The organism is Inquilinus sp. Marseille-Q2685, from assembly GCF_916619195.1.
Classification (GTDB): domain Bacteria; phylum Pseudomonadota; class Alphaproteobacteria; order DSM-16000; family Inquilinaceae; genus Inquilinus.
In genome coordinates this window covers 278,891-335,777 of the sequence record NZ_CAKAKL010000003.1, presented here as the reverse complement: position 1 = coordinate 335,777, position 56,887 = coordinate 278,891, and the positions used below count along the sequence as shown (strand labels likewise).

Here is a 56,887-nt window from a genome sequence, read left to right as displayed (position 1 = left end):
GTGACCGTCCAGATGGCCTACTACACCGCCTATCCGGACGAACTCGGCGGAATCCGCTACGGCCGGGACGTCTACGGACTGGATTGACCTGAACCGCTGGCACGGCCGCGACGACCGTCGCGGCGCGCTTCCGTTCTCGGAAAGCGCATAGGCCTTTTCCGCTGCGCGGTTCCCTCGACCCGCACTGACCTTCGCCGCCCCCCATTCACACATCGGAATCATCCCGAAGATGAAGAGAACGCGTCATGCCCTTGTCCTGGTGATCGCATCGGTCGGTCTGGCTGCGTGCGGTGCCGCGGCCGCGCCGCCGGTGACGGGATCGTCAAAGGGCACGACGCCGCAGTCGGTCTCGTCCAGACCGCCGGCCACGCCGGGGCTGGACAGCTTCATTGTGCCGGTGCGCGCCACCGGGATCGGCTCGCCGTTCGGGCAGAGGCATGGCCGGATGCACACCGGCATCGACTTCCGGGCACCGATGGGCACCCCGGTCATCGCAGCCGCGAGTGGTCTGGTGGAGATCGTCGCAACCGACTCCGGGTACGGCCGCCACATCGTAATCGAACATTCAGCGGCGAAGACCCTCTATGCTCACCTGAAGGATTTCGCACCTGGGATCCGGCCTGGCCTGCAGGTCAAGCAAGGGCAGACGATCGGCTATGTCGGCCGCTCGGGGCGGGCAACCGGGACTCATCTGCACTTCGAACTGATGAAGGATAGCAAGCCGGTCGACCCGCAGCTCGCATTCGGGCCGGTAGCAGCGGACCGCCAGCTCGCGCAACGGTAACGCTCCTGCAGCGTCACCGTCGGTATCAGCGCCGGCCGGCGTGCAACTACCCTCGGAATCCGGCTGCGAGCCGAGCAGGCAGCGCCGCGAGCTCGCGCTGCTACTCGGAAACCGTGCCGGCAAGCCGCGGCGCTGATTCCAAATACCATCGATAGGTCGCAGCCAGGCCCTCTTCGAGTCCGATGCGGGCCCTCCAGCCGAGCCCCGTGAGCCGTGATACGTCGAGCAGCTTGCGCCGCGTGCCGTCCGGGCGAGATGCATCGAAGACGAGCATCCCCCGGAAGCCGACGACTTCGCAGATCAGTTCGGCCAATTCGCGGATGCTCAGATCCCGCCCCACTCCGACATTCACGTACTCTTCACCGGAATACACCGCCGCGAGATGGACGCAGGCATCGGCCAGATCATCGACGTGCATGAATTCCCGCCGGGGCAGACCGCTGCCCCAAACCACCAAAGTCGAATCTCCCTTCAGCTTGGCCTCATGCGCCTTGCGCATCAGGGCGGGTACGACGTGGGAGGCATTGAGATCGAAATTGTCGTGCGGACCATAGAGGTTGGTCGGCATGACCGAGATGAAGTCTACGCCGTACTGGCGCCGATAGGCTTGGCACAGCTTGATCCCCGCGATCTTGGCGACGGCATACCACTGGTTCGTGGGCTCGAGCGGTCCGGTCAGCAACGCTGCTTCGGTCATCGGCTGGTCCGCATCCCGGGGATAGATGCAGGAAGAGCCCAGGAACACGAGCTTCTCCACGCCGGCCTTGTGCGCGGCGTGGATGATGTTCGTCTCGATCGCAAGGTTGTCGTAGAGAAAGTCGGCTGGACGCGTGTCATTGGCGAAAATCCCGCCGACCGTCGCCGCTGCCATGAAGACCAGGTTCGGCCGACTGGTGGCGAGCCAGTCCTCGACCTGCTCCTGCCGCCGGAGATCGACCTCTTCTCGTCCCGCGGTCAGCAACTCGCAGTCCTCACCCGACAGCCTGCGCATGATGGCCGAGCCCACCATGCCGCGATGGCCGGCGACGAAGACCCGCTTGCCGGAGAGTCGGTAGGGTGTGGCCGCCATAGGAAGAATCCTTTCTCGTCGACGATGTTTCAGCTTTTCGGTGTCCGTCCAACCTGGCCACGCACCCCGAACCGCCGGACGCCGATGCGTCCGGGGTGTCGGAGACGCTCGCCGCTTCCGGCAGCGGCCGGCGAAGATCCGACGGCTGCCGGATGACGAGCCCGGCCTCAGGTCGGGTTACTTCGTCACTTGCCGCGCTTGGCAAGCCAATCCTTGAGGAAGGCGATCTCCTTCTCCTGGGCGGCGACGATCTCTCCGGCGAGCTTCTTGAGCTCCGGATCGGTGCCGTATTGCAGCTCGATCCTGGCCATGTCGATCGCTCCCTGGTGATGGGGGATCATGCCCTGGGCGAAATCGACATCCGGATTCCCGGTCATCGCCCCGGACATGCTGGTCTGCATCCGGCCCATCGCCTCCATCATGGCCTTCGAAGCGGGGCTATCCATCATCCCCGAGCCGGACGACATACCGGGCATTGTGGAGTGATCCATGCTCTGGGCGCTCGAGGCCCGGGGCTCCGCAAGCTGAACGACGGCCCAGCTGCTGATCGCCAAGGCGGCGACGAGCACGGTGGGAACTGCGAGGCGTGCCATAATTCGACTCCTGTTGTGGTGGACGTTGCTGCTGAGACGCTGGTTCGGCCGAGTTTCTCTTCGGGACCGAAATCGCGCTTCGGGCGGCCCGCGAGACCGGCTGGCCTTGTCCGCCGCCCTCACGGGGAAACCCTTCCATCCGCGATCGGCCGGCGGAACCGCCGACGGGCGACGAGCATCACTGTGGCCGTCATCGTTCCGACCGTCACACCGTGCCAGAGGAGGACCATCGCGGCGGTGTCGAGGGAATGGAACAAATTGAGGAGGCTCGCAGGAAGCGAGGCGGCGGCGGCCGCTGCAACGCCGATCGCCGGGACCTTCCACAGGCGCACGGCATCACGGACGAAGAATAGGAGCGCCAGAAGGGCCGCGGCGCCCAGACCGATGATCGCGAGCGGACATTCGGGGCTGCTGGCAAAGGCGAAGGCGGCGCTGCCATCGGACGACAGGTCCGCGATGACGCCGGCGATTTCGACGGCCAGCCACAACACGGTGGCGCCGATCGGCAACAATAGCCATCGCCCGGAGCCTTGTGGCGCCCGCAGGAAAAAAAGCGCGGCGACGCCGGTGAGCCAGATGAGCGCGGATGTGGCGACCGGGATCAGGAACGGCGGGTCCGCCGTCAACATGCGCAGATCTGTACGGGCGGGGCCCAGCGAAAGGATGAAATAGACCGCAGCCATCCCGCCAAGGCCGAGGAGAAGCCCCTGAATCGCCATCGTCCGAGACGGGATGGCCCGGTTCTGCGACACCAGGATCTCGATGAGCTCCTCGGTGGACAATTGCCGCTTCAGCATCTGGAATCTCCCTGCCGATGGCGTCTGTGCCGCCTTGGCACGACTTTGCCGCGCCCGCGCAGCGGCCGGCCGCCGGCTCTCACGAATGTGAGGACACTGGCGAACTCGACCGCCAGCCGGAGCATGGACACCCCGATCGGGAACAACGGCCATCGTCCCGATCGCTGTCGACCAGCCAAGCCCGCGTGCTGAGCTCCGTCGGCACGATATGGGTGGACAGGACGGCGCAGCGCCCGCGGTCGGAATCCGTTCAAAAGTGCGGCTCCTTCCACGCGCGCGCGGCCGAATATGCCTTAACGTGACCTATGTAATCGACGGCAGCGTCATCGTACCATTTGCCAGAGTACCAAGCCCCGATGCAGCCCCATTCGTCACCCGGGCCGTAGTCGTCGCCAAGCCAGTGGCTGAAAGCGCCTTCGTAGCAAGCGCGGAGCCATCCCAAGGCATAGTCTGCGTTGAACGGAGTTGACTGTTGGGCCAAGGGGAAAGTCCCCTCGTGCACGGTCGCCTTTACTTGCAGAAGCCCGTAGCTCTGCCAGCATGGGGCACCCTCGCCGATCCGTGCGCAGACCCGAGCATCGTCGGACCGGTCGCCCAGCTTGGACTGCCGCCAGGAGCTCTCCTGGACCGCTCGGGCGCGCGTGATATCTTCATCAAACCCCCATTTGCAGGCAACCCATCGAATGATCTCGTCGGTCGTGCCTGTGAAATTCCCGTCCACGCGGCCTCTGAACTTCCGGTTGAAATCGGCGCTGGCACCATCAATCGCAACGCCGCCTCTTCCACGTGTTTGATTTGCTTCGTAGTTGAGCGGACGTGGTTCCCATGAGGAGCGGCGTACGCGTTGTTCACAATCCTCCGGCAGAGCCGCACCCGGGTTCAAAGTGGAGAAGTAGTGCGCCTCCGCAATGCCGGTGGTCGGGCGCGCGACCCCGATCACGCCGACAACGACCACCAGCAGGAATAAGGCTCGCAAAACTTGGCTCATCCGGGGCGGCGCGAAAGCGTGAAAAACCACCGCGACCATCCCGCCCGCGCCCGGGAAAAGCCGCTGGATCGCCGTCGTCCGATAGTGGATGGCCAGGCGTTGCGACATCAGGAATTCGATCAACACCTCGGTGGACAGTCGCTGCTTCAGCATCTGGCATCTCCCTGCTGAACGCACCTAGGGACTGTTGGCGCGGCTTTGGCGCATCTGGACATCTCGCGGCCACCTGCTCTTGATGAAGGCGAGGACATCGGCGATCTCCTGATCGCTCAGGATTCCGACGAAGCGAGGCATGTCGGTCTCGTAGCCGGGCGGCGCGAGCTCGCCGTAGCCGTTCTTGACGATCTCGAACAGAACAGCGTCCGGATGATGCCAGGTGTGGCCGCTCTCGTCGTGCGGCGGCGCCGGCAGTCGTCCGGACGGCAGCCGTTCCCGCCAGTTCGCCTGGCCCTGCAGATCGGCGCCGTGGCAGCTCGCGCAATTCTGCGAGTAGAAGGCTGCGCCGGCGGCGACCTGACGCGCGTCGGTGGGGTCTATCCTCGGGGGGCGGGTACCGAGCCACCAGAGTCCGGCGCCGCCGGCCACGGCACCGGCGACCCCCAGGACCATCACCACCCCAGATAATCTTCGCATCGCGCCTACCCGCGTCCAGTCGACGGCGGCTGCTCCGGGCCGGCGGCGATCAGGTGATGATGCTCGGCCTGGTCCGGAAGCAGCCGATGAGCTTCGACGAGCACGTCCCGTGCGATCGGCGCCGCGACCGCCGATCCTCCGCCGCCGTGCTCCACCACCACGGCCGCGGCGAAGCGCGGCTTGTGGATCGGCGAGAATGCGACGAAGAGCGCGTGGTCGCGCCGCTCCCACGGCAGGTCATTGTTGGAGATGACGCCGGCCTGCCGCTCCGCCATGGTGATCCGACGCACCTGCGAGGTTCCCGTTTTGCCCGCCATCGCTTCGGCTGGGTTCGGAATCCGTGCCGACCAGGCGGTGCCGTCGCGGTCATTGACCACCGCCGTCATCCCCCCGACGGCAAGGGAAAGGAATTCCGGGTCGATCGGCAGGGGAGCGGGCTCCGCCGCGTCCGGGCCGCGCCGGATCAGCGATGGCGTGAGGGCCCGACCGCTCGCGAGCCGTGCCGCCATCGTGGCGAGCTGGAGGGCGGTCGTGGTGACGTAGCCCTGGCCGATTCCGGCGTTGACAGTTTCTCCGACGCGCCAGGGCTGGCCGAAGGCGGCCTCCTTCCATTCCGCGGTGGGAATCCGGGCCGTCCGCTCGCCGGCGAGCCCGATGTCGAAGGAGGTCCCGAGGCCGAGCGTCTTCGCCATCTCGGCGATGCGGTCGATCCCGACCCGGATGGCGAGATCGTAATAGAAGACGTCGCACGACCATTTCAGCGACTCGCGGATGCCGACGCGACCATGTCCGCCGCGCTTCCAGCAATGGAAGCGGGAGCTGCCGACCTCGATGAAGCCGCGGCACGAGGCGGCGTGATCCGGCGTGATAACACCGGCCTGCAGCCCAGCGAGCAGCACGACCATCTTGAAGGTCGATCCGGGGGCATACTCGCCGGAGATCGCCTTGTTGAGGAGCGGCCGATCGGTGTTGTTCGAAAGGCCGGCCCATTCCGCCGAGGTGATGCCGTCGATCAGCGTGTTCGGATCGAACCCGGGCTGGGACACCATCGCCAGGATTCCGCCGTCGCGAATGTCCAGGACGACCGCTGCAGCGCTGCGTTCGGCGAGGAGGCGCTCGGCGACGTAGCTCTGCAACCCGGCGTCGACGGCCAGGGTGACGTCCTCGCCGGGAACGCCCGGGGTTTGCGACAGAAGGCGCACCGTCCGGCCCCGGACGTCGACCTCCGCCTGCACCATTCCGGGCTGGCCCTGGAGCCGTTCCTCGAAGCTGCGCTCCAGCCCGTTCGCGCCGACCTTCAAGCCGAGCTTGGCCGCCCTCTCCTGCAGCGGGTCGCCCAGCTTCGACGGTTCGGCCAGATATCCTGTGAGATGGCCGATGATCGATCCGAGGGGATACGATCTCTGGTCGCGCTGCTCCACGGCGACGCCCGGCAGCTCGGGCAGACTGACCGAAACCGCCGCCATCTGCTCCCACGTGAGCCCGGTCAGGATCTCGATCGGGACGTAGCCGGGCTGGCGGTGGGCTTTGTCGATCACGCCTTGAATGCGGTCCGAATCGATCGGAATGATCGTGGCCAGCCGCGCGAGCGCCGTTCGCAGATCGTCGGCGTTCTCCGGCGTAACAAGCGCCGCGAAGCTCTGGGTGTTGACAGCGATCGGCGCCCCCGTCCGGTCCAGCAGGCGGCCGCGCGAGACCGGCATCATCCGAAGCCGGATGCGGTTCTTGTCGGACAGGACCTGATACTTGTCCCGTTCGACGACTTGCAGCCGGTAGAGATGTGCTCCGAGGCCGGCGATGGCGGCCCCTTGGAGCCCGGCCAGGACGAGGGCCCGCCGCGTGAACGCCTTCTGCTTGACCTTGTCGTCTTCGAACATGGTCAGCCCTGCATCCCTTGGCCGTGCCCTCCATCGGCTCGCCTCAGCCAGGCACGGGAGAGCAGCAGGCCGCGTGATCTGGCGACCTCCACGACGACGGCAACAGCGAGAACGATCACCCCGGCCGCGGCGACATAGATCCGGATCGGGTCGAAGTAGCTCATCAGCAGTTCGCTGCCGAAGGCCGCGACCAGGATCTTGTTGCAGATGGGGCAGGCGACCCCGAGGAAGTTGATCACGCCGCCCAGCCCCGCCATCCTTGCCGAGCAGGCCGGGCGTCGGACGGCGACGTAGAGGCCGGCCAGGGCGGACGACGCCGCAAGCAGCGCCACCTCCCAGTCGCCGACCGGCGTCATCCGCACGAACCACGGATTGCTCCAAAGCGCCGAAACGGTGCCGAGCGCCGAGAAGGACAGAATGGCGGTGGCGATTCCGCCTATAGCTCGAGCGACCGCCGGCGCAGATTCAAGTCTCCTCAAGATCCGTCTCCCAGAGACGATTCCGGTGTTGGATGACTGGGCATGGGCAGTCCCTCAACCACCGCGGTCCTTCTCGATCTGGCTCTTCAGTGCGTCGTAGCCGACGGCGCCAGGGATGAGCTGATTGTTGACGATGAAGGCTGGGGTGCCCTGGATTCCGAGCGCCTGCGCCAGATCCATGTTGGCGCGCAGCTCCGCCGCCACCGACGGTTGGTTCATGTCCTGCCTCAGCTTCTCGACGTCGAGCCCGGCCTGCTTCGCCGTGTCGAAGATCACCTGATCGGTCAGTTGGCCCTTCACGGCCATCAGGGTCATGTGGAACTCGCGGTATCTGTCCTGCTTCTGCGCCGCCAGCGAGGCCTGGGCCGCGGTCACCGAGGTAGGGCCGAGGATCGGGAACTCCTTCATCACCACGCGCAGCCCGCTGTCCTCCTTCAGGAGGCGCTCCAGGTCCGGCTGCACCCGCTTGCAGTAGGGGCACTGGTAGTCGAAGAACTCGACCAGGGTGACGTCACCCTGCGGGTTGCCGATCACCGGCGATGACGGGCTGCGGAAGATGTCGTCGGCCCGGCTGGTCAGCGCCCTGGCCTGGGCGCCGCGCTGGTCGGCCTCCTGCTTGGCCTGATAGGCGTCCAGCGCCTCGATCACAATCTCCGGATGCGCCTGGATGGTGTCGCGCACGATCTGCTCGATCGCCTTCTTCTGCGCTGAATCGAAGTCCTGCTGAGCGAAGGCCGACGGCGCGGCCATCATCGCCAGGACAGCGGAGATCGCCGTCACTCGTCGAATGGTCTTGGGACGAAACATGTGATGGCCCTTTGGTCTTGCGGTTCGAAGTGAGGACCTGCGGGGGAACCCGACGTTCCGAGAGCCGGAGGCCGCCGGAAATCCGGCCGCACCGAGCGGCGCGCTCCGATGCTCGGGGCATGCAGGTATTGAAGCCGGATTCCAGGGGAGCTCGCGTGCTCTCGTGTATTAGCCCGACGCCGCCGCCGGCATGCCGTCTCGATCGGTGGTGCCTGGGGACTGCGGACAGCAGCGAAGCCGCGTCCGCTTCCACCAAATCGCATCGGGATCCGAGAGCGGCCGAGGGCCCGGCTCCGTCGCCCTAGCCGAAAGCCGCCGCTTTCGGCGGATGCGGATCGGGGCTCCTGGCTCGGCTGGCGATTCTGTCGTCGCCGGCCGGCGCAAACCGCGCGGTAGTCAGGGTAAAGGCCACCTCGGCGCGGGGAACCAGGGCCGGGATGGGCGTGCATGTCGCCTGATCGCAGATCGAAGCCTTCGCAGCGGCCTTGGCGCCCAGGCCAGCCTTGCAGTCGGCGCAAGCCACCGTGGCATGCCCAGCCGCGCCAGGCACCGCGATCGGATCAGCCGCCCCTACCGCATGCAGCGACGGGCCCAGCAGCATCGCCAGGATCGCCAGAAAACTGCAGAGGCGGCGGAGAACCGACATGCCGTCACTATGCGCGTGGCCGATCAAAACGCAAGCATGGCGCCCTATCGTCATCGGCGCAGGCCCTCCGCTTCCATCGTGCAGCGGGGTCCTCATTCCGACCAGCTATGTCGAGGCCATGAACTGCAGAAGCCGCTGGGCCGCTTCCGATTGCCAGTCGGCCGCGCCCGGCACGTAGCCGCGGATCCGAGACCGGCGGTCGATCAGGTAGGTGATCGGCAGAGCGTGCAACGCGAAGGGCGCGCCATTCAGGTTGCCGGTTCTGAAATGGCCGATGTGCTCGGCCGGATCGGTGACCACGGGAAGATGCGACAGGCGGTAGCGTCGATAGAAGGCCGTTACGGACACGCGTCCGCCCCGATCCATCGAGATCGGAAGCACCTTCAGGTTCCGCTCGCCCTCAGTGGCGGCGAGCCGATCGAAAGAAGGCATCTCGGCGACGCAGGCGGCGCACCAGGTCGCCCAGAAGTTCACAAGGACCACCCGGCCGCGGAACTCCGCGAAATCCACGACCGTGCCGTCGATGGTCTCGATCGGCCGGTCGGGCGCGGTCCGGACCGGCTCCAGCTCCGTATACTGGCCGGCACCGCTGATCAGGACGGGCGGGGTTGTATCGTCGCCCGCCGTTGCTCTCCTGGCGGGGAAGACCATCGTCGCGCCTCCCAGCCCCAGCAGGGCGCGCCTGGTCAGATCGGCCATCGAACCGCGTCAATCCTTGCCGGGACCAGCGTAGGCCAGCGCGTTACCGACGAACCGGACACGGCCTCGGTGAGCATGCAATCGCATAGCGCGGAACAGCGTGCCGTCGGCCGCCCGCGCGGCCGTCGGCGCACCGTTTCGGGTCTCGTCAGGCCGCGGACGCGGCTTCGGGGGTGTAGCCGGCCGCGGTGATGATCTCCGCGACCTGCGCGCGATCGGTCGTTCCGGTGACGGAAACGATCTGGCGGACCGGATCCGCATCGACCTTCGCGCCGGGAATGCTGCCCTCGATCGCGCCCTTGATCGTGCCGGCGCAATGGCCGCAGGTCATGTCCTCGACCCGGAAGGACAGCACCGCACCTTCGAGGGTCGCGGCCTGGCTGTGATCATGCGCCTGATGGCTGGTGCACATGGTGTTCGCTCCTGATTTGCATAGACCGACAGCACTGTCGATCTTTCCAATATGGGAAGGTCAAGAGCCGCAGCCTCCCCATGGCCGAAAGCGCCGCAAAATCCGACTGGAGGATCGCACGCTCGATCCTGCGACTCGGCAGGCGGCGACAGCCTCGTTATCTTAATTGATTGATATGGTTGTGTTTCTCCCCCCGCACAGGCACCTACCCGCACATAGCTTTCGGTGTCGAGATAATGATTGGCGAGGGTCGCGTCCATTTCGTCGCCGCCTATAGGCCGCCGGAGCCGGCGCAAAGAAGCAGCGGATCGACCGATCGGCCTTTCGGCAGATCCAATAGTTGGAATCCTCGCTGCTCTGAGCCTGGCTGCGGGGGATGAACTCTCCCGTCGAGCGCACGAAAAAACCGTCAGGCCGGTCATCGACCTCGGACGCCGGATACGGATGGCAGTCGTTCGGACCGCAGCACCGGGCGCCGGTGCCGAATTCCTTGTACCCGCCATGGTTGATCCACGAGCCCGGACCGCTGTCGTGGCCAAGCGCGGGAACTGAGAACGCAACAACGGCGATGATGGCGGTGATGGTCCGCATCATGGCTCGGAACCGGCGGCTGTGAAGGCGCAAGATCGAGACCCTGTGCCTGAACAACCAAGGTTCGTCTTCGTTCCCAAGGGCTTTCGGGCATGCCCCTCCACGCGGTGGGATCCGGACCTCATAGCCTCGTCCGAATGGATGATGCCGCGGGTCATCCTTGCGGCGGAACCGCGCTTCCAGCCCGCTCATTGACTTACAAACGTCCCGTCCGGGACGGGGGGCTCCATTGCGGGAGATCTCGTCATGGAAACGAGCAGCGTCGTCCAAGATCTCGTGCCGTCGAGCGGTGACGTCGACCAGACGGTCGCGAATGTCTACCTCGCCTGGCTCGGCGGCCTGAGCTTCGATTTCGGGGCCGGCCAGGACTCGCATGAGGTCGCGATCGGCGGCTTCGGCAGCGACCGGCTGCATGGGTCAGATAGCCAGGACAATCTCTGGGGGCGTGACGGCGACGACCAGCTCGCCGGCGGCGTCGGGGATGATGTCGTGCATGGAGACAACGGCCAGGATCTGCTGACCGGCGGCAACGGGCGGGACCGCCTCGATGGCGGCACCGGGGACGACCGCCTGTTCGGCGCCGGCGAGGCCGACAGCCTGCATGGCGGCGACGGCAACGATGTCCTCGACGAAGGCGTCGGCCACGGCGATCTCGACGGCGGCGCGGGTGACGACACCCTCATCGGCGGCCAGGGGCCGGATGCCTTCATGGTCGACCGGGACAGCGGCAACGACGTGATCAAGGACTTCACCGCCGGCCCCGGCATGTTCGATCACCTCGCCCTCATGGGCCTGCACTGGAGCGACCTCAGCTTCGCCGACACCGATCAGGGCGTGAAGATCAGCTGGCACGGCGGTTCCGTCCTGCTCGAAGGCGTCATGAAGGCCGACCTCTCCCAGGACGACTTCATGTTCGCCGACCAGCCGGAGCTGCCGCCGCCGAGCCGGCCCGCAGACGCCGCCGGCCCGGAGGCGGCCTCGCCGAGCACCGAGGGACCGGAGATCGGTCCGTCGCAGCCGGATTGGCTCCAGTCCTCCTTCGATCGCTTCGCCGATGCCTTTATCGGCCGCGGCAGTCTCAGCTTCATCTTCGACGACCATGCGGTCGCCGTCGGCGGGGATGCGGGCGATAGCCTGCAGGGTAGCGACGCCCATGATCACCTGTTCGGCCAAGGCGGCGACGACCATCTGCTCGGATCCGGCGGCGATGACGTCCTTCAGGGCAACGCCGGCAACGATGCGCTCGAGGGTCAGGACGGCATGGACCGGGTCGACGGCGGTGCGGGGGACGACCGTCTCGATGCCGGCGCCATGCCGGACGAGCTCGTGGGCGGCGACGGCAACGACACGCTCGACGCCGGCGACGGCCATGACATGATCGAAGGTGGCCCCGGAGACGACGTCATTCGCGGCGGGACGGGGGCTGACGCCTTCATGGTCGATCCCGGCAGCGGCAACGATGTCGTGCTCGACTTCGAGGCGACGGGCGCGGCTCAGGGGGCCTTCGACCACATCGCCCTCATGGAGATCCGGCCCGATCAGGTGAGCGTCGCCGACACCAGCGGAGGCGCCCTGGTGAGCTGGGATGTCGACGGCAACGGCCAGGCCGACGGTTCGGTCCTGCTCGAAGGCGTGGCCGCTGCCGACCTGCGGCAGAGCGACTTCATGTTCGCCGACGCGCCCGGCTTCATGGCCGGCATCAGCACCGCCGGATCCTCCTACATCTTCCCGCCGGGATCCGACGCGATGATGTAGGCCCTCACTGCACGACGACCGTGGCGGACGATCGGCCGGCGGTTACAGGGAGCGAATGGCTTCGGCGCCCGCGATCACGATGCCGTAGCGAGCGGCCTTCCCGATCCCGACAAGGATGACGAACGGCAGAAAGGACATGCGCAGCGTCCCGGCGACGACCGTCAGGGGATCACCGATGACAGGCACCCAGGACAGGAGGAGGGACCAGGCTCCGTACCGCTGGAACCAGGTGCCCGCCCGGTCGAGCTGCTCCCTTGTGACTGGAAACCATCTGCGCCCGGCATAGCGGAGCAGCCACCGCCCGAGGCCCCAGTTCAGGATCGCGCCGGCCGTGTTCCCTGCGGTCGCGACGACGAGCAGCGCCACAGGATCGCCCCGTCCGCCGAGGAGCAGCGCGATCAGGACCGCTTCGGACGAGCCCGGCAGGATGGTCGCGGCAAGAAAGGCGGCGCTGAACAGGCCGAGATAGCTCGTCACGATATCCATGGTGTCAGCCGGATTGCGGCGTGCCGGTCATCGCCCGACTAGCACAGGGCGCCCGCCCCTTCCCACGGGAAAACCATTGTGCGCGGCGGGCCTCCGGCATCCGAACGCCATCCTGCGGGAAATCTCGATTGCCCCTTGACCTTCCCATTGTTGGAAGGTCCATCTCCTTGCACATCCGCCGTTGCGAGGATGAGAATCATGGCCGCACACCAAGAAAATCAGAGCGCTTCTGCGCCGGGCGCCGCCGGAAGGGATATCTACCAGTTCGCCATTGAGGGCATGACCTGCGCCTCCTGCGTGCGCCGCGTCGAGCAGTCGATCGCGCGGACGCCGGGCGTCGCCGCGGCGACGGTCAATCTCGCGACCGAGCGGGCCGACGTGTCGTTCTCGGCCGCGCCGGATATCCCCGCCGTGGTGAAGGCGATCGAGAGTGCGGGCTACGCCGTGCCGCAGGACACGATCGAGCTCTCGATTCACGGCATGACCTGCGCCTCCTGTGTCGCGCGCGTCGAGAAGAAGCTGCGGGCCGTCCCCGGCGTGACGGTGGCCTCCGTCAATCTCGCCACCGAGCGCGGCACGGTGCGGTTCGCGCGCGGCGCGGTCCCGGCTTCCGCCCTGGAGCAGGCGGTCCGTGAGGCCGGATACGAGGCCCGACGCATCGGCTCGGAGGACACGAGCGACCGTGAGCGCGACGCCCGGGCCGCCGAAACCAAGGCGCTCGGGCGGAGCCTGACGTTCGCGGCCCTCCTGACGCTGCCGGTCTTCGTGCTCGAGATGGGCTCGCATTTCGTCCCCGCCATCCACGACCTGGTGATGGCGACGATCGGCATGCGCCAGAGCTGGATCTTCCAGTTCGTCCTCGCCACCCTGGTCCTGTTCGGTCCGGGGCTGCGCTTCTTCCGCAAGGGCGTGCCGGCCCTGCTCCGCGGGGCGCCCGACATGAACTCGCTGGTCGCACTGGGGACGGCGGCCGCCTGGGGCTACTCGGTCGTGGCGACCTTCCTGCCGGGCGTCCTGCCCGCCGGCACGGCCAATGTCTACTACGAGGCCGCGGCCGTGATCACCGCGCTCATCCTTCTCGGCCGGTATCTCGAGGCGCGGGCGAAGGGCCGGACTTCCGAGGCGATCAAGCGGCTGATTGGCCTGCAGCCGAAGACGGCACGCGTCGTCCGGGAGGGGCGCACGCTCGATTTGCCGCTCACGGAGGTGCGGGCCGGCGACATCGTGCTGGTGCGGCCGGGCGAGCGGGTGCCGGTCGACGGTGAGGTGGTCGAGGGCTCGTCCTTCGTCGACGAGGCGATGATCACCGGCGAGCCGGTGCCGGTGGCCAAGGGCGTCGGCGCCGAGGTGGTCGGCGGCACCATCAACAAGACCGGCAGCTTCTCCTTCCGCGCCACGAGGGTGGGCGGCGAGACGGTGCTCGCCCAGATCATCCGCATGGTCGAGCAGGCGCAGGGCGCCAAGCTGCCGATCCAGGCGCTGGTCGACAAGGTCACGGCCTGGTTCGTGCCCGCGGTGATGGCGGTGGCCGCCGCGACCTTCCTGGTCTGGCTGGCCTTCGGGCCGGACCCGGCCCTGGCTTTCGCCCTGGTCAACGCCGTCGCGGTGCTGATCATCGCCTGCCCCTGCGCCATGGGGCTGGCGACGCCGACCTCGATCATGGTCGGCACCGGCCGCGCCGCCGAGCTGGGCGTGCTGTTCCGCAAGGGCGACGCGCTGCAGACCCTGCGCGACGCCCGGGTGATCGCGCTCGACAAGACCGGCACGCTGACCCGCGGCCGGCCCGAGCTGACCGATTTCGACACGCTCGACGGCTTCGACCGCGACGAGGTGCTGCGCCTCGTGGCCTCGGTCGAGGCCCGGTCCGAGCATCCGATCGCCGAGGCGATCGTCGCCGCCGCCGAACAGCGCGGTCTGGCCCCGTCGCCGGCCGAGGCCTTCGAGGCCGTGCCCGGCCATGGCGTGGCGGCATCGGTCGACGGCCGCCGCGTCGCCGTCGGCGCCGACCGCCATATGCGCTCGCTGGGCCTGGATCCGTCCGCCTTCGCCGCCACGGCCGGCCGCCTGGGCGAGGACGGCAAGTCGCCGCTCTACGCCGCCATCGACGGGCGCCTTGCCGCCATCATCGCGGTGTCGGACCCGGTCAAGCCGTCGACGCCGGAGGCGATCCGGGCCCTGCATGCGCTCGGCCTCAAGGTGGCGATGGTCACCGGCGACAATCGCGGCACGGCGGAGGCGATCGCCCGGCGCCTGGGCATCGACGAGGTGGCGGCCGAGGTGCTGCCGGAGGGCAAGGTCGAGGCGGTGAAGCGCCTGGGCGCCGGCGGCCGGCGGGTGGCCTTCGTCGGCGATGGCATCAACGACGCGCCGGCCCTGGCCGCGGCCGATGTCGGCATCGCCATCGGCACCGGCACGGACATCGCCATCGAGAGCGCCGACTTGGTCCTGATGTCGGGCGACCTGCGCGGCGTGGTCAACGCCATCGCCCTGTCGCAGGCGACGATCCGCAACATCAAGCAGAACCTGTTCTGGGCCTTCGCCTACAACGCCGCGCTGATCCCGGTCGCCGCCGGCGCCCTGTACCCGGCCCAGGGCTGGCTGCTGTCGCCGATCCTGGCGGCCGGCGCCATGGCGCTGTCCAGCGTCTTTGTGCTGACCAACGCGCTCCGGCTCCGTCGCTTCCGGCCGCCCCTGGCCGATCAGCGTGGCGAACCCGCGATGGAAGCGCGTCTCTCGCCCGCCGCCTGATCCGGGCGGGCTCGCCTTCCGCGAGCCTGCCGTCTCTCCAATCCCGAGGGACAGATGACCATGAAGCGCATCGACATTCCGCAGGTCGGACGCACGATCGACGTCGGACCCGGCGAGACCATCCTCGCCAAGGCGCTGGAGGCCGGCATCGCCTATCCGCACGGATGCCGGTCCGGCCGGTGCGGCGCTTGCAAGTCGCGCCTGCTCGAGGGCGAGGTCGAGCTCCTGCCTCATACCCCCTTCGCTCTTTCGCCTTCGGAGCGAGCCCAGGGGCTCGTGCTCGCCTGCCGAGCCGTGCCGCAGACGGATGCCACGATCGCCTGGCTGGGCCATGGCGACGAGCTGGCGGAATTTCCGGTTCGGCGGCTTGCAGGCAGGATCGCGGCGGTCGGAGAGGCGACCCACGACATCAAGCTGATCCGGATCGCGCTCGACGACCGGAGCGCCTTCCGGTTCAGACCGGGCCAATACGCCCGGCTCACCTTCCCCGATTTGCCGCCGCGCGACTACTCGATGGCGAGCCGCCCCGAGGACGATCTGCTGGAATTTCACGTCCGATGCGTTCCGGGCGGCGCCACCAGCGCCAGGATCTTTCATCGCGCGATGCCTGGCGACCCGGTCACGGTCGAGGGACCGCTCGGGTCAGCCTTCCTCCGGGAGAAGCACGCCGGGCCGATCCTCGCAGTCGCGGGCGGATCGGGGCTGGCGCCGATCAAGGCGATCGTCGAGACCGCCGTGACCCGGAGCATGCGGCAGCCGATCCACGTCTATTTCGGCGCCCGGACCGAGCGCGACCTCTATCTGACCGGGCACTTCAGGAGCCTCGAAGCGGCGCATCCGGATCTGCGCTTCGTTCCCGTGCTGTCGACGGAGGCTCCGCCTGGCCATCGGTCCGGCACCATCTCGGACGCGGTCGCCGCGGATCTGTCGGATCTGGACGGCTGGAAGGCCTATGTCGCCGGTCCGCCCGCCATGGTCGAAGCGACCGGCGCGGCCCTCCTTGCGCGAGGCATGCGATCGGCCGACATCCATGCCGACGCCTTCTTCACGCCCGACCACCAAGCATCCTAGAGAGCGTGAGCATGAACATAGGACAAGCCGCAGCCGCCTCCGGCGTTTCCGCCAAGATGATCCGCTACTACGAGTCGGTAGGGCTGATCCGCAAGGCCGTCCGGACCGAGGCCGGCTATCGGGTCTATTCCGACGACGAGGTCCATACCTTGCGCTTCATCCGCCGGGCGCGCGATCTCGGCTTCTCGGTCGAGCAGATCGCCGGCCTTCTGACCTTGTGGCAGGACCGCGACCGGTCGAGCGCCGATGTGAAGCGGATCGCGCTCGAGCATGTCACGGAGTTGGAGCAGAAGGTCGAGGGCCTGAAGCAGATGATCGCGACGTTGAAGCATCTCTCGGCGAGCTGCCATGGCGATCATCGGCCCGACTGCCCGATCCTCGATGATCTGGCGCTCCAGCCCCCGGCCAAATCGGCCCGTCGCGCAAACGCTGGTGACGGCAGCCGGGCGCGACACGCTTGAGCGCCCGCGGCGGGACGGTGCCGGAGCCTCAGCTCTCCGATCCGACCGGCTCGAACCGGACGTCGAGAATCGAGTCGAGCTGCCGGTCCATCAGGCGCTCCGGGATGCTTCCGACCAGAAGGTCGCGCAGTCGGACGGCCAAGGGGTTTTCCCACTGGGCAATCCGGCCATAGAGCCGGGAGCCGGCCGCGAGCTTGTGGGCTCGCCCGACCCGCGACGCGTCGTAGCTCCGCAGCGCCTCATCCGAGGGAAGTCTTCGGAGCAGGGCCGCGAGCACCGCTGCGTCCTCGATCGCCAAGCCGGCCCCCTGGCCGAGGTCGGGCGTCACCGCATGAGCGGCATCGCCGAGCAGAACCACCCGTCCCCTCACGAAGGACGACAGCGGAGCGAGATCACTGATGTCGGTCCAGATCAGGCCGTCTGCGGGCGTCGCCTGCAGCACCTTCGGGATCGGCGGGTGGAATCCGGAGAATATCCGCTGCAACGCCGCCAGATCAGCCCTCGCCAGCTCAGGATCGTCCATTCGTGCCGCCCCGCGGCAGGCGAACCAGTACAGCCTGCCGTCTCGCAGCGGCACCAGGCCGAAGCGAACACCCGCTCCCCAACTCTCCGTCACATGGGTCCGATCCGCTCCGGCCGGAGCGCCGTCGGCGACCGCGCGCCAGCAGGTGTAGCCGGCGAAGCGCTCTCTCGCCCCGGGAAACACAGCCGCCCTCACCGCGGAGTGGATGCCGTCGCAGGCCAGCACTAGGTCGGCCTCGACCGTCTCGCCGTCGGCGAAGGTCAGAATCGCCCCGTGTCCGGCTTGGCGGGCATCGATGCATCTCTTGCCGGTCCGAATGATCGAGGGCGGCAGCTGCGAGAGGAGGGCATCCTGCAGATCGCCCCGATGCAGCGTCGCCGCGCTCAGATGCCCATATCTCCTGCTGAACGCCAGATGATCGGTCGTCTGCAGCAGTCGGCCGTCCTGCGTCAGCAGGCTCAGTCGGTGGATCGGCTGAGCGCGCGCGACCACCGCATCGTAGAGATGCAGCGCCCGGAGCGCCCGCAGGGCATTGGCGCTCAGCAAGATTCCGGCGCCGAGAGCCTTCAGCTCCGGTGCTTGTTCGTAGATCTCGGCGTTCCAGCCCAGAAGGCCCAGGCCTCGCGCCGCGGCGAGACCGGCAATCCCGGCACCGACGATGACGACGCGCATGATGATCCTCGTCCGGACGATGATCCGAAACGCAGGCGCACCGACCCCGCCCGCCTTGGCGCCGGCCACCGGGATACGCCGCGAACGAGCAAGAGGTTCCGCGGGATCTTCGAACCCGCCCGGCAAAGGGAACGCCGTTCGGCCTCAGGTCCGGCCCGGCGCGCGAGGCCGCATCGACGGGGCGACGAGCGTCGGCGCTCGTCCGAACGTGTCGTGTTAAGAAATGTTGCAGGGGGCGGGCGACGATTGCCGAAATCGCGGACGGGCCGTATTCAAGATCCTATCTTCGGTGGCGAGGCGGCCGCCCGGCGCTGCAAGCGGCCTGTCCTCCAAGTCCGGTGCAAGCCCGTGTCGTCCGCTTCTTCTTCCGATCCCGAAGCGAAGCCCCGGATCCTGATCGTCGAGGACGATCTGGAAATCTCCGGCATGCTGAAGGACGTCCTGTCGGAAAAGGGCTTCGCCGTCTCTCCCGCCGTATCGGCGGCCGAGATGGACGCGGTGCTCGGGCGCGACCGGATTGATCTGGTCCTCCTCGACATCATGCTGCCGGGCGAGGACGGCTTCAGCATCTGTCGGAGGCTGAGAGCAATGTCCGCCATGCCCATCATCATGGTCACGGCGCGCAGCGAGGACATTGACCGGATCGTCGGGCTGGAGATCGGCGCCGACGATTATGTGTCCAAACCCTTCAATTCGCGTGAGCTCGTGGCCCGCATCCGAGCGCTTCTCCGGCGGGCGCAAGGCGGCCGGGAGAGCGCGCAGGCCCGCGCGCGAGCCCTGGCCTTCGCCGGCTGGGTGATCGACCCGGTCTCGCGCCGGCTGCGCAACCCGGACGAGGCGCGGGTGGCCCTGACGAGCGCCGAGTTCGACTTGCTCCTGGCCTTCTGCCGAAACCCCGGTCGGGTGCTCTCCCGTGACGAGCTGCTCGACCTCACGCCGTGCGGGTCGGCCGGGCCGGTCAAGCGCAGCATCGACGTCCATGTCAGCCGCCTAGGGCAGAAGATCGAGCCGGATCCGCAGGATCCGAGCCTCATCAGGACGGTCCGCCTGGGTGGCTACATCTTCACGCCGAGCGTGAAGGAGGTCTGATGCGCGCTCTGCCTCGCCCGAGATCGTGGAGCATCACCGCCCAGATCACCGGCCTCGTCGCGGTGTCCGTGCCGCTCGGGGTCCTGCTCGTCATGACCGGCCTGCATCTTCTTGGCGAGGGATCCGGACACACGTCGCCGGCGGGCCCCGCCGGAGCAGCCGGGACCGCGGCCGGGCGCGATCTCTGGCATCTGATCCTGGCGCCCACCGTCCTCACGGCGAGCGTCGTCCTGGTGTTCGTCACGTTCCTTTCGCTCTATGCGGTCCGCTGGATCATCGCCCCGCTGTCCTCGGTCGCGGCAGCCGCCGAATCCTTCGGCCGCTCCGCCGAGGATGATCGGCTCCTGAGCCGCGGCGGGCCGCGCGAGATCGCGCAGGTGGCGCATGCTCTCAACGATATGCGCACCCGCATCCGAGCGCTCCTCGACGACCGGAGGCGCATGCTGGCCGGCATCGGCCACGACCTGCGGACGCCGCTGACGCGCCTGCGGCTTCGGGCCGAGCGGGTCGCCGATCAGAACCTGCGCGAGGGCATGCTGAACGAGATCGCGCGGATCACGCGCATGCTCGACGAGACCCTGGAGGTCCTGCGCCGGGACGCCCGATCGGAAGAGCCGTCCCGCATCGATCTGCCGAGCGTCCTGCAGACGATCTGCAGCGAGTTCGCCGATGTCGGGCACAACATCACCTATGAGGGCCCGCCACAGCTGATCTGGACCTGCCGGATCGGCGCTTTGACACGTGCGATCGGCAATGTCGTCGACAATGCCGTCAGGCACGGCTCTGCCGTCACGATCGCCTTGCGCGTGCGAGACGACGGCGCCATCGAGATCGATGTTGAAGACGACGGCCCCGGCGTTCCGGCGCCGCTGCGGGAGACGGTGTTCGACCCGTTCGTCAAGGGCGACGCTGCCCGGGGCTCGGGACCGCGCAGCGGCTTCGGCCTCGGGCTAGCCATCGCGCGCGACGTCGTCAGGGATCATGGCGGCGCGATCGAGCTCCTCGACCGCATCCCGCGAGGACTGATCGTGCGCCTCTCCTTTCCAGCCCGGCCAGGCCAGGCCTGACCGGCTCTCGGCCGAAGCGCTCGTCCGAGGCTCGGATGGCAAACAGCCTCCCCTGCCCCGCAATCTTTCTTAACATGTCTTGAACCCGGTTCATCGGACTGATCGATATCGTGGGCCCGCTCCTGTCGACGTCCCATCGAGGAGACGCTCATGGCCCCTCTGCCCCCCTACCCCGGGGCTCCGCGCTGGGTGAAGGTTTCGGGGATCGCCATCGGCGGCCTGGTGCTGCTGCTCGCGATCATCGTCCTCATCGGCGCCGGCGGTCCCCACGGCCCCGCCCGCCATGCACCGCCCGGTGGTCAAGCCGGAGGGCACGCGGGATGGGGATTGCTGACGATTCTCGGTGTGACCCTCGCCGTCGGCGTGGCGCTCAGCCGCGGCCGGCTCCTCGACCGGTACGTCTCGCGCGTCCGCCGATCCCCGCGGTCGCCAATCATGCCGCCTCGCCTCCGCAAGCTCGTGCTCCTGGTGCATGTCGCCACCTCGGTCGGTTCGCTCGGAGCCGTCGCCGTCTTTCTCGCCTTCGCCGTCGCCGGTCTCGTCAGCCAGGACGCCCAACTGGTGCGAGCCGCCTATATCGCGGACGGGCTGATCGCCTGGTACATCATCCTCCCGCTGATCCTGGTGGCGCTGATCATCGGCATCTTGCAGTCGCTCGGCTCCCCATGGGGCCTGCTCCGGCACTATTGGGTCCTCGCGAAGCTCGTGCTCACGATCGCGACCCTCTACATCCTGCTGCTGCAGCTCGACGGCATCAGCGCCATCGCGGGCATAGCGGCAGACACGGCGGTGGCCGATGCCGATCTCCTCGGGCTGAGGCGCTCGATGCGGATGCACGCCGCCGGCGGCTTGGTGGTGCTGCTCCTGCTCGTCGGGCTCTCGGTCTACAAGCCACGGGGCCTGACCCGCTACGGGTGGCTCAGGCAGTACCGGCCGCCCGAAGCGGCGTCATGGAGTGCGCAAGAGCGCTCGCGCAACGTGCCTCTCGATGTCGGAGACGAGCCGCACGGAGCGGCTGCGGCGGGAAGCCTGCAGGCCAGCCGACCGCGGGACACGGAGTCCCTGTCCTGATCGGGGACGCCTAGTGGGAGACGAACGCATTGCGTGTCGAATAGAGGATCTCCTTGAAGGACCTCATCAGCCGCGACTCCACCGTGCCAGGCGGATGCAGAATGAGCGCCCGGAAATGCACCGCCGGCTCGAACGGCAGGACCGCGACGCGCGATCGGAGGTCCCGATCGATGCAGAACGGGTTCATCAAGCCGATCCCGGCGCCCTCCGCCACCAGTGCGGCGACCGTGGCGGAGAACGGCGTCTCGACGACGATCCGAGGCTCCACGCCGGCGCCCGCGAGGATACGGTCGATCGCCTTCCGCACCGTATCGTCGGGGGCGAGCGCCACGAGCCGTTCCCGGTGGAGATCGGCGGCCTCGATCCGCGGGCGACGGGCCAGCCGATGCGAGAGCGGCAGGATGCACACCGCGCGCGGCGAGGCGAACGAGCTCGCGTGAACCCCCGTCGTGTCGATCTCGTCCGCCGCGAGCCCGAGATCGACCTGGCCGGAGGCGACCAGATCCCGCACGACGGAAGAGGTCCGCACCTGCAGCGACAGGCGGACGTCGGGATGGCGATCCAAGAATCGGGCCACCGCCCTGGGAACGAGGATCTGTCCCATCGCGGCCAATGACGCGATGCGGAGCGACCCCTCCCCGACCTCCCGGATGCGGGCCGCCACCTGGCGCAGCCGATCGAGGCCGACGAGGGTTTTCGACAGCTCGGCGAAGAAGAGCTGGCCCTCCCGGGTCGGGACCAGCTTGCCTCGGACACGCTGGAACATCGGAAAGCCGACGCTTCGTTCAAGAGCAGCGATGGACCGGCTGACCGTCGGCTGCGAGGTGCCGAGCAGTTCCGCAGCCCGCCCCGCTCCGCCAGTGGTCATCACCGCGTGATAGATCTCCACGTCACGCAGGTTCATGGCTATCTCATATCAGATCTGAATGAACTTTGGCTGTTTCAGTCATGGCCCGCAAGGCCGCGACCGTGCTTCCCTTTCGGTCACGGAAAGGGGAGCCCATGCGCAGCGACACGCGTCACGTGCACCAGCCGGCGGACGAGGCGGACGATTTCGAGAGTCTCGCCCCGCCGGTCCACCATGCCTCGACGGTGGTCTTCGACAGCATCGAGGCTTTCGAACGGCGCCACGAGCGGATCTACGACGGCTACTCCTATGGCCTCTATGGCACGCCGACGACCCGGGCCCTGGAGCGCCAGATCGCCGCGCTGGAGGGCGCTCCCCGCGCCCTCGTGACCCCGTCCGGACAGTCCGCGATCGCCCTCGCCTGCCTCGCCTGCGCCGCAGAGGGAGACAGGATCCTGATGCCGGAGTCGATGTACGGGCCGGCGCGGCTGATGGCCGAAGGCCTCCTCCGGCCGCTCGGCATCGCGATCACCTCCTATGACCCGATGCTGGGTGGGGCGATCGCCCCTCTGATCGACGAGCGGACCCGCCTCGTCTGGGTGGAGTCTCCCGGCTCCGCCACCTTCGAGGTGCAGGACGTGCCGGCGATCGTCGGGGTCGCCCATGCGGCCGGCGCGCTGGTCGCGGCGGACAACACCTGGGCGACGCCGATCCTGTTCAATCCCCTCGCCCGTGGCGCCGACCTTTCGGTCCAGTCGCTCTCGAAATACGCCAGCGGCCATTCGGACCTGATTATGGGGTCGGTGGCCGTCCGCGACGAGACGCTGTTCCGGCGGCTCAAGGACGTCTCGCGCCTGCTCGGGCTCGGCGTCGGCGCGGATGACGCGTTTCTCTGCGCCCGCGGCCTCAAGACCCTGCCACTGCGCCTGCGCCATTCCGAGCGCGGCGCGCTCAGGATCGTCGATCGGCTCCTCATGCAGCCGTCCGTCCGGCGGATCCTGCATCCGGCGCGGCCCGAGCACCCCGGCCATTCCGTCTGGAAGCGGGACTTCAACGGTTCGGCCGGGGTGTTCTCGGTCGTGCTCAGGCCCGTCGAAAGAGCCGCGCTCGACCGCGCCTTCAAAGGCCTTCGCCTGTTCAAGATCGGCGCGAGCTGGGGCGGGGCACACAGCCTCATCGCGCCGAGCGACCCGCGCAAGAGCCGCACCGATCTCGCCTGGCTGCCCGATGGCCAGCTCATCCGCTTCTCGATCGGGCTTGAGGACATCGACGACCTGATTGCGGACCTCGAGCGCTTCTTTGCGGAACTGGCGCCCGCGGCTGATCGCATTGCGATCGGTGCGGCCGGCGTGGCCGGCTAAGAAATCAGACGGACGACCTGTCGTCTGCGAGGAGGAGAACCGACCGAGGAGCGCAACGCGTCTGGAAATAGCAACGAACACAAGGAGAAGAACATGAGGAGGCAAGCTTCAGTGACACGCCTGGCCACAGCGCTGGCCGCGGGCGTGGTCGCACTCCTGGCGACGACGGCTCCGGCCTCGGCGCAATCGGTCGTCAACAAGATCAGGGATCGTGGCTACGTCGTCTGCAGCGGGAGCCAGGGCGTGCCCGGACTCTCGCGCCCCGACGAGCAAGGGGTGTGGCGGGGCTTCGATACCGATATCTGCCGGGCCTTCGCGGTCGCCATCCTCGGCGACAAGGAGAAGATCCGGTTCGTGCCCCTCAACGCGGCGCAGCGGCTCCCGGCCCTGCAAACGGGCGAGATCGACATCCTGTCGCGCACCTCGACCATCACCTATACGCGCGACGCGGCCGTGCGCTTCGTCGCGATCACCCTCTACGACAATGACGGGCTGCTCGTCCGCAAGGCCTCGAACATCAAGGAGAAGAAGGAGCTCGACGGTCTGACCGTCTGCCTGCAGGGCGGCGGCAGCCTGACCGAGAAGGCCGTGCTCGAGACCGAGGCGGAGTTCGGCATCGAGATGAAGAAGGTCTATTTCGATTCGACGATCCAGGCGCGCGATGCGTATTTCGCCGGGCGGTGCGACTCCTACATCACAGACGGCACGGCCGCGGCCGGACAGCGTGCGACCGTTGCCAAGGATCCAGGCGAGCACGAAATCATCGTCATGGGTCACGGCTCGGAGCCGAACGGCGTCGCCATCGCCTACGGCGACGACAAGCTCTTCAGCATCGTGCGCTGGACGTTCAATGCGCTGCTCTGGGCGGAGAGCAAGGGCATCACCCAAGCCAACATTGACGAGAAGCTGAATTCCGAGGATCCCGAAATCGAGCGTGTCCTCGGCCGGGAGCCTGGATTCGGCCAGCCGATCGGCCTCGACGACAAATGGGCGTACAACGTCATCAAGCAGCTCGGCAATTATGCGGAGATCTGGGATCGCAATCTCGGCGCGAACAGTCCGCTGAAGGTTCCGCGCGGCATGAATGCCCTCTACCGCGACGGCGGCGTCAACTTCCCGTTCCCGTGGGATTGATCTCCGCCGCCGTGGGCGGGGCAGCGTTGGCCGCCCCCGCCTTGCCGCACCGAGTCTGAGAAGCGAGGAGCCATGCTGAGGGATCAACGGATCCGGGCGCGTCTGATCCAGGGGCTGCTGCTGGCGGCCGCCGCGGCGGTCGTCCTGCTGCTCGTGGAGACCACGACGGCCAATCTGCGGGCCCGCGGCATCCCGATCGGCTTGGAGTTCCTGCCGCTGCCGTCCCGGTTCGTCATATCCGAGAGCCTTCTTCGCTACCGCTCCCAGGATCCGTACTACTGGGCGATCATTGTCGGCTTGGCCAACAGCGTCTTCATTTCGGCCCTCGTCGTCGTGCTGTCCACGATGCTCGGCCTTCTGGTGGGCATCGGCAGGCTCAGCTCGAACCCTCTCGTATCCGGCACCTGCCGGCTCTGGGTGGAGGTCGCCCGCAACACGCCGCCGATCGTGCTGCTGATCTTCCTCTATTCGCTGTGGTGGCGAGTGCTCCCGCCGGTCGATGCAGCGTTCGATCCGGTGCCCGGCGTCTTCCTCTCCATGCGCGGCCTGATGCTGCCGAGCCTGTCGGTGTCAATCCCGGCGATGGTCGCGCTCGTGCTGGCCGGTGCCGCGCTGGCTGCGCTGCTGGCGGCCATGCCTGCCCTGAAGCGATGGCGACGAGCCATGCTTCTGGTCGCGGGTATGGTGGCGATCGGCGCGCTGAGCGTGTCGGACACCTCCGCCGCGGTGGACTGGCCGCGCTTTGAACGCGGCAACTACCGGGGCGGCTTCGAGTTGACGCCCGAGCTCACGACCGTGGTCGTCGGCCTCACCCTCTACACCACCGGCTTCATCGCCGAGATCGTCCGGGCCGGCGTGCTGTCGGTCGGCCGGGGACAGTGGGACGCCGCGCTCGCGCTCGGGCTCCGACGCGGCCAGATCCTGCGCCTGATCGTCATTCCGCAGATGCTCCGGGTGATCATGCCGCCGCTGACCAGCCAGTACATCAACGTCGTGAAGAACAGCACGCTCGCGATCGCCGTCGGCTATCCGGACTTCCTCGCGATCATGGGCACCGTCATCAATAAATCGAGCCATGCCCTCGAAGGGGTGGCGATCATCCTCGCCGGCTACCTCGCCGTGAACCTCACGCTCTCCCTCCTGCTGAACTGGTACAACCGGCGGATCGCCCTGGTGGAGCGCTGAGCGATGACGATGCTCTCCACCCTCGACAACCGATCCGCCTCCGCTCCGGGCCGCCGCTCGCGCCTCGCCGCCTGGGCCAGGCTCCTCTTCGGGACGCCGCTCAATGCCGGCCTGACGATCGCCTTCGGCGCGCTGCTGATCTGGTCCGTCCCTGGCCTCGTCCGATGGGCGATCGTCGACGCCGTGTTCTCGCCGCGAGACCCCGACGCCTGCCGAGCCGCAGTCGGCGCCTGCTGGGGCTTCATCGCAGCCAAGTCCGGCCAGATCTTGTTCGGCATCTACCCGCCCGCCGAGCGGTGGCGGCCGCTCCTCGTCTGCATCGTCATCCTCATCCTCCTCGTCGCATCGGTCTGGCCTCGGCTCTGGGGCCGGCGGCTCGTATATGCCTGGGCGGCGGCTCTCGGGCTGGTGATGGTCCTGATGCTCGGCGGCGTCTTCGGGCTGGCGAGCGTCCCGACATCATCCTGGGGCGGCCTGCCGATCACACTGATCCTGACCGTCGTCGCGATCGGCATCGCCTTCCCGCTCTCGATCGGGCTCGCCCTCGCCCGGCGGTCGCGGATGCCGGCCGTCCATCTCCTCGCGACCCTGCTGATCGAGACGATCCGCGGCCTGCCCCTTCTCAGCCTGCTCTTTGTCGCCTCGATCATGCTGCCGCTGTTCCTGCCGGAGGCCCTTCTGCCGGACAAGTTCGTGCGGGCGCTCGTGGCTCTGACGATCTTCGCGGCCGCTTATCTGGCCGAGGTCGTCCGCGGCGGGCTCCAGGCGATCCCCAAGGGTCAGTTCGAGGCGGCTGAGGCGCTCGGCCTGTCGTTCTGGCAGCGGCAGCGGCTGGTCATCCTCCCCCAGGCGCTGCGGATCGTCATCCCCGCCCTCGCCAACACGATCATCGTGATGATCAAAAACACGAGCCTCGTCCTCGTGGTCGGGCTGTTCGACCTGATCAGCTCGGGCAAGGCGGCACTCGCCGATCCGGCCTGGCCGTCGCCCGCGGCCGAAACCTATCTGTTCATCGGCGCGATCTATTTCGCGCTCGCCTTCGGCTTCGCCCGTTTCGCGGACTTCCTCGAGCGACGCGCCAAGGTCGACCGCTGACTGGCCCGAGACAGATGCGGGCGTCCCTTCGCAGTGCCGGCTGGCGCACACGCCAGATCAGGGATGGATGATCGCGGGCTTGCGTCCTTCCGGGAGGAGCCCATCTGACTCGACGTCGCTGATTCTCATGAAACCCGAGGGTCGACATGAAATCCCGACCCGGCAGAGAGCGCATCTCGGCAGCATGGCTGTCGGCGGCGGCCCTTATGCTCCTCGGTGCCCTGGAGGGCGGGACCGCCGTGGCGCAGCCCGCCGCCACGGCTTATGTTACCAGCGAAAGAGACGGAGCGGTACGCGGCGTTGACACACGCTCGGGCCGGATCGTTCAAGAAATCGAGGTGGGCGGCCGCCCCCACAACCTCGACATGACCCCGGACGGGCTGCTCGTGATCGCCACACAAGGCACCGATACTGTCGCAGTTGTGAATCCGAGAACGAATCCGGCGAAGGTTCGGCGTATTCCGCTCCGTGTCCCTCCGCATGACGTGGCCATCGGTCCGGACGGGCACACCGCTTTCGTCGTAAGCGAACGTGGCCTCCTCGCGCGCCTGGATCCAAGCGGATGGCGTGTCGTTTCGAGGACCGAAGTGAGAGGCAGGCCACACGACGTGACCGTCTCTCGTGGCGCGGCCTGGATCACCGACATCTCGGCTCGTCGCCTGTTCGCCGCCGACGAGGCGGGCGTTCACGAGGTCCCCATTTCGATCGAGGGACATGACCTCGCGGTGCGTCCCGGCTCCAACGAATTGTGGGTCACGCCCTGGCACGGCGAGAGCACGGTGATCGTCGATCTCGACACCCAGCGGGAGATCGCCTCGCTTCGAGCCGGACGCACCCCATCCCACAAGCACCTCGCCTTCACGGCCGACGGGGGCGAGGCCTGGATCACGGAACCGGAAAGCGGCCGCATCTTCGTGGTCGACGCTCGGACGAGACAGGTCGTCGCTGACATCGACCTCAAAGGCAGCCCGCATCACATCCGTCTGGCTGCCGGACGGGCGTATGTGGCGGCCGGTCCTCGGGATCTCGATGTGCTCGACGTCAGGAGCCGGACGATCATTGATCGGGTGCGCGCAGGATCGGAGGTCCACGACGTCGCGCTACAACCCGCGAGGTGAGGACGCGAGGGATCAGAGCCGGCGTTCGCCTCGACACCACCGAGCTTTGCCGGTTCCGAGTCCGACTCTAGGTCTGTACGAGCAGTGCCGTCCCGTACATCACGGCAATTCCTGCGGCGATCCCCGCGACCGCCGTACCGGAGGCGCGGCCCGCCCCCATACCTTGGCGCATGATCAGGAGGCCCACTTCGACGATCACCTGGAGGATTGCGCCGGCGCCGACCGCAAGGGCGAGTGCCGCCCAGTGGGGCGAATAGGCGTAGCTGCCGAACCAGATGCCGAACACCGCCGGAAGGCCGGCGAGGGCAGCCAGGCCGGCAAAGACGGGCCAGCCGGGCCGACGATCGAGCAGCGGTGCGACGATGCCGATGCCCTCGGTGATGTTGTGCAGGGTGAAGCCGAGGACGAGGAAGGAGCCGAGCGCGGCGGCGCCGGTGGCGAAGGCCGATCCGATCGCCAGCCCCTCGCCGAGATTGTGCAGCCCGATGCCGAGCGCGATCGATGCGGCCAAGGCGACGCCGCTCAGGGGATGGCCCTTTCGGCGGCCGATCGTCATCAGGACTGCGAAGGCAACGCCTGCCACCAGCCAAACGAGAACAGGCGCATGCAGTTCGGGAGCCGTTCGGCCGGCCAGTTCGACCGCCTCGCCCATCGTATCGACCAGAAGGAAGGCCAAAAGCCCGATCGTCAGCGCCAGGGCGAAGGTGAAGCCCGAGGCCCCGCCAGTCCGCAGCGCGGGATAGAACAGCATGCCGAGCGCGATCGGCACCACGCCGACAAAGAGCCCGACGAGCCCGAAATTCCGCAGCATGGCGACGGAGGGCTGCGGCGTCGCCACGGCCACATCGATCGTGTGGTCAAAGACTACCCCAGTCCGGGTGACCAGCGTCAGATGGTGCGTCTCCCCCACGACCCACGGATACGGAAGGCGGAGCCAGGCGGTGGAGAGGCGATCGATTGGCCCTGGCGGATCCTGGGTGAAGGTCCAGTAGGCGCCGTCGACCTGGATCTGCGCGATCTCCACGGGCGCCGAGCCTCCGCCTCTAACCAGGAGCGATATGCCGGCCGAGTCGAGGGTCGTCCGCTCGACCGTCACCTGCTCGATCGGCGGCGCTCCCGACGAGAAGCTGCGCAACGGATCGAACGTCAGGAAGGCGGCCGCGACCGCGACAATGAGCAGGAGGGGCAGAAGCGTCCAGGCCACGGCTCGGGTCATGCCCGCACCTCGAAATGGCCCATCCAGCCGAGTTCGGCGAACTCGGACTGGTGGGCGTGGAACATGTAGAGACCCGGCTCATGGTCCTTGAAGCTGAACTCCAGGATGCCGCGCTGCGCCTGGCATTGCATGATCGTGTCGACCATGCGGTGGGTCGGCGTCAGCGTCGTCCCGTGGTCGAAATAGTCGAAGAAGTTCGCGTGCAGATGGAAGGAGTTGATCGGGTCGAACTCGGTGACGTTGACGAGATAGATTCTGACCGGCCGCGCCCGTTCGACCGGAATCGGCTGCTTCGCGTAGGCGTGCGCGATCGTGTTGACCGCATAGACCTCGTTCTCGTCGTCGAAATTCGTGTCGAAGGCGTTCATGACCATCACGAATTCCTGCCAGGACGCATTCTCCGGCGCTCCAAGCAAGCGGGACCGCGCGGTCTCCGCCTGGTCGGGATGGCGGGCCGGGTCGGGATCGATGACGAAGGCGCCGTACATGCCCTTATGGATATGCCGCCGGAGCGGAACGAAATGGCAATGGTAGAGGTGACAGCCGAAGGGAAAGGCATCGAACTCGTAGACGAACTCGTCGCCCGGTCCGGCGACGCCGGCGCCTGGAACCCCGTCCATCCGGGCCGAATGGATACCGTGGAAATGCATCGTGTGCGGATGGCTCCCGAGATTCCGGAACCGGATGCGAACCCGGTCGCCCTCGGTCACCCGCAGCGATGGACCCGGCACGCGGCCGTTGTAGGTCCAGGCCGGGAACATGATCCCGGGCGCGATCTCGATCTCTTTGTCCTCCGCCGTGATCTCGAACTCGCGGATCGCGCGGCCGGACGCGTCCCGGCTCACGGCCCCTGTCTCCCAGTCGGTGAGAAGCAGCTGGGGATCGAAGCCGTTCGCGGCGCCGTCGACCTCCCCCACCGTGGTCATGCCGCCGTGCGCGGCGTGGCTGGCTGGTCCGTCCGGCATTGCCGGATCCGTGGCGTGCCCCACATGCTGTTGGGCCCGAGCGTCGCCGACGCCCATCTGTGCAAGCGCCGTCCCACCGGCCATGACCCCGCCGGCCAGGAGACCGCGACGGGTGATGGTGTTCCACAGGTCCATCCGGGCATCTCCAATGACGCTCGGGGCGAAGCAATTAGCGCTTACACCACTTTCGTCAGAATGCCTCAGATTTTAGCACAGGCTAAATTTATCACCAGAGCCTTGAGCGCTGAACCAGCGGCAAAGCCGTAGACCCGGGATTGCGATACCGATGCGGCTGCTCGGGCACTGGCCGGCGATATCACTGTTGCTCGCCGGCCCGCTTCGGAAGACTCGGTGCAAGCTGTCGCGCCCGCTTGTCCAGCTCGGTGAGATTCCGCGCGGTTTCGGCCAGCCCGACATGGCTGAAGACATGCGGGAAGTTGCCGAGCTGCCGACGGCCCTGCACATCGTATTGCTCGGCGAGAAGACCGACGTCGTTTCTAAGATCGAGCATCCGCTCGAACAGCCGGCGTGCCTCGCGCCGCCGTCCCAGAAGGACAAGATTGTCCGCGAGCCAGAAAGTGCAGGCGACAAATGCACCCTCCCCGCGCGGCAGGCCGTCGTCTGCCGCTGCCGGGTCGTACCGGAGCACCAGACCATCCGCCATCAGATCTCGCTCGACCGCCTCGACGGTACTGCGCACGCGCGGATCCCTGGCCGGAAGAAATCCGACGAGCGGAATGAGAAGGCAGCTCGCGTCAAGCTCCCTGCCGCCGTAGCACCGGACAAAGGCGCCGGTCCGGGGATCGAATCCGTTGCGGCAAACGTCGGCGTGGATCTCGTTGCGCAGCGACTGCCAACGGTCGAGCGGTCCGTCGAGACGGAATTCGACGGTGCTGCGAATCATGCGGTCGACGGCAACCCAGGCCATGACCTTCGAATGCGTAAAGTGACGGCGCCCGCCCCGGACCTCCCACACCCCCTCGTCCGGCTCGCTCCAGATCGCCTCCAAATGGCCGACGAGTGCGCGTTGCAATGCCCAACTCGTCTCGTCTGCGGCGAGACCACCCGTTCGCGCCTGATACAGGGCATCCATGACTTCGCCGAACACGTCCAGCTGCAGCTGGTGATGCGCTGCATTGCCGATGCGCACCGGCCGCGAGCCTTCATATCCGGGCAGCCATGAGAGCTCCAGCTCGGTCAGGCGCCGCTCTCCATTGAGCCCATACAAGGACTGGATCTTGGTCGGGCCCGCGGCAACGGCGCGCAGGAGCCAATCCCGCCACGCCTTGGCCTCGTCGAAGTAGCCTGCGTTCATCAGGGAGAGGAGCGCGAACGTGGCATCGCGCAGCCAGCAGAATCGGTAGTCCCAGTTCCGGACGCCGCCGATCCGCTCCGGCAGCGAGGTCGTAGGGGCGGCCACGATACCGCCGGTCGGTGCAAACGTCAGCGCCTTGAGAACGATGTGGGAGCGTACGACGATCTCGGCCCACGGCCCTTCATACCGGCAGCGCTCCGCCCAGCTCCGCCAGAACTCCTCCGTCTGACGAAGCGAGGCATCCGGATCGATGGGCGACGGCAATGGCAGGTGCGAGCGCGAGTAGGTCAATGTGAATGGCACCGTCTCGCCCTCCTCGATGGAGAACGTCGCGACGGTCCTGAGATCCTCGCCCTTGATCGGCGCCGTCGTTCGCAGCGTCAGCATGTCAGGCCCCGCAATAGCGCGCAGGCTGCCGTCTTCCATCCGCGTCACCCATGGCACGACGGCACCGTAGCCGAGGCGCATCACCAGCTCCGATCGCATGGCGACCTTGCCGCGCCGACAGGTCGCGAGACGGACCAGATGCGGATGGCCGGCGGAAATGTGCATGAAATCGATCAGGGTGACCGAACCTTCTTCGGTCTCGAAATCGGTCTCCAGGATGAGCGTCTTGTCCCGATACCGACGTCGGATCCGAGCCGGAGGATCTGCCGGGCTTATCAGCCATCGGCCGTGCTCCGGGCCGCCGAGCAGCGCCGCGAAGCATGCGTCCGAGTCGAAGTGCGGCCAGCAGAGCCAGTCGACGGAGCCGTCACGCGCCACAAGGGCTGCGCTTCTGCAGTCGCCGATCAGTGCATAGTCTTCAATGCGAGCGGGCATCGTCTTCAAGGCTCCGACCCGGCGCCGCGATTGAACCGTCGGCTGTCGCCGATCGGAAACGGCTCAGCCCGTCAACGACGGCGTGAATAACGCCACGGCCAGGAGGACCGCAGCGGCGGCAATCGCAATGGCTCCGCGCACGAGGCTTGGGTTCAACGTGACAGCTCGGCTGCGGGCGCGATCGTCGAAGCGGCCATGTGTCGCGTGAGCCTCCGGAGCGGACCGGAAAAGATTGTCGGGCCGACTCTGATCGTGCGGCTCGGACGAGAGCTGGCCGTCATAGCCTCCGCGGGCCAGCAGCCTGTCAAGCAATCTCGGGGCGATCATGGCGCCCAGGATCGCCTTCACACTAGGCCATCCCACCCACAGCTCCCGCGGTGTCCGCTGGCTGGCACGAAAGATCGCTTCCGCGACGGTTTCCGGCTGATGGATCGGCGGCACCGGCTGCGGCCGCCGTCGCATCTTGTTGCGAGCCCAGCCGAACTGGGGCGTGTTCACGGCAGGCAGCTGGACCATCGTGATGCGAACATCGCTTCGGTCGTGCAGCAGTTCGCTCCTCAGCGCGTCGGTGAATCCGCGGATCGCGAACTTCGCTCCGCAATAGGCGGACTGCAGCGGAATCGCCCGATAGGCCAGGGCCGACCCCACCTGAACGATCGTCCTGACATCGTGCTTCAGCGCCGCCATCGTCCCGAAGACGCATCCGAGGTAGGTCACCTCCGTGACCCTCCGGAACTCATCCGGCGAGATGTCCGCAACCGGCGAGAACGTCGTCACCATGGCATTATTGATCCAGACGTTGATCCCGCCCCACTGCCGGGCGATACGATCGGCCGCCTCGAAGACGCTCTTCGCATCGGCGACGTCGGCCGAAATGGTGAGCGCCTTGCCGCCCGCCCGCTCGACCTCCTGCCCTGCGCCCTCGAGCCCCTGCATTCCGCGCGCGATCAGCGCCACGTTCCAGCGCCGGCGCGCGAAGGCCACCGCCGTGGCCCGCCCGACTCCAGCCGATGCGCCGGTGATGACGACGACGCCTGGAGGGTGCTCGTTCATGGTCCGCCGGTCCTCGGACCGTTGCCTCCGCAAGTCGTTCGCGAGCGCCTGTCCGGGACCACGGCGGTCGTCCTGCTGATGGCGGACAGCGGGGGCTCCATGCTAACGCTCCCTGGTTCAGACAACGAACCGATCCCAGCTGCCGTAGTGCTCACGGCTGCGCGGGCCGCGCGGCAGGCTGAGCGCGATCAGGATCAGCCCGGCCGCGACCCCTGCCCCGGCAGCGACGGCCCCGCCGCCTGCGAGCAGCCATGGCGCCGCAACCAGCCAGACCCCGAACAGGACATTGATGAAACGCAACGCGCGGCCGACCTCGGCCATCGCCATCACCGCGACCGTGAAGACGAGCGCGCCGACGTGGTGATCGCTGTCGGCCAGCGGAGGCACGGTGCCGAAGACGAGCCGGCTGAACATCAGCCAGACGCCCAGGAGCGCGCTGGCGGCGAGCGTCCACGGGATCGTCACGCCCCGGGCCGCGGAACTCGCCATGCCCGACCATGCCGCTCCGAAATCCGGCTTCTCGTCGGTGCCGCTGCCTGGCGACGCGGCGCCCATGAAGAAGGTGCGGAGGATCGATTCTCCCCGGCGGTAGCTTTGACCGAGGAACTGGCCCATGGCCACCAGCTCGTCGAGTGCATAGGGAATCATGACGACCATCGCGAGCGCCGCGAGCAGGCACAGCGAGCAGTAGGTGCCGATCTCGATCGGCTGGATGATGATGAAGTAGATGCTCACGACCCCGAGCGGCACGACCACGATGATGAACATCGTGACCATCCAGGGCATGGTGCGCCAGCGCCGTCGGTCGCCCATGACGCCCATCAGGATCTCGAAGACGTAGGTCACGGCGCCCAGCCCGCCATCCGGGATCGGCCATGCCTTGGAGACGTCCGAGGTGATGATGGTCTCGGTGCCGTTGAGCCCGGCGCTGCCGGCAAAGAACGGCTCGATGATCCGGTCCACATGGCCCATCTGATAGGCCGCGAGGTAGCGCGCGATGAAAAAGCCCACCACCGCGAGCGCGATGATCGGCAGACGCTGCAGATAGGTGGACGGGCAGTAGCTCCAGCCGATCGGCACGTCGGACCCATCCATCATTCCTTCGTGGCTCATGCCCGGCATCATGGGAACGAGGATGGCGAAGGTGATCACCAGCGCACCGACCAGCGTGTCGTTGATGTAGACCGCAGCGCTCGGAGACCAGAAGACGAGCGGCGCGAACAGGAGCCATATTCCGACGACGGTGTTGGCCCATTGCGCCCAGGAGAAGCGCGGCGAGAGCGACAAGGTGCCGAACAGCGTGATGAGCGCGCCGCTGGCGACGTCGCTCCAAACAAGGATGCCGTTGCGCATCGCGGGATCCCACAGCCCGCGCTCCTGAGTGACGCGCAAGACCGCGTCGGGAAAGACCTCCTGGCCGAACGTCCCGAAGACGAAGGGCGTGGTGACGAGCCACAGTCCGAAGAAGATGTTGAGAAAATGCACCCACAGCATTCCGAAGTGCATCTTCCGCATCTCTGCGGTGTGCCCGCGCATCATCTTTCGATGCTCGAGCGGGCTCATCGCCTCCTGCTCGTCCCCCGCCGGAAGGCGATCCGCGGCGACCTGGGCGGGATCGAGCCTGTTGGCGCGATACCAGCCGGCGGGGTCCGACTTGAGTGTGGCCGTGATCTTCGGAAGTGTGTCTCGAAGCGAATGCTTCGGCTCCCAGCCGAGAAGCGCGCGAGCCCGGGAGAGGTCGAGTTCGTAGTGGTCGTCCGCGAAGTCCACCATCCACGGCTTGACGAACGGCTCCTCGTCCAGCACGTCGTTCTCCAGCCAGGCACCGGTCTTGGCCAGGAACTTCGGGATTTCGCGGGTCTCCCATTCTTCCGAGTGGAGCAGCCGTCCAACGAGCCGCTGCACTTCGTCATAGCTGAGCGTCTCCGGCTCGCCGATCAGTAGTGGCGTACGTCTCGGCAGCTCGCTCCGCTTTTCGATCAGTCGAACGAGCGCGTCCGTCACGTCGTCCAGATGAACGAATGCCTGGCCGCGGCGGATATCTCCCGGATACAATTGGCTCAACAGTTGCCGCTCGTAGATGCGCGCGATCTGCTGCGACAGGAACGCCGAACGGCCATGGTCGTCATAGACTCCGGCGAGCCGGAGCAGGACCGTCGGAATGCGGTTGTGGCCGCGAATGAGCGCCTCGGTCTCGACCTTCGACTGGGGGTACGGCCAACGCGGATCGACCGGGGAGTCTTCGTTGATCCTTTGCCCGGGATCGGTCGGCGCATGCACGAGCATCGTGCTCGAGAAGATGAACTGCTCGACCTGGAATCGCTCGAGCTGCTCCAGGAGCCGTTCGGTGCCGCGCACGGTGATTTGCTCGTATAGCGGACTGGGCTCGCCCGACAGATCGTAATAGGCGGCGAGATGAACCACCGAAGCGATCCGGTCGCCATAGGCGATGCGGACGCGCTCGAACGCGGCCTCGATCGCCTCCTCGCTGGTCAGATCGATGCAGACACACTCCGCAGCCGGGGGAGGCGTCCGATTGGCGATCTTGTCGAATCCGACCAGCCGGTAACGTCCGGCAAGCCTGTTGACGAGCGCCGCGCCGATGAAGCCGCTGCTTCCCGTGATGATGACCGTTTCGGCGGGCGGCATCCATAGCTCCTTTCACCCATGGCTCAGCTATGCCCGGCCCTGCTCATCAGTCGCCCTCCACAATCACAGGAGATCCGCCGTCTCCTTCGGAAGTGACATGAGGATCCTGCTAGGGCACTCACAATGTCGTGAGCGTGAATGGGCGCTTGGAGAGAAGAACAAGGGGCGTCGACCTGACGTTCCGCGGCCCGAGCCTTTGGCCGACAAGGGACTATCGTCGCTCATGCTGGAGACATTTCACCTGATCACAGTGTTCCTGACCCTGACACAGGCCGTGCGGCTGCGCCTCATTACCTGCGAGCGTCCGATATCAGGCGAGGGGCTTCCCCGTTTATGGGATAGGTGCTTCTCATGATCGCGCCGGTCACCGGCGCCGCGTTCCGTTCGGCGTCCGAAAGTCCGTATGTCTCCTTCGTGCTTCGCGGCTCGTCGACGATCGTCGGGAACAGGAGCGCGATGTTCCCGTCATATCCGATGCCTGATGCCCGTCCGAAGCAGTCCTCGCGCATGAACTCGCGATCGCCGGATGCGGAACTCGGCTGATCTCCGTGCGGTTGCCCGTCCAGCGGACACGAGGAATCGCATGATCGAACAGCCAATCGACTATTTCCTGATTGCCTGGTTCGTGCTCGCCCTGCTGTCGACGGCCTATGTCGCCTGGGATCAGTTCCGGAACAATCCGGAGCCGGTCGTCATGCGCTGGGGCTTCATTCTCGTCACCCTCTACATGGGACCGTTCGGCCTGCTGCTGTATGTGCTGGCCGACAAGGAACCGCGGCCGGGCACCCATGAGGAGTTCACGGCGCCGCTCTGGAAGCAGGGCATCGGCTCGACGATCCACTGCGTAGCCGGCGATGCGACCGGGATCATTCTGGCAGCCGCAGTGACGGCCGTCCTCGGCCTGCCGATGGGGATCGATCTCGTCATCGAATATGCCGCGGGCTTCGCGTTCGGCCTCTTCATCTTCCAGTCGCTGTTCATGAAGGAGATGATGGGCGGCACGTATTGGGAGAACGTGCGGAAGACCTTCCTGCCCGAATTCATCAGCATGAACGCCATGATGGCCGGCATGGGGCCGGTCATGGCCTTCCTGATGATGGGCCGGGACATGCGCGCCATGGAGCCGACGGAGCTCCTGTTCTGGGGGGTGATGTCGCTCGGCGTGATGGCGGGCTTTGCGCTCGCCTATCCGTTCAACGTCTGGATGGTGGCCAAGGACCTGAAGCATGGGCTGATGACCGACCGCAAGCCGGGCACCCGGTTCCACCAGGCGCGCCCGGCAAATCCGGGTGCCAAAGACCATCGCGAGCGTCACGGCGGTGGGGCCGCGGCTCATGGCGAGCAGCACGCGCATCATGGAGCGGCTCAGCACGGTGGCGGAGAACGCCGTCATGGATCGGACCTTCCTCCCGCCAGGGCCCCGACCGGGCCGCAGGTCGCGGCCATGGCCGGCGTCACCTTCCTGATGCTGCTGACCGGCCTCGTCACCCCGGCCTTCTCCGTCAATCTCGGGCTGAGCGCGCGCGACGTGGGCGGCGTCATCATGCCGCCGGGCATGATCATGGATTTCAACACGCCGGGCGAGACGATGCGCGACATGGCTGCAATCCGGCCCGGCCTCGTCAGCTATGAGGCCCCGCCCACGGCCCGCGGCGACCAGCCGCTCAAGCCCCGCATCGAGAACGGCGCCAAGGTGTTCGACCTTGAGGCCTCCGTCATTCGCTGGAACATCCTGGGCGGCGAGACGGTCGAGGCCTATGCCTACAACCGCCAGGTTCCTGGCCCTCGCCTCGCCCTCACGCAGGGCGACCGGGTGCGGATCAACTTCACCAACCGCCTGCCGGAATCGACGACGGTCCATTGGCATGGGCTGGTCGTCCCGAACCAGATGGACGGGCCGGCAGAGATCACGCAAGCACCCGTGCCGCCCGGCGGCCGCTACACCTACGAATTCGAGGTCGGCCAATCCGGCACCTATTTCTACCACACCCATGACCACGCCGACCGTCAGCAGGCCCTGGGGCTTTACGGCGCCCTAGTGATCGCGCCACGCGATCCGGCCGCCGAACCCCGCGCCGACCGTGAGTACACGATTCTGCTGCAGGAATGGCTGAAGCGGAGATGGCTCACCTATCCGGCGATGCTCATGGAGGGCGGCCTGCCGAACTTCTTCACGATCAACGGCAAGGCCTATCCCGCGACCGACACGATCCGGATGAAGGTCGGCGAGACCGTGAAGCTGCGCTTTATCGGATCCAATAACAATTTCGTGCACCCGATGCATGTCCATGGCGGCCCCTTCGAGGTGGTCGCCATCGACGGAGAAACCCTAACGGAGAGCGCGCGCTATCTTGCCGACACCGTAAATGTCGGCCCCGGACAGCGGTTCGACGTGATCTGGACCGCGCGTCGGCCGGGCAAATGGCTGATCCACTGCCACATCCCCCATCATACGACGAACAACAACGTCGAGGAGGCAGGCGGCGGCGGGCTGACGATGATCCTCGACGTCGAGGCCTGACTGCGGGCCGACGTCACCGGCTTCTGAAGGCGTGGGTGGCATCGGGGGTGCCGAGCTGCCCACCTGTGGCAACGGCCGGCTCGGCCCGAACCGGCTGCCGGGCGCTCCAAAATGACGATCTCTTCGGCAGCGCGGCTCTTCGCGTAGACAGCGGTGCCAGCCGAGGCGTGTGCCGGATCGCGCTGATCAATCCGCGGCGCCCTCCCGCTTCCGAGCCGTCATGAGCCGCACCCGTCCAAGCAGCAGGGATCAATTCGGAAAAGGTGGCGGCGCCAGATATCGGCTTCGTCGCGCTCGTCTCGGTCGGTCTCCGAGAACTGCGGCCGGCGATGAGACGGTGGTGATCGGCCTGATCCGCGAGCAGCCGCCCGCGCGCATCGGGCGCGGATCGGTTTGTCAGAAGCGGTCGTTTCCTTCGATCCGAAGATTGTTGATCTTGGTTTTGCCCAGGACCTTCAGGAGCAGGTTCCGGCATGCCCGCAACCCAGGGTAGAGGAGATGCGACAGTGCCCTGGACCGAAAGACATAGTGGCTCAGCTTGTTGAACAAGCCCGATCGATTGCTGAGAAGCGCGAGCGTGTGGATCGCCTCGCTGCCGTAGTAGAGCTGTCCGCCCTTTCTGACGACCATCCCTTGGTCGATGTCGAGCCCTGCCTTGGTGATCTCCTCCATCACCGGGGTCAAGTCGCGCGCATTGACGAGCCGCAGCCTGCCCGCGGTCGGTTGAATCCGCACCCACTGACAGTATGTGTCGCAGGCTGGACACTCCCAGTCGTACACCAGGAGGATCTCGTCGGAGGCGTCCGCGGAACGGTGCCCATTTTCGCCGGGACCATGGCCGGACTGACGAGCAGCGGTCGTGTTCACAAGGCACCTCTCTTCCTGGGTCCAAGTGCATGCCGCGGGCAGGCCGAAGGGGCACCGGCGGCACCGCGAGGATGACTGCGTCGGTGACGCCGGTCAGCCCGCCAGGGAAGGACATGCCGCCTGCCCAGATCGCCACGGCCGGCAGCGGGTCCGCCGGACATTCTCCGAGACTGTAGCATGGGACGCTGCAGAGCCGGTCGCCTGGGATCGCGGCATTTCGGCTCGCACTGTTGCCGCCTGGACCGCGGGTTCGTTCTCCTTGTCTCAAGCGTTCTGCACCGACGGAACGATGCAGCTCGAGCTGGAGTTTCTATCGAGATTGGCAGTTCACGCGGAGATCGGTCATCGCCCATCACACCCATACCTCTGGCACCGGCAGCACCGCTGCACTGCACGGCCATCCGCTGCACCCGATGCTGGTCGGCTTTCCCATAGCGCTCTTCATCGGAGCGTTCGTGACCGACCTTGCCTATCTGGCTGCAGGCGATGCCTTTTGGGCGCGGGCCTCCTTCTGGTTGCTTGTTGGCGGGCTCGCAATGGGTTTGGGCGCAGCGCTCCCAGGCGCCATTGATCTGCTGACGATCAAGCACGCGCGCAGCTGGAGATTGGCCTGGATGCACGGTCTGCTGAACATCGGCGTTCTGCTTCTGGCCCTCGCGAACATGGTGTTACGGTGGGAAGATATGGCGGGAGCCGTGCTACCTTACGGCCTGCCGCTCTCCGCGGTGTCGGTTGCCCTGCTTGCCGTCACCGGCTGGCTCGGTGGCGAAATGGTCTTCCAGCACGGGGTCGGCGTTTCCAGATCCGTCGGCGCTTCCGGCAACAAGCTTCATGAACATGCGCCCGCCGTACCGTCACGAAATGACGCTGGTCATCATCACGAACAGGATGGCCGTAAGCAACCGCCCGAGAGATAAGATCGCTTACCCTCGCCCGAAGCATGAGACCTTCGCTGCTTGGGATGTGATCTTAATGATCCTGAACCTGAACCGAAGCATGTCCGTTGGCATGATTCGCAGCCGACCTGGATAGTGCGGCGCTGACTTGCGCTGGTCCCGCGTATTTCTGAACATCGCGACGCGTCCCTCCGCTCTCGGAGCGGCCCGTTGTCACCTGCGCTTCGCGCCGAGCGACGCCTCCCGGGTCGAGCGCTGGTGCGTCCTCTTGAGCGAATGGCGGATCCGGCATCGCGTTTGCCGCAGCGTCAAGGACCCGGAGCGGCGATCACCGGCTCATCGCCGAGCACAAGCCATGCCGCGACTCTTCGTCCGGAATCCGCGGATGCCATCATCCGGTCGATCGCACGATTTCGCCGAATGAGCCTCGACAATCCCTGGCGCTCGACAAGCGAACCTGCAGTTCAGGACACGAGAGCGTCAACGGCGAGCTCATTGCGCGTCTCGATGTCGATTCTACGTTGAGGCAGGATGACGAACCCCATCTCAGAAGGAATTTGACATCCGTTACATTCCGTAACAGGGAAGAAATTCTGCAATTACATTCGCCAGTTACGCATTTTCTCACAAGCCACGGCAGAGATGTCTGCTCACTGCATTCTGCTATCTGAAGAATGTTCGTGCGAGAGCATCGAGCCAAGTCCTGCCCACCAGCATGATGAGGAATACTTCCCATGAAGGCACAGACGGCTCTTGTCGCGTTCGTATCTCTTGTCGCCGGGATGGCAGCGGCTCCGGCTTCGGCGCAGATGCCCGCGCGCGACATCGTCGAGAAGGTTCGTGTACTGTCGCATGACAGTCGCTGCTCAACCGAAGTCGCAAAGCTGCTGACGTCGCTCGGGATTTCAGCCGACACCCTGGCGGACATCGACTCCACACCCAATGCGAGCGCCCGTCGCCCTTCCACCCAGCTCTGGATCAAGCGTTCCGACAGCCCCGGAAGGATCGTCGCCACCTTCGGCGCTGACTGCCAGGCGACGCAGGTCTACGGGCGGGACGGAGCCGCGCTGACAATGGGAGAAGACGTCGCTGCCAGACCTGAGTGAGCAGGCTCCCGGCGGGTATCGGCACATCTCGGCGCCCGATCTTCCGGACGCCTTCGGAGGCCCTGTTACACTCTGTAACAGGGCAGACATGTTCCGCTTACGCATTCCCGCTATCCCAGGTGGTCCGCCCGCTCGGAGGAGGACATCGAGTTGAGCCGCCGGAGCTGAGACGGTCTGGGGACGACCTGCGATGAACCCCTATGGCCGAGAACGTATCCGACCACAGTCATCCATGTCGTTGCGGGATGTAGAAATCTACGCTGTCACATAGGAGATTCATTCATGGCTAGATCCAACGGAGATGCGCCCGGGATTGGACGGCTGGCGGCCCGCATCGCTACCGCCGGAGGAGCGCTCTCCATGGCGTTCATCATCTCAGCGAATATGGCCGCGGCAGGCGTGGGCAGCCAAACCGAAGCGGCTGCCCGTCCCCTCGCTGGCGGCGTCCGGCTCGCCCAGGCTCAGGGAGGCAAGCCGACTGGCACCGGCAAGGTGAACTCGGTCGATGCGGGCCGACGCATGGTCAATCTCAGCCACGGACCGGTCGCTGCTCTCGGCTGGCCAGCCATGACAATGAATTTTCCCGTGGCGCAGTCCGTGAATCTCGCATCGATCAGGGAAGGCAGCCAGGTGACCTTCACCTTGGGCAAGGGGGAGAACGGCAAGTACGCCATCGACTCCCTTCGCCCGGCACCCTGACCCAGACCGTCAGAGTCCCGACGGCCCCGGCATTCGACGATGCTGGGGCCTGTACCGGCCGCAGCTCGGCCGGCGACGGCACCGCATCATTGCGGCTGCGGCAATCCGAGCCTCGGCAGGGTGATTGTCACACGAAGGCCACGCGCCTCCCGGTTGCTCAGTTCGATGTCCCCGCCATGGGCCCGGATGACCGAGCGCGCGACGGCGAGGCCAAGGCCGGTTCCACCGGTCTCGCGGCTGCGGGATCCGTCGATGCGATAGAACGGCTCGAAGACGCGGTCCTGCTCGGCCGGAGGGATGCCTGGTCCTTCATCGTCGACCTCGATCCGGATCTCATGGTCGCTCGACCTTGCCCGGACGACCGCACCGTTCCCGTAGAGGATCGCGTTCTGAATCACATTGGTGAGGGCGCGCTTGAGAGCCAGCGGCCGGCCGCGGAACGGCAAGTAGCTCTCCCCGACATATTCCGCCCTGTGCCCGGCATCCGCCGCAGCATTGCAGATCGTATCGAAGATGGCGGACAGGTTGACGACCTTGGCCTCTTCGGTATTTGCGTCCTCGCGCAGGAATGCCAAGGCGGAGGAAACCATGGCCTCCATTTCGTCGAGATCGGCCAGCAGCTTCGCCTTCTGGTCTGTGTCGTCAACGAATTCGGCGCGCAGGCGCACACGCGTGATCGGCGTCTTGAGGTCGTGCGAGATAGCGGCAAACATCTGAGTCCGGTCGCGAACCAGACGACGGATGCGGTTCTGCATGTCGTTGAAGGCATGTGCCGCGCTCCTGACCTCTCGGGGGCCGGTCTCCGGGAGCGGCGGCGCATCCATGTCGACGCCGAGACGTCTCGCCGCGCGCTCCAAGGCCCGCAACGGCCGAGTCAGAATCCTGACGGAGACGACAGCAAGACCAAGGATGGCAACGACCATGAGCGTCGTTGACATCAGGAGGTGTTCCTGCTGCGACCGCAATATGCTGTCGCCGATGGAGCGAAGCTCGAAATTCGCCCAGGTTCCGTCCGGCAGCTTTGTCGCGATCTGGATCCCGGAAGCGGCTCCGCCAGGATCGCCCTCCGCGTGTTCGTCGGCCGGAATTGACGATGGCCGGTTGGCCTCGAGATCCGTTTGGATCTCGGCGATGTGCCGGGTCAGCTGGGTCGTCCAGGCATCCGGCGCCATAGCCTCGACCGATGGAGCGTTGTCCCAGTGGACCTCGACGCCCGGTCCGGATAAGGCATGAGCCGTGCGATCCCGGTCCTCTGGTGACGAAGCGGCGATCGCCCTTTGCATCGCAACGATCCGCTCGGCCAAGAGGCGGCTGGTCGAGATGCCGAGTTCCTCGCGGAGGTCGCTGCGATAGAGCCCCACGCTCGCGATATGCGAAACGGTGAGCCCGGTGAGGAGGACAACGATCACACGTCCGGCAATCGTGCCGGGCAGCAGCCTCGACAGCCGGCTCATGGGCGCTCGACTGTCGGGAGGAACAGATAGCCCGCTCCGCGCACCGTCTTGATCAGGTCGGCCCCTAACGGATCGGCATCGCCGAGTTTCCGGCGCAGCCGGCTCACCTGGACGTCTATGCTCCGGTCGTAGGGCTGGCCGATGCGATTCCGGGCCATGTCCAGAAGCTGGTCTCTGCTCAGGATGCGCTGTGGATGTTCGACAAACGCCAGCAGCAGATCATACTCGCCCGCGCTCAGATCGATCGCCACGCCATCCGGGGACGTCAGCTCGCGACGGTGGGTGTCGAGACGCCAACGGGCGAAGGCGAACATCCGGCCGCCTTTCCTTTCCCGGGAAGGGGAAGAGGACGAGGTCCGCCGCAGGACGGCCTTGACCCGTGCGAGCAGCTCTCTCGGGCTGAACGGCTTCGCGAGATAGTCGTCGGCCCCCATCTCGAGCCCGACGATCCGATCCATCTCCTCGCCCATCGCCGTTAGCATGATGATGGGCATATCCGAGAAGGCGCGAATCTCCCGGCAGAGCGTCAGCCCGTCCTCGCCGGGCATCATGATATCGAGCACGACCAGGTCGATCCCGGCCGTCGCCAAGATTTCGCGCATTTCGACGCCATTGCGCGAGCTCGTCACCCGATATCCGTGCTTGCGGAGCAGCCGAACGAGCAGATCCCGAATCTCCGGATCGTCGTCGACGACGAGCAGATGAGCCCCACCGTCGAGACCACTGGCCTCAGTGAAGTCCCGGCGGGGCGGATGGGGGATCGGGGAGAGCTTCATGCGGAGCGGTCTAACACAGGGCGGCTCAACTCTATAGCCGCCGCCTCGCCCCGTTACACTCTGTAACACCCATGAAAAATCGTCGTTACCGGTTCCGCCTATGGATGTGCCGGCAAAGGTTGCCTGCTGGTTGGCCATGACGCCCCGGGAGAAACACCCGACGAGCTGCCCACCGGTGCCGAGGCACCCTCACCACCCTCCACAATGTCGGGCCGAGGATATGACGAACATCATCAAGTCTGGGCATGCTCAAGGTTTGACGGCCGCCGTGCTGTCTGCGTCGGTCTTCATGACGGCGTCCTTCGCATTCGCGGACGCCGGTCACTCCGGGACGAAGAGCATCGGGGAGCCGCCGACAGGGCGGACGACGACTCGCGTCGTCGAGATCACGATCAAGGACAGCGCCTATGAACCGAAGGCTGTCCGGGTCAAGGCCGGTGAGACGGTGCGCTTCGTGCTGAAGAACGAAGGCGAACTCCTGCACGAGTTCAACCTGGGCACCGCTGAGATGCATGCCGAGCATCAGCATGAGATGCAGACCATGGTCGAGCACGGAATGCTGACGCCGACCGCGGTGGTCGCGACCTCGATGCCCGGGATGAGCCACGACGACCCGAATGCGGTCTTCATCGAGCCGGGGAAGACGGCCGAGTTGTCCTGGACGTTCCCGGCGGGCGGCACGATTGAATTCGCATGTAACATTCCGGGACACTACGAATCCGGGATGGTCGGCAAGATCGTGTTTTCGAGCTGACCTCGGAGAGCACCATGCCTAATGGCCGAGACGGTGATCTCTCCAGACGAGACATCCTCAAGCTCGCCGGTGCGTCGGGGGTCGCCGGCTTGGTCTCCATCTACCCTGGCCGCCGCAGCTTCGCCCAGGCCACAAAGACCTACCGTCTCGACATTCGGGAGACGCGGATCACCGTGGACGGGGTGAGCAGCCGGGCGGTGATGATGGGCGGATCGGTCCCCGCCCCGACCATGAACTGGACTGAAGGCGACGAGATCGTCGTCCAGGCGACGAACCGGCTCGACGAACCGAGTTCGATCCACTGGCATGGCCTGTTGATCGCTGGGGTGATGGACGGGGCGCCGGGCTTCAACGGGTTCGTCGCCATCCCGCCTGGCGGAACCTACACCTATCGCTTCAAGCTCCGCCAAGCCGGGACCTACTGGTACCACAGCCACTCCGCCGGGCAGGAGCAGTCCGGAATGTACGGCGCCATCGTCATCCAGCCGGCCGCAGCCAATCGGGTCCGGGCGGACCGCGACTACGTGGTCGTCCTGTCCGACCATACCCAGGAGAACCCGCGGCGCGTCCTGGCCAATCTCAAGGTCGATGCCGCCTACTACAACCGCAGACAAAGGACCCTGATCGATTTCCTTCGGGATGGAAATCGCGACGGGTACGGCGCCGCCATTCGGGACCGCCTCGATTGGGGCGAAATGCGCATGGATCCGACGGATCTTGCCGACGTCACCGGCTATGCGTTTCTGGTCAACGGGCGGGGGCCGCAGGACAACTGGACCGGGCTGTTCAGACCAGGCGAGCGGGTCCGGCTGCGCTTCATCAATGCGTCCGCCATGAGCTTCTTCGACGTTCGAATCCCCGGCCTTGCGATGACCGTCGTCGCGGCCGACGGGCAGGACGTCGAGCCGGTCTCAGCGGACGAGTTCCGCTTCGGTGTCGGCGAGACCTACGACGTGATCGTCACGCCGCCGGACGATGCTGCGTATACCATCTTCGCCGAACCGATCGACCGGACCGGCTATGCCCGTGCGACCCTGGCCACCCGCCATGGCTTGGAAGGGCCGATACCGGAACGGCGTGCCCGTACCATCCTGAGCATGAACGACATGGGGATGGACCACGGCTCGATGGATATGTCCGGCACGGACATGTCCGGGATGGATCACAGCTCGATGGATATGTCCGGCATGGACATGTCGGGGATGGATCACAGCTCGATGAACATGTCCGGCATGGACATGTCGGGGATGGATCACAGCTCGATGGACATGTCCGGCATGGACATGTCCGGAATGGATCACAGCAGCATGACCGCAGGCGGCGGCAATGGGAGCAGGCGGCGGCCGTTCGGCTGGGCCGATGCCGACACGCCCGCGGGCAAGAAGGCCCTTACCTATGCGGATCTTCGAGCGGCCGTCCCCTCCGAGGACCGGCGTGAGCCGACCCAGGAAATCGAGCTTCGCCTCACCGGGATCATGGAGCGCTACATCTGGACGTTGAACGGAGAGAAGTTTGCTCGGGGGGGTGGCATCCGGGTCCCCTACGGTGAACGTGTCCGCCTACGCTTCGTGAACACCACGATGATGGCGCACCCGATGCACTTGCACGGAATGTTCGTCGAGCTCGAAAACGGCCAGGCGGACGCTCCGCCTCGAAAGCATGTCGTCGTGGTTCCGCCGGGGCAGACGGTGACGGCCCTGCTGACGGCCGACGAGCCGGGAGACTGGCCGTTTCACTGCCACCTCCTCTACCACATGGAATCGGGAATGATGACGCGCTTCATCGTCGAGCAGCGTGCCGCCCGGTCGTGATCAGCAAGGACATCCGATGACGCACGAACGACGATCCGGCGCGGGCCGGGCGCGGTGGCTGGTCATGATCTGCGGCCTCGCCGTGACGTCCCTCCTCGCCGAGGGAGCCGTGGCCGAAGAAGACGGTCCCGCAGGAACGATGGCGGACGAAGTCATGGCGGAGCACTCGATCTTCACATGGTTTCAAGCGGACCAGTTCGAATATCGCCTCAATGACGGCCAGGACAGCTTCAACTGGGAGGCGCAGGGATGGGTGGGCAGCGATGACGAGAAGGCCTGGCTGAAGACCGAGGGAGCGGTTCCGCTTGATGGACCGGTGGAAGAGGCCGAGGTGCAACTCCTCTACAGCCGCCGCATCTCGGATTTCTTCGACGCCCAGGCCGGCATCCGCTACGACATCCGGCCGGAGCCGGAGCGCGGCTTCGCCGTGCTCGGCATCCAGGGTCTTGCACCGTATTTCTTTGAGGTCGGCGCTGCAGCCTTCGTCAGCAACGAGGGCGAAGTCTCTGCGAGGTTCGAGGCGGAATACGATCTCCTGGTAACCCAGCGGCTGATCCTTCAGCCCGCCGCGGAGATCAATGTGGCCATCCAGGAGGTCGAGGAGCGCGGTGTCGGTTCCGGCATCAACGACATCGAACTCGGTCTGCGGCTCCGATACGAGTTCGCCCGCGAATTCGCTCCCTACATCGGTGTGAACTGGGAACGAAAGCTGGGCCGGACTGCCGATCTCGCCCGAGACGAAGGAGAGGATGTCAGTGACGTCTCCTTCGTCGGCGGCATTCGATTCTGGTTCTAGGAGAGAGACATGTGGGGTCTTCGTAGGCTCGCGGCCGCACTCGCCGCAGCGGCCGTCGCATTTGCGGCCGCCGCGGCTTCCGGTGCGGAAGTCAGCGTCGAGATGCTGAACAAATCCGGGGATCGGACATACGCCTATGCGCCCGATCTGCTGAGGATCCAAGCGGGAGACAGCGTGACATTCCTGGCCACCGACAAGGGGCACAATGCCGTCTCGATCGACGGGATGCTCCCGGACGGCGCATCCGCAATCCAGGTCGGCATCAACAAGCAGGCGACGGTGACGTTCGATCGCCCCGGAATCTACGGCATCAAGTGCACGCCGCATGTCGGTCTGGGCATGGTCGCGGTGATCGTGGTCGGCGACGGTGGAGATCTGGAGGCGGCGCGAGGCGCGGCCGCGAAGCTGCCGCCCAAGGCCAAGGAGCGCGTCAACGCTCTGCTCGGGCAAATCGCAGGCTGAAACTCGGCCCGAAAGGCATCGGTCCTCAAAGGCTGCGGAAGCCGCCTTCGGCGACCGATGCCGCCGGCTCCGTCAAAGAACCGGCGGATAGGGAGGACAGGCAAAGACGACGCGATGCTCTCGTTCACCGATTTCCATTTCCTCGGCGACGCCCTGTTCCTTCGCGTCTTCGATGATCCGCCCTTCTGGGTGCACCTGTTTGCGCATGTGGTCATCATAGCTGGGCCCGCGGGCCTGCTCGTGCTTGCAGTGAGCTGGTGCAGCCGACGATGGTTCTGGGCGCGCGCCGCTCCGTCCTCGCCCCGTCCCATCGCTTCGGAACAGCCGGTATCAGGTGCCGCCTCCCTGCCGCCGGGCCTCTTTCGGTATATTCTGCAACGGAGCTGGCGAGCACAGATTCTCCTGTTGCTGGGAGCGGCCGTCTCGATGCCGATCCTCTACGCGACGTTGGAGCTGCCGAAGCTCATCATCAACTCCGCAATCAGTTCCGGCCACTTTCCTGCCGATTACTGGGGATGGCGCTTCGAGCAGGTAGAGTATCTGTTCATCCTGTGCCTGATCTTCTTGGCTGCGGTCATCGCCAATGGCTCGCTGAAATACCAGATCAACCTGCACAAGGGACGGCTGGCGGAAACCCTGACTCGCCGCCTCCGTCTGGCGATCCACTCGCAGTGGCGGCGCCACGGTGAGATGGAAGGCGCCGAGATCATTCCCGTCATCGTTCAGGAGGTGGAGCCGGTCGGCGGATTTTCCGGCGACGCTTTCGTCCTGCCTGTTTTTCAGCTCGGCACCTTTCTGACGATCTTCCTCTTCATGTTCGTTCAGGACCCTGTTCTCGGAGCGGCTGCCGTCAGCCTGCTGCCCATTCAATTGGCCCTTGTTCCCAGGTGGCAGCGACGCATCAATGCCCTGGGACGAGAGCGTGCTCTCGAGATGCGCAGGCTCGGCGTCCTGATCGGCAACGGAACGGGATCCGTACACGCTTCCCCTGCCTCGTCCATCAACCGATCCTTCAGGAGAATTCAGCGGATCAGATTTGAGATCTATCGAAGAAAATTCTTCGTTAAGGGAGTAAACAACTTCATCTGGCAAATGACGCCATTCTTCTTTTACACGATCGGAGGATATCTGGTGATTGAAGGGCGCCTCTCATTTGGAGCCCTCGTTGCAGTCCTTGGCGCATACAAAGATTTCTCGGCACCGCTGCGTGAGCTTCTGGGATACTATCAAATGATGGAGGATGCTCGTGTCCGATACGAGGATATCCGGCGCTTTGTCGCGCGTACGTCGATCCCGCGACCTGAATTTCTCGACACCGACACCGCACACCAGTTGAAGGAGGTCATCTGAGATGGCGCGGCTCCGCGGTCCAAGGCAGTGCGCAAGCAGTCGCGACAATCCCGCAGCGATCGGCTGCGTTTCGCCGAACGTCAGCAGCCACGCGGGAACATCAATCCTCCTTCTCGGGTGATGGCGCGAAGAGGTCAGCCCGGTGTCGCCCTTCCCCGGAATGCGACGCCGCGCCGACGGGACCGGCCTCGACACCAAAGCGCCCCGCCTTCCGGGCCTGGACGAAGGCGCGGTCGCTGGCAAGGAAGCTCTCCAGCATGTAGGGGACCAGATCGGATACCGACTCCGCCCTGCCATAGGTCTCACGGTACAGATCGGCGTAGGCCCGCAGAGATTGCGCGAGCTCCGGAGCCGCCTGAAACGAGATTCTGGCCGGCGTGCGGTCCGGCAGCCGGCGGAGCTTGAGATCGGGCATTTTTTGCCTCCTCATCCCTGATAAGGCTCAAGCACGAGATCCTTGTGGACGACGACGCGGAGCGGCCAGCCGGGCCGGACCTTGAGCGTGGGCTGGATATCGAGCGCCCGCTCAGTGATCTGCTGGCCGGCCTGGTTCACGCTCTGCTGCGTCGATTGCCGGAACGCCCGGACGAGGTCGCTTTCGTCGTCGCCGAAGGTAAGCTCGGTGCCGACGCCGAGGAGCGTCGAAAGCACGACGCCTTTGAGGAGCTCCCAACCGTGGACGTCGACCTCGTCCTCAAGCCCAGCATAGCCGGCGGTGTCCGTCGCCGGAAGATTGTCGAGGACGATCGAGCGTCCGTTCGGCATGACGATGCGCTGCCAGACGACGAGCGCCCGGCTCTGGCCGAAGGCGATGTTGCTGTCGTAGCGTCCGATGAAACGCGCGCCCTGCGGGATCAGCAGGACTCGGCCTGTGACGCTGTCGTAGACGTTCTCCGTGACCTGCGCCGTCACGAGTCCCGGCAGGTCCGAGTTGAGCCCGGTGAGGAGGCTCGCCGCGATCACGGTTCCCGCCATCACCTGATAGGGCGAGGCCGGCCGCTGGATCGCATGCGGGTTGTAGATCTCGTCGTCGGCCGGGCGGGCCAGGAAGTCGAGCTTGCCCTGCTGCGCACCCGGACCGCGCCCGGGATCGAGGCCGAGCCGCTCCGCCCCGGTCTGTGGAGTGTCTACCCCACCGCTCGCCCTCTGCCTTTCTTCATCCCGAGCCTCGTTCGAGATCCGGAAGAAGACGCCGGCCTCGCGGGCCTGCCGCGCCTGCTGGGCAAGGCGGAGCCGCTCGGCGCGGGAGGCGTCCGCCTCCGGATCCGGACGCAGGCTTGGGCCCGAGGGCGCGACGCCGAGCGACTTCTCCCGCTCGACCACGGAGAGGCCGAGGTCGCCGGGCAGCGGCGGACCGAGCGCAGGCACCGGTTTCGGGATCTGGTCGTAGCTCCCGGGCAGCGCCAGGAGCCCGTCCGGCGTCGTCCTGCGAGCGATCTCGACCGGCGCCTCGGGCCCGCGGCGTCGCGGCATGCCCTCGAGCGCGAGCCAGGCCGCCCCGAATATCGCTACGCAGAACAGCGCCGAGAGCGCGATCACGAGGCGCCGCCGGAACCGGATCACGCGCCGCGGCCGCCCTCGCAGCACCAGAGCCTCGGGCGGCAGCTTGCGTCCATCCTCGCGTGGGGCTTCGCTCATCGCCCATCCGTCCGGCTGATGCGGACCACCTGCTGCGGGTCCTCGCCGAGCCGGAGCTCGGCCGCGGCGAAGAGGCGGTCGACGATGTAGTACGCGCCCCGCACCCGGTAGTTGACGAGCGCGTTGTCGCCATCCGGGCCGACGACGAAGAGCGGCGGCATCTCGCCTTGGTCGATCCGCCGCGGAAACTGGATGTAGACCTTCGAACCGTCGTCGAAGGCCTGGACCGGCCGCCAGGGCGGATGGTCGCCGCCGATGGCGTAGCGAAAGCGGAGGTTCTCGAGCGAGAGGCCGAGATCGACTGGCGCCGCGGCGTCGGCGAGGCTGTTCCTGGCTTCGAGCACCAGAAGTTCGTCCGCAGGATAGGTCCATGAGATCGCAGCCATGGCCGTCCGCTCTGTGCTCTGGAGCGCGAGATGGTAAGCTCGCCGATCGGTCAGAATGACCAAGTTGGTGCGCAATCCCGGTGCGAACGGCTTCACCAGCACATGTACCCGCCTCGAAGCCCCTGCCCCGCTCGTCGTGTCGCCGATCACCCAGCGCACCGTGTCCCCGGCCGAGACGGCGGAGAGCGTCTCGCCGGGCTCGAGCGCGATATCGCTCACCTGCTCCGGCGCCGCGTAGAGCCGGTAGAGCGCCCCCTCCATGTAGGGATAGACCTGGACGGCGTTGACGTAGCCGGAAGCCGAGGGCTCCTGCAGCGCCGCCTGGTTCGCGGCCGCAACGCGGGCCGCGGGCGGGCGTTTGTCGCCCTTCGGCGGCTTCGGCTGCGGCAGGAGCTGCCCCGGCAGCGGCACAGGCTCGGGCACCTTCACGATCTCGACCGGCTTCGGCGGATCCCGCTCCACGACCGCCGGCTCGAAATCGTCATAGGCGATCTTCGGCGGCGGCGTCCCCTCGCCGCAGGCGACGAGCAGCACAATCGCGGACAGGAAGATGGTCGGTCGGATCGCGGTCATCTCACGCCTCCCTCAGCGTGTCTCCCTCGGGTCGAGCTCGCGCGCCCAGGAGATGCCGTCGACATAGAGGCCGAGCGGGTTCTTCCGCAGCACCTCGGCGCTCCTCGGCGGGTCGAGGACGACGGTGAGGATCGCGGTCCAGCGCTCGGTGCGCATGAGGTTGCCGCGCTCATAGCCCTGTTCGGTCCATTTGACCTGGAAGGAGCGGTCCGACACGCGGATCACGCTCGTCACCTGGACCGAGACGCTCTTCTCGCCCACGCCCTTGAACGGATCGTTGGCGCGGGCGTGGTCATTGAGGAACACCGTGCCGCGCTCGGTCGCGAAGTCGTAGGCCTCGAGCCAGTTGCGCCGCAGGAGCACCGGGTCGATCGGCGCCGAGCGCACATCCGTGACGAAGCGCCCGAGATACCAGGCGATCTGAGCATCGGTCGGCTCGTAGCCCTCGACGGCCGGCCCCACCGCCCGGCCCTGGCCCGCCGCATCGACCTCGACCACATAGGGCGTGACGCGGCTCTGCATGCCCTGCCAGATGAGGCCCGCTCCGAGCCCGACCGCGAGGCCGAGGCAGCCGAACGCCATGAGGCGCCAGTTCCGCGCCTGCACCCGGGCCGAGCCGATCCGCTCGTCCCAGGCCTGCGCCGCCTTCTGGTACGGCGTGACCGGCCCGGGCGTTCGGCCGTAGCGGTTCGAGGTCCGCCGGAACGGGGTCATCGCCGATCCTCCTCGGACAGCGGCACCGAGAGCGAGCCTCCGCCGTGATCGCCGGAGCGGATGGTGTGGACGGCGGCGGAGATGCCGTGCCGGATCGCCTCTCGATGCTTCAGGCGCCGCGCCCAGCCCGGCGCCTCGCCGGACGGACCGCTGGGAGACGGCGGGCCTGGCGGCGGCGGCGGCACGATCGGCCCGCCGCCGCTCCCCGGGGACGCTCCTCCTCCATTACCGCCCAAGGCCCGGATCTCGCGGGCGAGCTCCTCTCGGCGCGCGACCTGGCGTTCCACGGCGAGCGCGCCGGTGAAGCGCCCGCCGGCGGCGCCCAGCCGGGCCGCGGCGGCGACCGCTCCGGTCGCCGCCATGCCGCCGGCGGCGGCGACGCCGCCCGCGGCGAGCGCCGTCCCGGCCGCAGCCCCGGCGCCGAGCTGCGGCGCCCCGGAGACGAGGCCGGTCGCGATCCCGGGTCCGAAGATGCCAAGGCCGAGCAGGGCGAGCGATGCGAGGACCAGCGACATCGCGTCGGCCAGCCCGGGCTCGCGGCCCTGGAGCGCCCCGATGAACGCACTGAAGAAGTTCGACCCGATGCCGACGATGACGGCCAGCACCATGACCTTGACGCCCGCGGCCACGATGGCGCCGAGCACCCGCTCGGCGAGGAAGGCCGTCCGATTCCACAGCGCGAAGGGGACGAGGACGAAGCCCGCGAGCGCCGTCAGCCGGTATTCGAGGATGGTGATGAAAAGCTGCACCGCCAGCACGAAGAAGGCGAGGATCACGACGAACCAGGCGAAGAGCAGGATCACGATCGTCACCACATTGTCGAAGAAGGTGGTGAAACCGATCAGCGAGCCGGCCTGCTCCAGAAGCGGCCAGGCCGCCTCGAAGCCGATCCCGGCGAGCCGCCCCGGCCGCAGCAGGTCCCCGGCGCCGAGGCTGCTCTGGCTGGCCGTCAGGCCCAGCGCCGAGAAGGAGCGGAAGACGATGTCGGCAAGCGTCGCGAAGTCGTTCAGGATGAAGGCGAAGGCGCCGACCGCGAGCACCTTGCGGCACAACCGGGCAAGCACGTCACGCTCGCCGTCGAGCGCCCAGAAGAGGCCGGCCAGCGTCACGTCGATCCCGACGAGCACCGTGGTCAGGAAGGCGACGTCGCCGCCGAGGAGGCCGAACCCACCGTCGATATAGCGGATGAAGGTCTCCAGGAACCGGTCGACGACATTGAGATCGCCCATGCCCGATCCCTCACGGCGCGGTGTAGGCGGTCGGGGACCCGAGGAACCGGGCGAAGGCTGCGCGCGCCTGCTCCTGCGCCTGGGCGCGGCGCGCCGCCTCGGCGGCATCGGCTCGGAACTGCGCCGCGAGCAGGTCCTGGATCTGCAGCTGCTGCTTGACCGAGAGCGCGAGCAGCTGGTTCGCCGCCTGCTGCGCCTCGAGTGCGCCGGCCGCCCCTTGCGAGGCGTTGACGAGATCCGAAAGGCTGCCGGCGTCGCCGCGCACCGTCTCGACCACGCGCGCCTGCACGGTCATCGCCTGGCGGAAGCCGTCCATCGCCTCCTGCCATTGCCGCCTCGCATCGGCGGCGAACCGCTCCCCGGTCGCGTCCGTCCCGTACCGCCCCGGATAGATCTCGTCGAACAGCGCCTCGACGGACTCGACCCTGAAGGCGAGCCCGCGCGCCTCGTCCATCAGCCCGCCGATCCGCTCGAGGTCCGACAGCATCGACGGCAGCGCGGAGACATCGAGGCTCTCCAGGTTGCGCGCCATGTTCTGGAGCATGGTGGCTTCATTCTGCAGCGACCGGACCTGGTTCTCGATCTGCTCGAGCGCGCGGGCCGCCTGCAGAATGTTCTCGGCATAGTTCGAGGCATCGAACACCGGCCAGTCTGCGCGGGCGGGCGCCGTGGCGAGGACGAGGACGGCGGCGGTCGCCGCGATGCTCTCACGCAGCATGGGTCTGCTCCATCGTCACCGAAGGAAAGCGGTCGACGAGCTCGGCGGCCCAGCCGAGCCCGCGGGCGGCGAGGAAGCCTCGGCCGAACCCCTCCGGCCCCGCCTCGGCAAGGACGCGGTCGATGAGCGCCTGGTCCGAGGACGTCGAGGCGCCCGAGAACGCGAGCGCCAAGGGTCCGAGGCCCAGCTCGAAGAGCCGGTTGCCGCGACGGGACTGCAGGTAGTAGTGCCGCTTCGGCGTCGCCCGCGCGATCAGCTCGATCTGCCGCTCATTGAGCCCGAAGCGTTGATAGGCCTCGCGCGCCTGCGGCTCGACCGCCCGGTCGTTGGGCAGGAAGATGCGCTGCGGACAGCTTTCGATGATCGCGGGCGCGATGCTGCTGCCGGCGATATCGGCGAGCGACTGAGTCGCGAAGACCACGGCGACATTCTTCTTGCGCAGGGTCTTCAGCCATTCCCGGATCCGGGCGGCGAAGAGCGCGTTGTCGAGATAGACCCACGCCTCGTCGAGGACCAGCAGCGTCGGCCGGCCGTCGAACCGGGCCTCGAGCCGGTGGAAGAGATATGTGAGGACCGGCAGCACGACGCTCGCCTCGTGCAGCAGCGCCTCGGTCTCGAAGCACTGGACGTCGGCGGTCTCGAGCCGGTCCTCGGCGGCGTCGAGGAGCCGGCCGAAGGGACCGTCGAGGGTATAGGGCAGAAGCGCCGCCTTGAGCGGGTTCGACTGCAGGAGCATCGCAAGGCCGGTCAGCGTGCGCTCTCCGGCCGGCGCCGAGGCCAGGCTGCCGAGCGCCGACCATACCGCTTCCCTCACCTCCGGCGTGACCGCGACACCGTCGCGCGCCAGCAGGATCTCGATCCACTCCGCGGCCCAGCTCCGCTCGCCCGGCCGGTCGATCCCGGCGAGCGGCTGGAAGGCGAGCGAACCGTCCGCTCCGAGCGCCTGGTGCAGGCCGCCCATGGCGAGAACAGCGGCCCGGGCGGAGTTGCCCTTGTCGAAGAGGATGATCCTGCTGCCCGGATAGCGCCGGAACTGAAGCGCCATCAACGCCAGGAGCACCGACTTGCCGGCGCCGGTGGGCCCGACGATCAGCATGTGGCCGACATCGCCGACATGCGTGGACAGCCGGAACGGCGTGGCGCCGCTGGTCTCGGCATAAAGCAGCGGCGGCCCACCGAGATGCTCGTTCAGCGCCGGCCCCGCCCAGACCGAGGACAGGGGCAGGAGATGGGCGAGGTTGAGCGAGTGGACGAGCGGCTGACGCACATTCGCGTAGACATGCCCCGGCAGGCTGCCGAGCCAGGCCTCGACGGCATTGACGCTCTCGCGGATGGTGGCGAAGCCGGCGCCGTGGATGACGCGCTCGACGGCGCGGCGCTTCTCCTGGACGGCGCTCCGGTCGGCATCGGTCACCGTGACGGTTGTGGTCAGGTATCCGAAGGCGACGTGGTCGCCGCCGAGCGCCTGTAGCCCCTGGTCGGCGTCGGCCGCCTTGTTGTCGGCGTCGGAATCGAGAAGCTGTGCCGGCTCCTGGTAGAGCACCTCGCGCAGGAGCGCCCGGATCGACTTGCGCTTGGCGAACCACTGCCGGCGCAGGCGCGTGAGCTCCCGGGCCGCGTCCGTCTTGGCCAGCGCGATGAAGCGCGTCGTCCAGCGATAGGGGATGTCGAGGTGGTTGAGGCCGTCGAACAGGCCCGGCCGGGTCAGGCTCGGGAAACCGAGCACCGTCAGGCTGCGCAAATGGCGGTCGCCGAGCATCGGCTCGAGCCCTCCGGTGAACGGCTCGTCGACCAGGATCGCGTCGAGATGCATCGGCGTCTCGGGCACCGCGATCGGATGGCGTGCCGTCGAGACCCGCCCGTGCAGCCAGGTCAGGGTCTCGCCGTCGTCGAGCGCGCGGACCTCCGGCATCAGGTCGGCCAGGAGGTCGATCACGCGGTCGGTCTCGGCGACGAAGGCGGCGAGCTCGCGCCGCCAGTCGCGGCCCGTCTCCGGCCCGGCGGATTCCACGAGCGCCCGCTCCGCCCGCCGCGCGGGATCGGCCGGCGGCAGCCAGAC

General features: G+C 66.8%; 53 protein-coding genes (2 of these 53 cut by a window edge). 24 read left to right on the top strand and 29 right to left on the bottom strand.

Features of this window, described 5'->3' with window-relative positions:
- On the top strand, positions 1 to 87 hold the 3' end of the coding sequence (locus LG391_RS19395; protein ID WP_225769680.1) for a L,D-transpeptidase family protein. The gene continues 1,074 nt to the left of window position 1, outside the view; only the last 87 of its 1,161 coding nucleotides appear in the window; its start codon lies off the left edge, out of view; it ends in the stop codon at positions 85 to 87.
- Positions 88 to 229: 142 nt separating this feature from the next.
- Positions 230 to 784 carry a M23 family metallopeptidase gene (locus LG391_RS19390; protein WP_225769679.1) on the top strand — a complete coding sequence of 185 codons (555 nt, stop codon included), beginning with the start codon at positions 230 to 232 and terminating at the stop codon, positions 782 to 784.
- 100 nt (positions 785 to 884) lie between these two features.
- Here LG391_RS19390 and LG391_RS19385 read toward each other — a convergent pair whose 3' ends face one another.
- The 11 genes from LG391_RS19385 to LG391_RS19335 all read right to left on the bottom strand — a co-directional run bounded on the left by LG391_RS19385 (position 885) and on the right by LG391_RS19335 (position 9,784).
- Entirely contained in the window at positions 885 to 1,853 is a 969-nt protein-coding gene (locus LG391_RS19385; protein ID WP_225769678.1) for a GDP-L-fucose synthase, read from the bottom strand.
- 185 nt (positions 1,854 to 2,038) lie between these two features.
- Entirely contained in the window at positions 2,039 to 2,446 is a 408-nt protein-coding gene (locus LG391_RS19380) for a DUF305 domain-containing protein (RefSeq protein ID WP_225769677.1), read from the bottom strand.
- A gap of 119 nt (positions 2,447 to 2,565) precedes the next feature.
- A complete protein-coding gene (locus tag LG391_RS19375; protein WP_225769676.1) occupies positions 2,566 to 3,243 on the bottom strand; it encodes an NrsF family protein in 678 nt (225 codons plus the stop codon).
- A 250-nt stretch (positions 3,244 to 3,493) separates the two neighbouring features.
- Positions 3,494 to 4,384, bottom strand: a complete 891-nt coding sequence (locus LG391_RS19370) for a hypothetical protein (RefSeq protein WP_225769675.1) — start codon at positions 4,382 to 4,384, stop codon at positions 3,494 to 3,496.
- 24 nt (positions 4,385 to 4,408) lie between these two features.
- Entirely contained in the window at positions 4,409 to 4,840 is a 432-nt protein-coding gene (locus tag LG391_RS19365) for a cytochrome c (RefSeq protein ID WP_225769816.1), read from the bottom strand.
- Positions 4,841 to 4,869: 29 nt separating this feature from the next.
- Entirely contained in the window at positions 4,870 to 6,741 is a 1,872-nt protein-coding gene (mrdA, locus tag LG391_RS19360; RefSeq protein WP_225769674.1) for a penicillin-binding protein 2, read from the bottom strand.
- 2 nt (positions 6,742 to 6,743) lie between these two features.
- Entirely contained in the window at positions 6,744 to 7,220 is a 477-nt protein-coding gene (locus tag LG391_RS19355) for a hypothetical protein (protein ID WP_225769673.1), read from the bottom strand.
- Positions 7,221 to 7,274: 54 nt separating this feature from the next.
- Entirely contained in the window at positions 7,275 to 8,000 is a 726-nt protein-coding gene (locus LG391_RS19350; RefSeq protein WP_225769672.1) for a DsbA family protein, read from the bottom strand.
- Positions 8,001 to 8,328: 328 nt separating this feature from the next.
- Entirely contained in the window at positions 8,329 to 8,727 is a 399-nt protein-coding gene (locus LG391_RS19345) for a hypothetical protein (RefSeq protein ID WP_225769671.1), read from the bottom strand.
- 51 nt (positions 8,728 to 8,778) lie between these two features.
- Entirely contained in the window at positions 8,779 to 9,372 is a 594-nt protein-coding gene (locus LG391_RS19340; RefSeq protein ID WP_225769670.1) for a TlpA disulfide reductase family protein, read from the bottom strand.
- 148 nt (positions 9,373 to 9,520) lie between these two features.
- The gene (locus LG391_RS19335; RefSeq protein WP_225769669.1) at positions 9,521 to 9,784 is read right to left on the bottom strand and encodes a heavy-metal-associated domain-containing protein; all 264 of its coding nucleotides are present in this window, start codon (positions 9,782 to 9,784) and stop codon (positions 9,521 to 9,523) included.
- Positions 9,785 to 10,621: 837 nt separating this feature from the next.
- On the opposite strand from LG391_RS19335, the gene LG391_RS19330 reads away from it, so the two are divergent.
- Positions 10,622 to 12,130, top strand: coding sequence for a calcium-binding protein (locus LG391_RS19330; protein WP_225769668.1), 1,509 nt, complete (start codon positions 10,622 to 10,624; stop codon positions 12,128 to 12,130).
- Between the two features lie 42 nt (positions 12,131 to 12,172).
- On the opposite strand, the gene LG391_RS19325 is transcribed toward LG391_RS19330, so the two are convergent.
- Positions 12,173 to 12,616 carry a YqaA family protein gene (locus LG391_RS19325; protein WP_225769667.1) on the bottom strand — a complete coding sequence of 148 codons (444 nt, stop codon included), beginning with the start codon at positions 12,614 to 12,616 and terminating at the stop codon, positions 12,173 to 12,175.
- A gap of 198 nt (positions 12,617 to 12,814) precedes the next feature.
- On the opposite strand from LG391_RS19325, the gene LG391_RS19320 reads away from it, so the two are divergent.
- The 3 genes from LG391_RS19320 to cueR are packed head-to-tail and all read left to right on the top strand — an operon-like array spanning position 12,815 to position 16,896.
- Complete coding sequence (locus LG391_RS19320) at positions 12,815 to 15,364, top strand: heavy metal translocating P-type ATPase (protein WP_225769666.1); 2,550 nt, start codon at positions 12,815 to 12,817, stop codon at positions 15,362 to 15,364.
- A 60-nt stretch (positions 15,365 to 15,424) separates the two neighbouring features.
- Positions 15,425 to 16,435 carry a 2Fe-2S iron-sulfur cluster-binding protein gene (locus tag LG391_RS19315; protein WP_225769665.1) on the top strand — a complete coding sequence of 337 codons (1,011 nt, stop codon included), beginning with the start codon at positions 15,425 to 15,427 and terminating at the stop codon, positions 16,433 to 16,435.
- A gap of 11 nt (positions 16,436 to 16,446) precedes the next feature.
- Positions 16,447 to 16,896, top strand: a complete 450-nt coding sequence (gene cueR, locus LG391_RS19310) for a Cu(I)-responsive transcriptional regulator (protein WP_225769664.1) — start codon at positions 16,447 to 16,449, stop codon at positions 16,894 to 16,896.
- 28 nt (positions 16,897 to 16,924) lie between these two features.
- Here the strand turns inward: cueR and LG391_RS19305 are convergent, their stop codons facing one another.
- A complete protein-coding gene (locus LG391_RS19305; RefSeq protein ID WP_225769663.1) occupies positions 16,925 to 18,091 on the bottom strand; it encodes an FAD-dependent monooxygenase in 1,167 nt (388 codons plus the stop codon).
- A 348-nt stretch (positions 18,092 to 18,439) separates the two neighbouring features.
- Between LG391_RS19305 and LG391_RS19300 the strand changes: the two genes are divergently transcribed.
- From LG391_RS19300 to LG391_RS19290, 3 genes are all read left to right on the top strand, one after another.
- The gene (locus tag LG391_RS19300) at positions 18,440 to 19,180 is read left to right on the top strand and encodes a response regulator (protein ID WP_225769662.1); all 741 of its coding nucleotides are present in this window, start codon (positions 18,440 to 18,442) and stop codon (positions 19,178 to 19,180) included.
- The gene (locus LG391_RS19295) at positions 19,180 to 20,247 is read left to right on the top strand and encodes an ATP-binding protein (RefSeq protein ID WP_225769661.1); all 1,068 of its coding nucleotides are present in this window, start codon (positions 19,180 to 19,182) and stop codon (positions 20,245 to 20,247) included. Before LG391_RS19300 ends, LG391_RS19295 begins: the two co-directional genes overlap by 1 nt.
- Before the next feature lie 150 nt (positions 20,248 to 20,397).
- Entirely contained in the window at positions 20,398 to 21,318 is a 921-nt protein-coding gene (locus LG391_RS19290; RefSeq protein ID WP_225769660.1) for a hypothetical protein, read from the top strand.
- A gap of 10 nt (positions 21,319 to 21,328) precedes the next feature.
- Here LG391_RS19290 and LG391_RS19285 read toward each other — a convergent pair whose 3' ends face one another.
- Positions 21,329 to 22,222 (bottom strand): LysR substrate-binding domain-containing protein, encoded by an 894-nt coding sequence (locus LG391_RS19285; protein WP_225769659.1) that lies wholly within the window; start codon positions 22,220 to 22,222, stop codon positions 21,329 to 21,331.
- 98 nt (positions 22,223 to 22,320) lie between these two features.
- On the opposite strand from LG391_RS19285, the gene metC reads away from it, so the two are divergent.
- The 5 genes from metC (at position 22,321) to LG391_RS19260 (ending at position 28,058) form a co-directional block, all read left to right on the top strand.
- A complete protein-coding gene (metC, locus tag LG391_RS19280; protein WP_225769658.1) occupies positions 22,321 to 23,526 on the top strand; it encodes a cystathionine beta-lyase in 1,206 nt (401 codons plus the stop codon).
- 111 nt (positions 23,527 to 23,637) lie between these two features.
- Positions 23,638 to 24,660 carry a transporter substrate-binding domain-containing protein gene (locus LG391_RS19275; RefSeq protein ID WP_225769657.1) on the top strand — a complete coding sequence of 341 codons (1,023 nt, stop codon included), beginning with the start codon at positions 23,638 to 23,640 and terminating at the stop codon, positions 24,658 to 24,660.
- A gap of 72 nt (positions 24,661 to 24,732) precedes the next feature.
- Positions 24,733 to 25,845 (top strand): amino acid ABC transporter permease, encoded by a 1,113-nt coding sequence (locus LG391_RS19270; RefSeq protein WP_225769656.1) that lies wholly within the window; start codon positions 24,733 to 24,735, stop codon positions 25,843 to 25,845.
- A gap of 3 nt (positions 25,846 to 25,848) precedes the next feature.
- On the top strand, positions 25,849 to 26,940 hold the full coding sequence (locus LG391_RS19265) for an amino acid ABC transporter permease (RefSeq protein ID WP_225769655.1): 1,092 nt from the start codon (positions 25,849 to 25,851) through the stop codon (positions 26,938 to 26,940).
- Between the two features lie 146 nt (positions 26,941 to 27,086).
- Entirely contained in the window at positions 27,087 to 28,058 is a 972-nt protein-coding gene (locus LG391_RS19260; protein WP_225769654.1) for a hypothetical protein, read from the top strand.
- A gap of 67 nt (positions 28,059 to 28,125) precedes the next feature.
- Here LG391_RS19260 and LG391_RS19255 read toward each other — a convergent pair whose 3' ends face one another.
- From LG391_RS19255 to LG391_RS19235, 5 genes are all read right to left on the bottom strand, one after another.
- Positions 28,126 to 29,274: a ZIP family metal transporter gene (locus LG391_RS19255; RefSeq protein ID WP_225769653.1), complete on the bottom strand. Its 1,149-nt coding sequence runs from the start codon at positions 29,272 to 29,274 to the stop codon at positions 28,126 to 28,128.
- The gene (locus LG391_RS19250; RefSeq protein WP_225769652.1) at positions 29,271 to 30,374 is read right to left on the bottom strand and encodes a multicopper oxidase domain-containing protein; all 1,104 of its coding nucleotides are present in this window, start codon (positions 30,372 to 30,374) and stop codon (positions 29,271 to 29,273) included. The genes LG391_RS19255 and LG391_RS19250 overlap by 4 nt, the downstream gene beginning before the upstream one ends.
- A 181-nt stretch (positions 30,375 to 30,555) precedes the next feature.
- Positions 30,556 to 32,376, bottom strand: a complete 1,821-nt coding sequence (locus tag LG391_RS19245; protein ID WP_225769815.1) for a glycoside hydrolase family 15 protein — start codon at positions 32,374 to 32,376, stop codon at positions 30,556 to 30,558.
- A 63-nt stretch (positions 32,377 to 32,439) separates the two neighbouring features.
- Complete coding sequence (locus LG391_RS19240; RefSeq protein WP_225769651.1) at positions 32,440 to 33,429, bottom strand: SDR family oxidoreductase; 990 nt, start codon at positions 33,427 to 33,429, stop codon at positions 32,440 to 32,442.
- A gap of 117 nt (positions 33,430 to 33,546) precedes the next feature.
- Positions 33,547 to 36,078, bottom strand: a complete 2,532-nt coding sequence (locus LG391_RS19235) for an NAD-dependent epimerase/dehydratase family protein (protein WP_225769650.1) — start codon at positions 36,076 to 36,078, stop codon at positions 33,547 to 33,549.
- A gap of 351 nt (positions 36,079 to 36,429) precedes the next feature.
- Here LG391_RS19235 and LG391_RS19230 point away from each other — a divergent pair, with 351 nt between their 5' ends.
- On the top strand, positions 36,430 to 36,621 hold the full coding sequence (locus LG391_RS19230; protein ID WP_225769649.1) for a hypothetical protein: 192 nt from the start codon (positions 36,430 to 36,432) through the stop codon (positions 36,619 to 36,621).
- Between the two features lie 40 nt (positions 36,622 to 36,661).
- Positions 36,662 to 38,599 (top strand): DUF4396 domain-containing protein, encoded by a 1,938-nt coding sequence (locus LG391_RS19225; RefSeq protein ID WP_225769648.1) that lies wholly within the window; start codon positions 36,662 to 36,664, stop codon positions 38,597 to 38,599.
- A 396-nt stretch (positions 38,600 to 38,995) separates the two neighbouring features.
- On the opposite strand, the gene LG391_RS19220 is transcribed toward LG391_RS19225, so the two are convergent.
- Positions 38,996 to 39,466, bottom strand: a complete 471-nt coding sequence (locus tag LG391_RS19220; RefSeq protein ID WP_225769647.1) for a DCC1-like thiol-disulfide oxidoreductase family protein — start codon at positions 39,464 to 39,466, stop codon at positions 38,996 to 38,998.
- A gap of 230 nt (positions 39,467 to 39,696) precedes the next feature.
- Here LG391_RS19220 and LG391_RS19215 point away from each other — a divergent pair, with 230 nt between their 5' ends.
- The 3 genes from LG391_RS19215 (at position 39,697) to LG391_RS19205 (ending at position 42,167) form a co-directional block, all read left to right on the top strand.
- Positions 39,697 to 40,383: a DUF2231 domain-containing protein gene (locus LG391_RS19215; protein ID WP_308013057.1), complete on the top strand. Its 687-nt coding sequence runs from the start codon at positions 39,697 to 39,699 to the stop codon at positions 40,381 to 40,383.
- A gap of 713 nt (positions 40,384 to 41,096) precedes the next feature.
- Positions 41,097 to 41,468, top strand: a complete 372-nt coding sequence (locus LG391_RS19210; protein ID WP_225769645.1) for a hypothetical protein — start codon at positions 41,097 to 41,099, stop codon at positions 41,466 to 41,468.
- Between the two features lie 360 nt (positions 41,469 to 41,828).
- Positions 41,829 to 42,167 (top strand): copper-binding protein, encoded by a 339-nt coding sequence (locus LG391_RS19205; RefSeq protein ID WP_225769644.1) that lies wholly within the window; start codon positions 41,829 to 41,831, stop codon positions 42,165 to 42,167.
- Between the two features lie 86 nt (positions 42,168 to 42,253).
- On the opposite strand, the gene LG391_RS19200 is transcribed toward LG391_RS19205, so the two are convergent.
- Both LG391_RS19200 and LG391_RS19195 read right to left on the bottom strand, forming a co-directional pair.
- Positions 42,254 to 43,621 carry an ATP-binding protein gene (locus tag LG391_RS19200; protein ID WP_225769643.1) on the bottom strand — a complete coding sequence of 456 codons (1,368 nt, stop codon included), beginning with the start codon at positions 43,619 to 43,621 and terminating at the stop codon, positions 42,254 to 42,256.
- The gene (locus tag LG391_RS19195; protein ID WP_225769642.1) at positions 43,618 to 44,397 is read right to left on the bottom strand and encodes a response regulator; all 780 of its coding nucleotides are present in this window, start codon (positions 44,395 to 44,397) and stop codon (positions 43,618 to 43,620) included. Before LG391_RS19195 ends, LG391_RS19200 begins: the two co-directional genes overlap by 4 nt.
- A gap of 220 nt (positions 44,398 to 44,617) precedes the next feature.
- On the opposite strand from LG391_RS19195, the gene LG391_RS19190 reads away from it, so the two are divergent.
- The 5 genes from LG391_RS19190 (at position 44,618) to LG391_RS19170 (ending at position 49,570) form a co-directional block, all read left to right on the top strand.
- A complete protein-coding gene (locus LG391_RS19190; protein ID WP_225769641.1) occupies positions 44,618 to 45,151 on the top strand; it encodes a cupredoxin domain-containing protein in 534 nt (177 codons plus the stop codon).
- A 14-nt stretch (positions 45,152 to 45,165) separates the two neighbouring features.
- Positions 45,166 to 46,962: a copper resistance system multicopper oxidase gene (locus tag LG391_RS19185; protein WP_225769640.1), complete on the top strand. Its 1,797-nt coding sequence runs from the start codon at positions 45,166 to 45,168 to the stop codon at positions 46,960 to 46,962.
- Positions 46,963 to 46,978: 16 nt separating this feature from the next.
- Positions 46,979 to 47,758 (top strand): copper resistance protein B, encoded by a 780-nt coding sequence (locus LG391_RS19180; protein WP_225769639.1) that lies wholly within the window; start codon positions 46,979 to 46,981, stop codon positions 47,756 to 47,758.
- Between the two features lie 9 nt (positions 47,759 to 47,767).
- On the top strand, positions 47,768 to 48,220 hold the full coding sequence (locus LG391_RS19175; RefSeq protein WP_225769638.1) for a pseudoazurin: 453 nt from the start codon (positions 47,768 to 47,770) through the stop codon (positions 48,218 to 48,220).
- A gap of 114 nt (positions 48,221 to 48,334) precedes the next feature.
- Complete coding sequence (locus LG391_RS19170) at positions 48,335 to 49,570, top strand: hypothetical protein (protein WP_225769637.1); 1,236 nt, start codon at positions 48,335 to 48,337, stop codon at positions 49,568 to 49,570.
- 100 nt (positions 49,571 to 49,670) lie between these two features.
- Here LG391_RS19170 and LG391_RS19165 read toward each other — a convergent pair whose 3' ends face one another.
- The 7 genes in view from LG391_RS19165 to trbE are tightly spaced (at most 12 nt apart) and all read right to left on the bottom strand, a layout consistent with a single transcriptional unit that may run on beyond the window.
- The gene (locus tag LG391_RS19165) at positions 49,671 to 49,985 is read right to left on the bottom strand and encodes a DUF2274 domain-containing protein (RefSeq protein WP_225769636.1); all 315 of its coding nucleotides are present in this window, start codon (positions 49,983 to 49,985) and stop codon (positions 49,671 to 49,673) included.
- Positions 49,986 to 49,996: 11 nt separating this feature from the next.
- Positions 49,997 to 51,208, bottom strand: coding sequence for a TrbI/VirB10 family protein (locus LG391_RS19160; RefSeq protein WP_225769635.1), 1,212 nt, complete (start codon positions 51,206 to 51,208; stop codon positions 49,997 to 49,999).
- Entirely contained in the window at positions 51,205 to 52,167 is a 963-nt protein-coding gene (gene trbG, locus LG391_RS19155; protein ID WP_225769634.1) for a P-type conjugative transfer protein TrbG, read from the bottom strand. Before trbG ends, LG391_RS19160 begins: the two co-directional genes overlap by 4 nt.
- Positions 52,168 to 52,179: 12 nt before the next feature.
- Positions 52,180 to 52,881: a conjugal transfer protein TrbF gene (trbF, locus tag LG391_RS19150; protein ID WP_225769633.1), complete on the bottom strand. Its 702-nt coding sequence runs from the start codon at positions 52,879 to 52,881 to the stop codon at positions 52,180 to 52,182.
- Complete coding sequence (trbL, locus tag LG391_RS19145) at positions 52,878 to 54,110, bottom strand: P-type conjugative transfer protein TrbL (RefSeq protein WP_225769632.1); 1,233 nt, start codon at positions 54,108 to 54,110, stop codon at positions 52,878 to 52,880. Before trbL ends, trbF begins: the two co-directional genes overlap by 4 nt.
- 10 nt (positions 54,111 to 54,120) lie before the next feature.
- Positions 54,121 to 54,828 carry a P-type conjugative transfer protein TrbJ gene (gene trbJ / locus LG391_RS19140; protein WP_225769631.1) on the bottom strand — a complete coding sequence of 236 codons (708 nt, stop codon included), beginning with the start codon at positions 54,826 to 54,828 and terminating at the stop codon, positions 54,121 to 54,123.
- Positions 54,818 to 56,887: the 3' portion of a conjugal transfer protein TrbE gene (trbE, locus tag LG391_RS19135; protein ID WP_225769630.1), read on the bottom strand. Its footprint extends 417 nt past the window's final position; the window shows 2,070 of its 2,487 coding nt (coding positions 418-2,487); its start codon lies off the right edge, out of view — the gene reads right to left on this strand; it ends in the stop codon at positions 54,818 to 54,820. Before trbE ends, trbJ begins: the two co-directional genes overlap by 11 nt.

Coding starts and splice junctions, on each gene's coding strand:
- LG391_RS19390 (WP_225769679.1), top strand. CDS start 230: ATGAAGAGAACGCGTCATGCCCTTGTCCTGGTGATCGCATCGGTCGGT.
- LG391_RS19385 (WP_225769678.1), bottom strand. CDS start 1,853: ATGGCGGCCACACCCTACCGACTCTCCGGCAAGCGGGTCTTCGTCGCC.
- LG391_RS19380 (WP_225769677.1), bottom strand. CDS start 2,446: ATGGCACGCCTCGCAGTTCCCACCGTGCTCGTCGCCGCCTTGGCGATC.
- LG391_RS19375 (WP_225769676.1), bottom strand. CDS start 3,243: ATGCTGAAGCGGCAATTGTCCACCGAGGAGCTCATCGAGATCCTGGTG.
- LG391_RS19370 (WP_225769675.1), bottom strand. CDS start 4,384: ATGCTGAAGCAGCGACTGTCCACCGAGGTGTTGATCGAATTCCTGATG.
- LG391_RS19365 (WP_225769816.1), bottom strand. CDS start 4,840: ATGGTCCTGGGGGTCGCCGGTGCCGTGGCCGGCGGCGCCGGACTCTGG.
- mrdA (WP_225769674.1), bottom strand. CDS start 6,741: ATGTTCGAAGACGACAAGGTCAAGCAGAAGGCGTTCACGCGGCGGGCC.
- LG391_RS19345 (WP_225769671.1), bottom strand. CDS start 8,727: ATGACGATAGGGCGCCATGCTTGCGTTTTGATCGGCCACGCGCATAGT.
- LG391_RS19340 (WP_225769670.1), bottom strand. CDS start 9,372: ATGGCCGATCTGACCAGGCGCGCCCTGCTGGGGCTGGGAGGCGCGACG.
- LG391_RS19335 (WP_225769669.1), bottom strand. CDS start 9,784: ATGTGCACCAGCCATCAGGCGCATGATCACAGCCAGGCCGCGACCCTC.
- LG391_RS19330 (WP_225769668.1), top strand. CDS start 10,622: ATGGAAACGAGCAGCGTCGTCCAAGATCTCGTGCCGTCGAGCGGTGAC.
- LG391_RS19325 (WP_225769667.1), bottom strand. CDS start 12,616: ATGGATATCGTGACGAGCTATCTCGGCCTGTTCAGCGCCGCCTTTCTT.
- LG391_RS19320 (WP_225769666.1), top strand. CDS start 12,815: ATGGCCGCACACCAAGAAAATCAGAGCGCTTCTGCGCCGGGCGCCGCC.
- LG391_RS19315 (WP_225769665.1), top strand. CDS start 15,425: ATGAAGCGCATCGACATTCCGCAGGTCGGACGCACGATCGACGTCGGA.
- cueR (WP_225769664.1), top strand. CDS start 16,447: ATGAACATAGGACAAGCCGCAGCCGCCTCCGGCGTTTCCGCCAAGATG.
- LG391_RS19305 (WP_225769663.1), bottom strand. CDS start 18,091: ATGCGCGTCGTCATCGTCGGTGCCGGGATTGCCGGTCTCGCCGCGGCG.
- LG391_RS19295 (WP_225769661.1), top strand. CDS start 19,180: ATGCGCGCTCTGCCTCGCCCGAGATCGTGGAGCATCACCGCCCAGATC.
- LG391_RS19290 (WP_225769660.1), top strand. CDS start 20,398: ATGGCCCCTCTGCCCCCCTACCCCGGGGCTCCGCGCTGGGTGAAGGTT.
- LG391_RS19285 (WP_225769659.1), bottom strand. CDS start 22,222: ATGAACCTGCGTGACGTGGAGATCTATCACGCGGTGATGACCACTGGC.
- metC (WP_225769658.1), top strand. CDS start 22,321: ATGCGCAGCGACACGCGTCACGTGCACCAGCCGGCGGACGAGGCGGAC.
- LG391_RS19270 (WP_225769656.1), top strand. CDS start 24,733: ATGCTGAGGGATCAACGGATCCGGGCGCGTCTGATCCAGGGGCTGCTG.
- LG391_RS19265 (WP_225769655.1), top strand. CDS start 25,849: ATGACGATGCTCTCCACCCTCGACAACCGATCCGCCTCCGCTCCGGGC.
- LG391_RS19260 (WP_225769654.1), top strand. CDS start 27,087: ATGAAATCCCGACCCGGCAGAGAGCGCATCTCGGCAGCATGGCTGTCG.
- LG391_RS19255 (WP_225769653.1), bottom strand. CDS start 29,274: ATGACCCGAGCCGTGGCCTGGACGCTTCTGCCCCTCCTGCTCATTGTC.
- LG391_RS19250 (WP_225769652.1), bottom strand. CDS start 30,374: ATGGACCTGTGGAACACCATCACCCGTCGCGGTCTCCTGGCCGGCGGG.
- LG391_RS19245 (WP_225769815.1), bottom strand. CDS start 32,376: ATGCCCGCTCGCATTGAAGACTATGCACTGATCGGCGACTGCAGAAGC.
- LG391_RS19240 (WP_225769651.1), bottom strand. CDS start 33,429: ATGAACGAGCACCCTCCAGGCGTCGTCGTCATCACCGGCGCATCGGCT.
- LG391_RS19235 (WP_225769650.1), bottom strand. CDS start 36,078: ATGCCGCCCGCCGAAACGGTCATCATCACGGGAAGCAGCGGCTTCATC.
- LG391_RS19230 (WP_225769649.1), top strand. CDS start 36,430: ATGATCGCGCCGGTCACCGGCGCCGCGTTCCGTTCGGCGTCCGAAAGT.
- LG391_RS19225 (WP_225769648.1), top strand. CDS start 36,662: ATGATCGAACAGCCAATCGACTATTTCCTGATTGCCTGGTTCGTGCTC.
- LG391_RS19210 (WP_225769645.1), top strand. CDS start 41,097: ATGAAGGCACAGACGGCTCTTGTCGCGTTCGTATCTCTTGTCGCCGGG.
- LG391_RS19205 (WP_225769644.1), top strand. CDS start 41,829: ATGGCGTTCATCATCTCAGCGAATATGGCCGCGGCAGGCGTGGGCAGC.
- LG391_RS19200 (WP_225769643.1), bottom strand. CDS start 43,621: ATGAGCCGGCTGTCGAGGCTGCTGCCCGGCACGATTGCCGGACGTGTG.
- LG391_RS19195 (WP_225769642.1), bottom strand. CDS start 44,397: ATGAAGCTCTCCCCGATCCCCCATCCGCCCCGCCGGGACTTCACTGAG.
- LG391_RS19190 (WP_225769641.1), top strand. CDS start 44,618: ATGACGAACATCATCAAGTCTGGGCATGCTCAAGGTTTGACGGCCGCC.
- LG391_RS19185 (WP_225769640.1), top strand. CDS start 45,166: ATGCCTAATGGCCGAGACGGTGATCTCTCCAGACGAGACATCCTCAAG.
- LG391_RS19180 (WP_225769639.1), top strand. CDS start 46,979: ATGACGCACGAACGACGATCCGGCGCGGGCCGGGCGCGGTGGCTGGTC.
- LG391_RS19175 (WP_225769638.1), top strand. CDS start 47,768: ATGTGGGGTCTTCGTAGGCTCGCGGCCGCACTCGCCGCAGCGGCCGTC.
- LG391_RS19170 (WP_225769637.1), top strand. CDS start 48,335: ATGCTCTCGTTCACCGATTTCCATTTCCTCGGCGACGCCCTGTTCCTT.
- LG391_RS19165 (WP_225769636.1), bottom strand. CDS start 49,985: ATGCCCGATCTCAAGCTCCGCCGGCTGCCGGACCGCACGCCGGCCAGA.
- LG391_RS19160 (WP_225769635.1), bottom strand. CDS start 51,208: ATGAGCGAAGCCCCACGCGAGGATGGACGCAAGCTGCCGCCCGAGGCT.
- trbG (WP_225769634.1), bottom strand. CDS start 52,167: ATGACCGCGATCCGACCGACCATCTTCCTGTCCGCGATTGTGCTGCTC.
- trbF (WP_225769633.1), bottom strand. CDS start 52,881: ATGACCCCGTTCCGGCGGACCTCGAACCGCTACGGCCGAACGCCCGGG.
- trbL (WP_225769632.1), bottom strand. CDS start 54,110: ATGGGCGATCTCAATGTCGTCGACCGGTTCCTGGAGACCTTCATCCGC.
- trbJ (WP_225769631.1), bottom strand. CDS start 54,828: ATGCTGCGTGAGAGCATCGCGGCGACCGCCGCCGTCCTCGTCCTCGCC.